Source organism: Natronohydrobacter thiooxidans (assembly GCF_001884735.1).
Lineage (GTDB): Bacteria > Pseudomonadota > Alphaproteobacteria > Rhodobacterales > Rhodobacteraceae > Roseinatronobacter > Roseinatronobacter thiooxidans_A.
In genome coordinates, this window is record NZ_MJAP01000034.1 from 564,739 (window position 1) to 620,131 (window position 55,393).

The 55,393-nt window shown below is 64.3% G+C and carries 56 protein-coding genes and 2 tRNA genes (2 of these 58 running past the window's edge); 27 read left to right on the forward strand and 31 right to left on the reverse strand.

The window, feature by feature from the left end; all coding sequences use genetic code 11:
- A protein-coding gene (gene rnr / locus BG457_RS17390) for a ribonuclease R (protein ID WP_071798913.1) crosses the window boundary here: on the forward strand, positions 1-1,984 show its 3' portion. 248 nt of this gene lie to the left of the window's left edge; the window shows 1,984 of its 2,232 coding nt (coding positions 249-2,232); the start codon falls outside the window, past its left edge; the stop codon is at positions 1,982-1,984.
- Positions 1,985-2,284: 300 nt separating this feature from the next.
- On the forward strand, positions 2,285-3,460 hold the full coding sequence (locus BG457_RS17395; RefSeq protein WP_071798915.1) for an acetyl-CoA C-acyltransferase family protein: 1,176 nt from the start codon (positions 2,285-2,287) through the stop codon (positions 3,458-3,460).
- Between the two features lie 49 nt (positions 3,461-3,509).
- Here BG457_RS17395 and BG457_RS17400 read toward each other — a convergent pair whose 3' ends face one another.
- The 6 genes from BG457_RS17400 to BG457_RS17425 all read right to left on the reverse strand — a co-directional run bounded on the left by BG457_RS17400 (position 3,510) and on the right by BG457_RS17425 (position 9,974).
- Positions 3,510-4,109, reverse strand: coding sequence for a superoxide dismutase (locus BG457_RS17400; protein WP_071798916.1), 600 nt, complete (start codon positions 4,107-4,109; stop codon positions 3,510-3,512).
- Between the two features lie 83 nt (positions 4,110-4,192).
- Complete coding sequence (locus BG457_RS17405; protein ID WP_071798919.1) at positions 4,193-4,759, reverse strand: sarcosine oxidase subunit gamma; 567 nt, start codon at positions 4,757-4,759, stop codon at positions 4,193-4,195.
- Complete coding sequence (locus BG457_RS17410; protein ID WP_071798921.1) at positions 4,752-7,754, reverse strand: sarcosine oxidase subunit alpha family protein; 3,003 nt, start codon at positions 7,752-7,754, stop codon at positions 4,752-4,754. The genes BG457_RS17405 and BG457_RS17410 overlap by 8 nt, the downstream gene beginning before the upstream one ends.
- The gene (locus BG457_RS17415) at positions 7,751-8,074 is read right to left on the reverse strand and encodes a sarcosine oxidase subunit delta (protein WP_071798923.1); all 324 of its coding nucleotides are present in this window, start codon (positions 8,072-8,074) and stop codon (positions 7,751-7,753) included. The genes BG457_RS17410 and BG457_RS17415 overlap by 4 nt, the downstream gene beginning before the upstream one ends.
- Positions 8,068-8,727 (reverse strand): hypothetical protein, encoded by a 660-nt coding sequence (locus BG457_RS17420; RefSeq protein WP_071798925.1) that lies wholly within the window; start codon positions 8,725-8,727, stop codon positions 8,068-8,070. The genes BG457_RS17415 and BG457_RS17420 overlap by 7 nt, the downstream gene beginning before the upstream one ends.
- Positions 8,727-9,974: a sarcosine oxidase subunit beta family protein gene (locus tag BG457_RS17425; protein ID WP_071798927.1), complete on the reverse strand. Its 1,248-nt coding sequence runs from the start codon at positions 9,972-9,974 to the stop codon at positions 8,727-8,729. Before BG457_RS17425 ends, BG457_RS17420 begins: the two co-directional genes overlap by 1 nt.
- Before the next feature lie 230 nt (positions 9,975-10,204).
- Between BG457_RS17425 and ccmI the strand changes: the two genes are divergently transcribed.
- The 3 genes from ccmI (at position 10,205) to BG457_RS17440 (ending at position 12,262) form a co-directional block, all read left to right on the forward strand.
- Positions 10,205-11,473 (forward strand): c-type cytochrome biogenesis protein CcmI, encoded by a 1,269-nt coding sequence (ccmI, locus tag BG457_RS17430; protein ID WP_071798929.1) that lies wholly within the window; start codon positions 10,205-10,207, stop codon positions 11,471-11,473.
- The gene (gene ruvX, locus BG457_RS17435; RefSeq protein ID WP_071798932.1) at positions 11,473-11,955 is read left to right on the forward strand and encodes a Holliday junction resolvase RuvX; all 483 of its coding nucleotides are present in this window, start codon (positions 11,473-11,475) and stop codon (positions 11,953-11,955) included. The genes ccmI and ruvX overlap by 1 nt, the downstream gene beginning before the upstream one ends.
- A gap of 73 nt (positions 11,956-12,028) precedes the next feature.
- Positions 12,029-12,262 (forward strand): DUF1289 domain-containing protein, encoded by a 234-nt coding sequence (locus BG457_RS17440; protein ID WP_071798934.1) that lies wholly within the window; start codon positions 12,029-12,031, stop codon positions 12,260-12,262.
- A 95-nt stretch (positions 12,263-12,357) separates the two neighbouring features.
- On the opposite strand, the gene BG457_RS17445 is transcribed toward BG457_RS17440, so the two are convergent.
- From BG457_RS17445 to tsaD, 4 genes are read right to left on the reverse strand one after another with little or no spacing between them, the layout of a single operon-like run.
- The gene (locus tag BG457_RS17445) at positions 12,358-12,777 is read right to left on the reverse strand and encodes an EVE domain-containing protein (protein ID WP_071799288.1); all 420 of its coding nucleotides are present in this window, start codon (positions 12,775-12,777) and stop codon (positions 12,358-12,360) included.
- Complete coding sequence (locus BG457_RS17450; RefSeq protein ID WP_175546823.1) at positions 12,777-13,052, reverse strand: YciI family protein; 276 nt, start codon at positions 13,050-13,052, stop codon at positions 12,777-12,779. The genes BG457_RS17445 and BG457_RS17450 overlap by 1 nt, the downstream gene beginning before the upstream one ends.
- Positions 13,053-13,064: 12 nt before the next feature.
- On the reverse strand, positions 13,065-14,015 hold the full coding sequence (locus tag BG457_RS17455) for an NAD(P)H-dependent glycerol-3-phosphate dehydrogenase (RefSeq protein ID WP_071798935.1): 951 nt from the start codon (positions 14,013-14,015) through the stop codon (positions 13,065-13,067).
- The gene (gene tsaD, locus BG457_RS17460) at positions 14,012-15,121 is read right to left on the reverse strand and encodes a tRNA (adenosine(37)-N6)-threonylcarbamoyltransferase complex transferase subunit TsaD (RefSeq protein WP_071798937.1); all 1,110 of its coding nucleotides are present in this window, start codon (positions 15,119-15,121) and stop codon (positions 14,012-14,014) included. The genes BG457_RS17455 and tsaD overlap by 4 nt, the downstream gene beginning before the upstream one ends.
- A gap of 90 nt (positions 15,122-15,211) precedes the next feature.
- Here tsaD and BG457_RS17465 point away from each other — a divergent pair, with 90 nt between their 5' ends.
- From BG457_RS17465 to BG457_RS17490, 6 genes are all read left to right on the forward strand, one after another.
- Entirely contained in the window at positions 15,212-15,949 is a 738-nt protein-coding gene (locus BG457_RS17465; protein WP_071798939.1) for a uroporphyrinogen-III synthase, read from the forward strand.
- A gap of 58 nt (positions 15,950-16,007) precedes the next feature.
- On the forward strand, positions 16,008-17,489 hold the full coding sequence (locus BG457_RS17470; protein ID WP_139257824.1) for a hypothetical protein: 1,482 nt from the start codon (positions 16,008-16,010) through the stop codon (positions 17,487-17,489).
- Positions 17,490-17,500: 11 nt separating this feature from the next.
- A complete protein-coding gene (locus BG457_RS17475) occupies positions 17,501-18,970 on the forward strand; it encodes a heme biosynthesis protein HemY (RefSeq protein ID WP_071798943.1) in 1,470 nt (489 codons plus the stop codon).
- 47 nt (positions 18,971-19,017) lie between these two features.
- Positions 19,018-19,093: transfer RNA gene (locus BG457_RS17480), tRNA-Thr, on the forward strand.
- 159 nt (positions 19,094-19,252) lie between these two features.
- Positions 19,253-20,239: a sodium-dependent bicarbonate transport family permease gene (locus BG457_RS17485; RefSeq protein WP_425434937.1), complete on the forward strand. Its 987-nt coding sequence runs from the start codon at positions 19,253-19,255 to the stop codon at positions 20,237-20,239.
- A gap of 4 nt (positions 20,240-20,243) precedes the next feature.
- Complete coding sequence (locus BG457_RS17490) at positions 20,244-20,555, forward strand: P-II family nitrogen regulator (RefSeq protein WP_071798945.1); 312 nt, start codon at positions 20,244-20,246, stop codon at positions 20,553-20,555.
- Positions 20,556-20,572: 17 nt separating this feature from the next.
- On the opposite strand, the gene BG457_RS17495 is transcribed toward BG457_RS17490, so the two are convergent.
- Entirely contained in the window at positions 20,573-21,826 is a 1,254-nt protein-coding gene (locus BG457_RS17495) for a lytic murein transglycosylase (RefSeq protein WP_071798947.1), read from the reverse strand.
- Positions 21,827-22,360: 534 nt separating this feature from the next.
- Between BG457_RS17495 and BG457_RS17500 the strand changes: the two genes are divergently transcribed.
- The gene (locus BG457_RS17500) at positions 22,361-23,587 is read left to right on the forward strand and encodes a lytic murein transglycosylase (RefSeq protein WP_071799290.1); all 1,227 of its coding nucleotides are present in this window, start codon (positions 22,361-22,363) and stop codon (positions 23,585-23,587) included.
- Here BG457_RS17500 and BG457_RS17505 read toward each other — a convergent pair.
- The 5 genes from BG457_RS17505 to ssb all read right to left on the reverse strand — a co-directional run bounded on the left by BG457_RS17505 (position 23,577) and on the right by ssb (position 26,866).
- The gene (locus BG457_RS17505; protein ID WP_071798949.1) at positions 23,577-23,852 is read right to left on the reverse strand and encodes a DUF6525 family protein; all 276 of its coding nucleotides are present in this window, start codon (positions 23,850-23,852) and stop codon (positions 23,577-23,579) included. The genes BG457_RS17500 and BG457_RS17505 overlap by 11 nt on opposite strands.
- A 5-nt stretch (positions 23,853-23,857) precedes the next feature.
- Positions 23,858-25,069 (reverse strand): zinc metallochaperone GTPase ZigA, encoded by a 1,212-nt coding sequence (gene zigA, locus BG457_RS17510; protein ID WP_071798950.1) that lies wholly within the window; start codon positions 25,067-25,069, stop codon positions 23,858-23,860.
- Positions 25,070-25,175: 106 nt separating this feature from the next.
- A complete protein-coding gene (locus tag BG457_RS17515; protein WP_071798952.1) occupies positions 25,176-26,105 on the reverse strand; it encodes a class I fructose-bisphosphate aldolase in 930 nt (309 codons plus the stop codon).
- 151 nt (positions 26,106-26,256) lie between these two features.
- Positions 26,257-26,330 (reverse strand) — tRNA-Gly (locus BG457_RS17520).
- A gap of 47 nt (positions 26,331-26,377) precedes the next feature.
- Positions 26,378-26,866, reverse strand: coding sequence for a single-stranded DNA-binding protein (gene ssb, locus BG457_RS17525; protein ID WP_071798954.1), 489 nt, complete (start codon positions 26,864-26,866; stop codon positions 26,378-26,380).
- A 224-nt stretch (positions 26,867-27,090) separates the two neighbouring features.
- Between ssb and BG457_RS17530 the strand changes: the two genes are divergently transcribed.
- From BG457_RS17530 to BG457_RS17555, 6 genes are all read left to right on the forward strand, one after another.
- Complete coding sequence (locus BG457_RS17530) at positions 27,091-27,702, forward strand: lytic transglycosylase domain-containing protein (protein WP_071798956.1); 612 nt, start codon at positions 27,091-27,093, stop codon at positions 27,700-27,702.
- 66 nt (positions 27,703-27,768) lie between these two features.
- On the forward strand, positions 27,769-28,998 hold the full coding sequence (locus tag BG457_RS17535; protein ID WP_071798958.1) for an aminotransferase class V-fold PLP-dependent enzyme: 1,230 nt from the start codon (positions 27,769-27,771) through the stop codon (positions 28,996-28,998).
- A gap of 21 nt (positions 28,999-29,019) precedes the next feature.
- Positions 29,020-30,429 (forward strand): cryptochrome/photolyase family protein, encoded by a 1,410-nt coding sequence (locus BG457_RS17540; RefSeq protein ID WP_071798960.1) that lies wholly within the window; start codon positions 29,020-29,022, stop codon positions 30,427-30,429.
- Positions 30,430-30,466: 37 nt separating this feature from the next.
- The gene (locus BG457_RS17545; protein WP_245771032.1) at positions 30,467-31,717 is read left to right on the forward strand and encodes an SAM-dependent methyltransferase; all 1,251 of its coding nucleotides are present in this window, start codon (positions 30,467-30,469) and stop codon (positions 31,715-31,717) included.
- Positions 31,718-31,807: 90 nt separating this feature from the next.
- Positions 31,808-32,269, forward strand: coding sequence for a TrgA family protein (locus BG457_RS17550; RefSeq protein ID WP_071798962.1), 462 nt, complete (start codon positions 31,808-31,810; stop codon positions 32,267-32,269).
- Positions 32,266-33,390, forward strand: coding sequence for an NUDIX domain-containing protein (locus BG457_RS17555; protein ID WP_084657703.1), 1,125 nt, complete (start codon positions 32,266-32,268; stop codon positions 33,388-33,390). Before BG457_RS17550 ends, BG457_RS17555 begins: the two co-directional genes overlap by 4 nt.
- Positions 33,391-33,406: 16 nt before the next feature.
- Here BG457_RS17555 and BG457_RS17560 read toward each other — a convergent pair whose 3' ends face one another.
- On the reverse strand, positions 33,407-34,456 hold the full coding sequence (locus BG457_RS17560) for a threonine aldolase family protein (RefSeq protein ID WP_245771033.1): 1,050 nt from the start codon (positions 34,454-34,456) through the stop codon (positions 33,407-33,409).
- Positions 34,457-34,531: 75 nt separating this feature from the next.
- Between BG457_RS17560 and BG457_RS17565 the strand changes: the two genes are divergently transcribed.
- The 9 genes from BG457_RS17565 (at position 34,532) to BG457_RS17605 (ending at position 42,640) form a co-directional block, all read left to right on the forward strand.
- Positions 34,532-35,089 (forward strand): NifU family protein, encoded by a 558-nt coding sequence (locus tag BG457_RS17565; protein WP_071798969.1) that lies wholly within the window; start codon positions 34,532-34,534, stop codon positions 35,087-35,089.
- Entirely contained in the window at positions 35,079-35,726 is a 648-nt protein-coding gene (tsaB, locus tag BG457_RS17570) for a tRNA (adenosine(37)-N6)-threonylcarbamoyltransferase complex dimerization subunit type 1 TsaB (RefSeq protein ID WP_071798971.1), read from the forward strand. The genes BG457_RS17565 and tsaB overlap by 11 nt, the downstream gene beginning before the upstream one ends.
- The gene (locus BG457_RS17575) at positions 35,723-36,160 is read left to right on the forward strand and encodes a GNAT family N-acetyltransferase (RefSeq protein WP_071798973.1); all 438 of its coding nucleotides are present in this window, start codon (positions 35,723-35,725) and stop codon (positions 36,158-36,160) included. Before tsaB ends, BG457_RS17575 begins: the two co-directional genes overlap by 4 nt.
- 153 nt (positions 36,161-36,313) lie before the next feature.
- Positions 36,314-37,303 carry a BMP family lipoprotein gene (locus BG457_RS17580; RefSeq protein ID WP_071798975.1) on the forward strand — a complete coding sequence of 330 codons (990 nt, stop codon included), beginning with the start codon at positions 36,314-36,316 and terminating at the stop codon, positions 37,301-37,303.
- Between the two features lie 6 nt (positions 37,304-37,309).
- On the forward strand, positions 37,310-38,875 hold the full coding sequence (locus BG457_RS17585; RefSeq protein ID WP_245771034.1) for an ABC transporter ATP-binding protein: 1,566 nt from the start codon (positions 37,310-37,312) through the stop codon (positions 38,873-38,875).
- A complete protein-coding gene (locus BG457_RS17590; protein WP_071798977.1) occupies positions 38,872-39,969 on the forward strand; it encodes an ABC transporter permease in 1,098 nt (365 codons plus the stop codon). Before BG457_RS17585 ends, BG457_RS17590 begins: the two co-directional genes overlap by 4 nt.
- Positions 39,969-40,934 carry an ABC transporter permease gene (locus BG457_RS17595; protein ID WP_071798979.1) on the forward strand — a complete coding sequence of 322 codons (966 nt, stop codon included), beginning with the start codon at positions 39,969-39,971 and terminating at the stop codon, positions 40,932-40,934. The genes BG457_RS17590 and BG457_RS17595 overlap by 1 nt, the downstream gene beginning before the upstream one ends.
- A 27-nt stretch (positions 40,935-40,961) precedes the next feature.
- Entirely contained in the window at positions 40,962-41,882 is a 921-nt protein-coding gene (locus BG457_RS17600; RefSeq protein ID WP_071798981.1) for a sulfite exporter TauE/SafE family protein, read from the forward strand.
- Positions 41,882-42,640: a TIGR02186 family protein gene (locus BG457_RS17605; RefSeq protein ID WP_071798983.1), complete on the forward strand. Its 759-nt coding sequence runs from the start codon at positions 41,882-41,884 to the stop codon at positions 42,638-42,640. The genes BG457_RS17600 and BG457_RS17605 overlap by 1 nt, the downstream gene beginning before the upstream one ends.
- Positions 42,641-42,646: 6 nt before the next feature.
- Here BG457_RS17605 and BG457_RS17610 read toward each other — a convergent pair whose 3' ends face one another.
- The 14 genes from BG457_RS17610 to BG457_RS17675 all read right to left on the reverse strand — a co-directional run.
- On the reverse strand, positions 42,647-42,883 hold the full coding sequence (locus BG457_RS17610) for an Lrp/AsnC family transcriptional regulator (RefSeq protein ID WP_071799293.1): 237 nt from the start codon (positions 42,881-42,883) through the stop codon (positions 42,647-42,649).
- A gap of 92 nt (positions 42,884-42,975) precedes the next feature.
- Complete coding sequence (locus BG457_RS17615) at positions 42,976-44,502, reverse strand: ATP-dependent DNA helicase (protein WP_071798984.1); 1,527 nt, start codon at positions 44,500-44,502, stop codon at positions 42,976-42,978.
- A 65-nt stretch (positions 44,503-44,567) separates the two neighbouring features.
- The gene (locus tag BG457_RS20360; protein WP_175546824.1) at positions 44,568-44,741 is read right to left on the reverse strand and encodes a hypothetical protein; all 174 of its coding nucleotides are present in this window, start codon (positions 44,739-44,741) and stop codon (positions 44,568-44,570) included.
- 144 nt (positions 44,742-44,885) lie between these two features.
- A complete protein-coding gene (gene ccrA / locus BG457_RS17625) occupies positions 44,886-46,178 on the reverse strand; it encodes a crotonyl-CoA carboxylase/reductase (RefSeq protein ID WP_071799294.1) in 1,293 nt (430 codons plus the stop codon).
- A 133-nt stretch (positions 46,179-46,311) separates the two neighbouring features.
- Positions 46,312-47,733 (reverse strand): 1-acyl-sn-glycerol-3-phosphate acyltransferase, encoded by a 1,422-nt coding sequence (locus tag BG457_RS17630; protein ID WP_071798989.1) that lies wholly within the window; start codon positions 47,731-47,733, stop codon positions 46,312-46,314.
- Positions 47,734-47,924: 191 nt separating this feature from the next.
- Entirely contained in the window at positions 47,925-48,347 is a 423-nt protein-coding gene (gene ndk / locus BG457_RS17635; protein ID WP_071798991.1) for a nucleoside-diphosphate kinase, read from the reverse strand.
- Positions 48,348-48,431: 84 nt separating this feature from the next.
- Positions 48,432-49,811 (reverse strand): 30S ribosomal protein S12 methylthiotransferase RimO, encoded by a 1,380-nt coding sequence (gene rimO, locus BG457_RS17640; protein ID WP_071798993.1) that lies wholly within the window; start codon positions 49,809-49,811, stop codon positions 48,432-48,434.
- A 51-nt stretch (positions 49,812-49,862) separates the two neighbouring features.
- Positions 49,863-50,852, reverse strand: a complete 990-nt coding sequence (locus BG457_RS17645) for a class I SAM-dependent methyltransferase (protein WP_071798994.1) — start codon at positions 50,850-50,852, stop codon at positions 49,863-49,865.
- Positions 50,853-51,107: 255 nt separating this feature from the next.
- The gene (locus BG457_RS17650) at positions 51,108-51,698 is read right to left on the reverse strand and encodes a nucleotidyltransferase family protein (protein ID WP_071798996.1); all 591 of its coding nucleotides are present in this window, start codon (positions 51,696-51,698) and stop codon (positions 51,108-51,110) included.
- Positions 51,699-51,701: 3 nt separating this feature from the next.
- Entirely contained in the window at positions 51,702-53,006 is a 1,305-nt protein-coding gene (locus tag BG457_RS17655; protein ID WP_071798998.1) for a branched-chain amino acid ABC transporter permease, read from the reverse strand.
- A complete protein-coding gene (locus tag BG457_RS17660; protein WP_071799000.1) occupies positions 53,003-54,013 on the reverse strand; it encodes a branched-chain amino acid ABC transporter permease in 1,011 nt (336 codons plus the stop codon). The genes BG457_RS17655 and BG457_RS17660 overlap by 4 nt, the downstream gene beginning before the upstream one ends.
- 5 nt (positions 54,014-54,018) lie before the next feature.
- Positions 54,019-54,729, reverse strand: a complete 711-nt coding sequence (locus tag BG457_RS17665; RefSeq protein WP_071799002.1) for an ABC transporter ATP-binding protein — start codon at positions 54,727-54,729, stop codon at positions 54,019-54,021.
- Between the two features lie 3 nt (positions 54,730-54,732).
- On the reverse strand, positions 54,733-55,266 hold the full coding sequence (locus BG457_RS17670) for a hypothetical protein (protein ID WP_071799004.1): 534 nt from the start codon (positions 55,264-55,266) through the stop codon (positions 54,733-54,735).
- Positions 55,259-55,393, reverse strand: partial view of an ABC transporter ATP-binding protein gene (locus BG457_RS17675; protein WP_071799295.1) — the 3' portion only. Its footprint extends 657 nt past the window's final position; only the last 135 of its 792 coding nucleotides appear in the window; its start codon lies beyond the right edge, outside the window; its stop codon occupies positions 55,259-55,261. The genes BG457_RS17670 and BG457_RS17675 overlap by 8 nt, the downstream gene beginning before the upstream one ends.

Consider the following 55,393-nt stretch of genomic DNA (forward strand, 5'->3'; position numbering starts at 1 on the left):
CCCGGTGGAATGGCGCGGCGATGGCGCGGCGCCGGTCGTGCTGATCGTCAGCCAGGCGGGCGATCCGGCGCTGGGGCAAGGCGACCGGATTCTGGCGAAACTCGATGCCATTCGCGGCCCGGATTACGACTATCAGGCGCGGATCATCCGCAAGCTCGGGGCCAATCCCTCGCGCATTCTGGGGATTTTCCGCAAGGAAGCGCAGGGCGGGCGGATCGTGCCCATCGACAAGGGAGCGGACAAGATCTGGCAGGTCGCTGAGACTGGCGATGCGGTGGATGGCGAATTGGTCCATGCCGAACCGGTCGGCAAGTCGCGTTTCGGCCCCTTGCGCGCCAAGGTCATCGAACGGCTGGGCGATCCGACCGCGCCCAAGGCGGTGTCGCTGATTGCGATTCATCAGCATGGGATCCGCGACGAATTCCCGGATGTGGTGATCGCCGAGGCCGACAAGGCGGGGCCGGTGTCCGAGAAAGGCCGTCGTGATCTGCGCGCGCTGCCCCTGATGACGATTGACCCCTGGGACGCGCGCGACCACGACGACGCGATCTATGCCGAGGCCGATACCGACCCTGAAAACCCCGGTGGCTTTATCCTCTGGGTCGCGATTGCCGATGTGGCGGCTTATGTACGCCCGAATTCCGAACTGGACCGTGAAGCGCGCCGGCGCGGCAATTCCACTTATTTCCCGGACCGCGTGGTGCCGATGCTGCCCGATATCCTGTCGGGGGATCTGTGTTCGCTGCATGAAGGGGTTGACCGGCCCTGCATCGCCTTGCGCATGGTCATTGCGGAAGATGGCAGCAAGCGCAGCCATGAGTTTTGCCGGGCGATGATGACTTCCAAAGCCTCGCTGACCTATGAACAGGCGCAGGCGGCGGATGCGGGCAGGCTGGATGAGGTGACCGCGCCTTTCGCGCAGGTGCTGGCGGATCTGTTCGCGGCCTACCGCGCGCTGAGCAAGGCGCGCGCGCGCCGCCAACCCTTGGATCTGGACCTGCCGGAGCGGCAGATCGTGCTGTCGGATGAGGGGCGCGTGACCTCGGTCGCCTTCAAGGAACGGTTTGACGCGCATCGGCTGGTCGAGGAATTCATGGTGCTCGCGAATGTCGCCGCTGCCGAGACGCTGCGCGAGAAGGGTTCTGCTCTGCTCTACCGCGTGCACGAGGAGCCCAGCCCCGAAAAGATGGACGCGCTGCGCGAGCTGGCGCGGGAATCGGGTTTCGCGCTGGCCAAGGGGCAGGTGCTGATGACGCGGCATTTCAACCAGTTGTTGAAGCAGGCCGAAGGCACCGAGTTTGACGAGCTGATCAATATGGCCACGCTACGTTCGATGACACAGGCCTATTACGCGCCGCAGAATTTCGGCCATTTTGGTCTGGCCTTGGGCGAATATGCGCATTTTACCTCGCCGATCCGGCGCTATGCCGATCTGATCGTGCATCGCGGGCTGATTTCGGCGCATCGCTGGGGCGATGACGGGCTTTCGCCTTGGGATATCGAGCATCTGGAGGACACCGCCAAGGCGATTTCCGAGGCCGAGCGCCGCTCGATGGCCGCCGAGCGCGACACGGCGGATCGCTATCTGGCGGCCTATCTGGCCGACCGGGTGGGGGCAGAATTTACCGGCCGCGTGTCCGGCGTGGCGCGGTTCGGGGTGTTCGTGAAGCTCGATGAGACCGGCGCGGATGGTCTGGTGCCGATCCGCGCGATTGGCGATGAGTATTTCCGCCATGACCCCGAGGCGCAGGTGCTGGAGGGGGAAAAGACCGGCTTTCGCATCGGGCTGGGGCAGCGGGTCAAGGTGAAACTCGCCGAGGCGGAACCGGTCACAGGCGGGATCGCGCTGGAACTGCTGGAAGTCGAGGGCGAAGCGCCTGCGCGTAGCCATGGGCGCAGACGCAAGGGGCCGGTGCGCCGCGCGGTCGGGAAATCGCGGGCCGGAACGGCCAAGGCGAAGAAGAAGCTGAAACGCAAGCGCTAGGGTGTATTTCGACCAGCTTGGGTAGGCTGCGCCGCTCGCGCTGTTGACGGGGGGAAGGGCCTTGCGGCCCGTGGCCACTCAGTGAGAGTATTTCGGGCAAGATGACGTCCGGGATCGCGAATGCGGGCTGGGGCGCAGGCTGATCGGGAAGGGCGCCAGCGCGGCGCGCGGATCGGCAAACTGCGCTGGCGGTGTTCTCTGCCCATTGTGACCGGCAGTGCCCTTTGGCGACGCTGCGTTTTGCTGGATCGGCCCTGCGGGCTTGCCTAGACTGGTCTCAGCTAGGCAGAGGGGGCTTTCATGGAAGATATCGTGATCCTGGGCGGTGCGCGCACCGCGATTGGCGGATTTGGCGGATCGCTGGCGGGGATCCCGCCCATCGATCTGGGGCGGATCGTGTCCGAGGCGGCGCTGGCGCGCGCGGGGGTGGCACCGGAGCAGATCGGAACAGTGGTCTTTGGCACGGTGCTGGCGACGGAGCCTGCGGATATGTATCTGTCGCGCCGCGCGGCGATGGGGGCGGGCGTGCCCGAGACGGTGCCCGCGATGAATGTGAACCGGCTCTGCGGCTCGGGCGTGCAGGCGATTGTCTCTGGCGTGCAGGCTCTGGCGCTGGGGGATGCGGATTTCGCGCTGGTGGGGGGCGCCGAAAGCATGAGCCGCGCGCCCTATATCCTGCCTGCCGCGCGCTTCGGGCAGAAGATGGGCGATGCGGGCGCGGTTGATATGATGCTGGGGGCGCTGACCTGTCCATTCGGCACCGGGCATATGGGGATCACCGCCGAGAATGTCGCGGGTGAGCATGGGATCACGCGCGAAGCGCAGGACGCTTTCGCGCTGGAAAGCCAGAACCGCGCGGCGCGGGCGATCGCCGAGGGGCGTTTCAAGGATCAGATCGTGCCGGTTCCGGTGAAAACCCGCAAGGGCGAGGTGATCTTCGAGGTGGATGAGCACCCGAAAGCCACGAGCCTTGAGGTGCTGGCAGGGCTGCGCCCCGCCTTTCGCAAGGACGGCTCGGTCACGGCGGGCAATGCGAGCGGCATCAATGACGGGGCGGCGGCGCTGGTGCTGGCACGCGCAAGCGTGGCGGAGAAAGCAGGGCTGACGCCGCTGGCGCGGGTCACGGGCTATGCGCATGCCGGGGTGCGGCCCGAGGTGATGGGGATCGGCCCGGTGCCGGCGGTGCAGGCGCTCTGCGCGCGTGGGGGGCTGTCGGTCGGGGAGTTCGATGTGATCGAATCGAACGAGGCTTTCGCGGCGCAGGCGCTGGCTGTGAGCCAGGAACTGGGTCTCGATCCGGCCCGCGTGAACCCCAATGGCGGCGCGATTGCGCTGGGGCATCCGGTGGGGGCCACCGGGGCGATCATCACCGTCAAGGCGCTTTATGAGCTTGCGCGCACGGGCGGCAGGCGCGCGCTGGTGACGATGTGCATTGGTGGCGGGCAGGGGATCGCGCTCTCGCTGGAAAGGCTCTGAGCGGCGATAAGTAGGGTGCGTGCTGCAGCACGCACCCTACGGGCCGTCCTCACATGCGCGAGGCGACATTTTCCCAATTGACCAGCTTCTCAAGGAAGTTGCTGAGATAGGCCGGGCGCTTGTTGCGGAAGTCGATATAATAGCTGTGCTCCCAGACATCGCAGCCCAGAAGGGCGGTCTGGCCAAAGCAGAGCGGATTCACGCCATTTTCGGTCTTGGTCACTTTCAGCGAGCCGTCCTTGTCCTTGACAAGCCAGCACCAGCCCGAGCCGAACTGGCCCGCGCCTGCGGCCGAGAACTCTTCCTTGAACTTGTCCACCGAGCCGAAGCTTTCGGTCAGCGCGCGCTCCAGCTCACCCGGCATGCCGCCCGTCCCCGGACCCATCATTTCCCAGAACTGATTGTGGTTCCAGTGCTGGCTTGCATTGTTGAAAATCCCCGACTGCGCCACTGCGCCCGCCTGATAGGTGCCGGTGATGATGTCTTCCAGCGATTTGCCTTCCCATTCGGTCCCGGCAATCAGCTTGTTGCCATTGTCGACATAGGCCTTGTGGTGAATGTCATGGTGGAATTCGAGTGTCTCGCGGCTCATGCCGAGATCGGCCAGAGCATCATGCGAATAGGGCAGGTCAGGAAGGGTAAAAGCCATGTTTTCCTCGTCTGTCGTTATGGTTTGACTGCCCTGAATAAGAGACCCCGCCCGCCAAAGGTCAAGGGGCGGGGTGAAATTACTTAGACGTAGAGCGCAGGCTCGGACCCGGCTGACGCGGCCGCTGACAGGATGTCGAACATATATTGCGCGACCGAGCGGAAGCAGATCAGATCCACCTCTTCCGGCCCGGTGACAAGGATGGCTGCCGCCACCTGTGCCGCGCGCGTGCGGCGGATATCGCCTGTGCCAAGCGTGCTGAAATCGACCGGGCAGAGTTTGGCCAGCGCGTCGCGCCATGCGGTGCCGGACAGGCTGAACACGGCGCGGGCGTCCGAGACATTGGCGACGGTCGCGAATTCCCCCGCGAGTGCCGCGCGCAGCGCCGCTTCCATGCCAGGGGCCTGATCATGCGGGCAGAGGATCAGGAGCTCATCGGGCGACATCCAGACGACCGCGTTCTCGCCCGCCTGCACGATCCGGCGCATGGGCGGCAGGGCGGCGCCTGTGATCTCCTGCACGGCTTTGGCGATCGCTGCCGAGGCCAGATCGCCGCGCAGGGTGATCATCCCGCGCAATCCGGCCTCTGTCACGCGCACGAAGCCTTCGGATTGCGCAGCGGGCAAGGCACTTACACTGATTTCAGACATTCTGCTTTGCCCCTTCCTTGTCATAAAACACCGGGTCCACGATCCGCGCCTTGATGCGCGTCTCGCCCTGACCCGCGAAGCTGATTTCCTCGCCCATCCGGTCGGTTCCGCGTTCCACGAGCCCCATTGCAATCCCGCGCCCCAGCGTGGCCGAGTAATAGGTCGAGGTCACGCGCCCCTCGGTGCGGGCCTGTTTGTTGGCGTTCAGCCCCGGCACCACAGCCAGCGCAGCATGCGGCAGGACCGAGCCATCCAGCGTTTCCAGCCCCACGAGTTTCCAGCGTTTGGGGTCGATCATGGCTTCGCGTTCCATGCCGCGCTTGCCAAGGAAATCGTCCTTCTTCTTGCTGATCGCCCAGTTCAGGTTCAGATCCTGCGGGATCACCGTGCCATCGGTTTCATCGCCGATCATGATGAAGCCCTTTTCGGCGCGCAGGATATGCAGCGCCTCGGTCCCGTAGGGCATGATGCCCATATCCGCCCCCTCGGCCATCAGCCGTTCCCAGAAAGCGCGGCCCTGCGAGGCGGGCACGGCAATCTCGAAGCTGAGTTCGCCCGAGAAGCTGATCCGGAACACCCGCGCGTCAAAGCCGCCGAGCCTGCCCTCGGCCCATTCCATGAAGGGCAGGGTGTCGCGCGACAGATCCATGCCGCCCAAACGTTCCAGCAACTGGCGTGCTTTCGGGCCGACCACGGCGATCTGGGCGAACTGCTCGGTCAGATTGACGGTATGGACTTTCCAGTCCCACCATTCGCATTGCAGCCAGTCTTCCATCCAGGCATGGATGCGATCCGCGCCGCCCGAGGTGGTGTGGACAAGGAAAGACTGCGCGTCGATCCGCGCGACAACCCCGTCATCCATCAGGAAGCCGTTTTCATTGCACATCAGGCCGTAGCGGCATTTGCCGGGTTTCAGCGTGCTCATCATATTGGTGTAGAGCATGTCGAGGAAACGCCCGGCATCCGGCCCCGAGACAAGGATCTTGCCCAGCGTCGAGGCGTCGAGCAGCGCCACATTCTCGCGCGCGTTCTTCACCTCGCGATTCACCGCGTCGTGGCGTTTCTCGCCTGCGCGCAGATAGGTATAGGGTCTGCGCCATTGGCCGACCGGTTCCCAATCCGCGCCATTGGCGTCATGCCAGTCATGGATGGGCGATTTGCGCAGCGGCTGGAAGGTGGAACCGCGCGCCTCGCCCGCGATGGCGCCGATGGAGATCGGCGTATAGGGCGGGCGGAAGGTGGTGGTGCCGGTGGCCGGGATCGGTTGACCCAATGCATCAGAAAGCACCGCCAGACCGTTGATATTGCTCAGTTTGCCCTGATCGGTCGCCATGCCGAGCGTGGTATAGCGCTTGGTGTGTTCGACCGATTGATAGCCTTCGCGTGCCGCAAGCTGCACATCCGAGACTTTCACATCATTCTGGAAATCGAGCCACATTTTCATGCGCAGATCATAGTCCGCCGCGCGGGGCATGATCCAGACGGGTTCCAGCGGGGCCTCATCGGGCAGGCTGTCGGTCGCGGGCGCGTCGGTTGCGGTCAGGCCGGCGGCGCTCTGGCCTGCGGCATGGGCACCGGCCAGCACGGCGCCAAGATCGCCATGGGCAGAGCCGCAGGTCAGCACGAAGCCCGCGCCATCCGCGCCGAGCGGCGGGCGTGCAGGGTCAGGGCGGAAGAAATGGCCGGTCTCGTCCCAGGTCAGTTTGCCGCCGCAATGCGACCACAGATGCACGACCGGCGACCAGCCGCCGGACATGGCGATGGCGTCGCAATCGAGCGCTTCGCTCTGGGTCTTGCCATCGCTGTCGATCGGGCAGAGTTCGACGCCGGTGACGCGCTTGCCGCCCTTGACCTTGCGCACGCCCTGACCGGTCAGCACCCGGATGCCCAGCGCGCGGGCCTGTCCGGGCAGCGCGCCATTGGCCTCGCTGCGCGCGTCAATCACGGCAGCGACCTTGATCCCGGCTTCATGCGCGGTGATCGCGCTGCGATAGGCGTCGTCATTATTGGTGACGACCACGATGACCTTGCCGGGGCTGACAGCGTAATTCACGATATAGTCGCGCATGGCCGATGCCAGCATCACGCCCGGCACATCATTTCCGGCGAAAGACAGCGGGCGTTCGATCGCGCCGGTGGCGGTGATGATCTTGCCCGCGCGCATCCGCCATAGCCGGTGGCGCGGCGCATCGGTGCGGGGGGCGTGATCGGTGATCCGCTCATAGCCCAGAACATAGCCGTGATCATGCACGCCCGCGCCCATGCAGCGGGTGCGGATCTGGACATTCGGCAGGCTTTCAAGGGTTTGCAGTGTGGATTTGATCCAGTCATCGGCGGGTTTGCCGTCGATCTCGACCCCATCGACCGGGGCGCGGCCGCCCCAATGCGCGGTCTGTTCCCAGAGCACCACTTTCGCCCCCGCCTGCGCGGCAGAGAGCGCGGCCTGCAGCCCGGCGATGCCGCCGCCGATCACCAGCACATCGCAGAAGCCATAGATCTGCTCATAGCGGTCAGTGTCGCGCGCATTTGTGGCCGGGGCTCTGCCCAGACCTGCTGAGCGGCGGATGATCGGCTCGTAGACATGTTTCCAGAAGGCGCGCGGGCGCAGGAAGGTCTTGTAATAGAAGCCCGCTGTCAGGAATTGCGGCACCAGATTATTGACCGCGAGGACGTCGAAATCGAGCGAGGGCCAGTGGTTCTGGCTGGCTGCGGTCAGCCCGTCGAACAATTCGGTCGTGGTGGCGCGCTGGTTCGGCTCGAACCGGTCGCCGGTGCCAAGCTCCATCAGCGCATTCGGCTCTTCCGCGCCCGAGGCGACAACCCCGCGCGGGCGGTGGTATTTGAAGGAGCGGCCGAGCAGTATCTGGTCATTGGCCAGGAGCGCTGCGGCCAGCGTGTCGCCTGCAAAACCGCTCATGGATTTGCCGTTGAAGGTGAAGTTCCGGGGCGTGCCGCGCGCGATCAGGCGGCCGCCATTCGGCAGACGGTGGCTCATACGAAGCCCTCCCATTCCGGGCGTTTCGACTTGATGGCGGTGATGACATCGGCGGGCGGCTCCAGCGTCTGGGCCGGATAGGTCGCGAACACCTCCAGCGTCATGGTGCAGCGCGCGGCGAGAAACCACTTGCCGCAGCCATAGACATGGCGCCAGCGCTCGAAATGCACCCCGCGCGGGTTCTTGCGGCTGAACATGTAGGATTCGTAATCCGCGTCATCCGAGCCGGGGCCGAAGCGCTTGAGATGCGCCTCGCCACCACCATGGAATTCGGTTTCTTCGGCAGTCACGCCGCAGCAGGGACAGGTGAGGATCAGCATTGCGATAGCTCCAACTCGAAGCAATGGTTTAGTTGGCGGAGGTAGCGAATAAAGCAGCCAAAGCTTTCATCTACGAAATTGCGGCCGATGAACAATGTCGTTGCCGCCCCCGTGCTGTTGTCTAAAGCCACCCTTCCGGTGTTTCTTTCGATCACTTTCTCAATTTTGGCTAGAGAGCTGTTGTCTAAGAAGCCATGATTGTGAGCTATGACGTTTCGGATCGTTCGGTAATCGAGTACCTTCTCCCATTCTTGCCCAGATACTGGCAGACGAGTACTTGTAAGCTTGCTGATGATCTTAATCTTCTCGACCCCTTGCCCGCTCAAGTCTCGCAACCCGAGGCCGAACCCCTTTTCGACCAAGAAATGGCGACACATCTCTAGTGCGCCGAATTCAAAAAGCGAATAGGTAGACAGCAGTATGCTGCCAATAAACGCTTGGGTGACTTGAGAATCTTCTTCAGCTTTTAGATGGTGCAATAACTCTTCGAGTTCTTTCACGTCATCATCAGAATAGTTCTCTGAAAGCTCAGCAGACGACGAGGTGAAATAGTCATCGTTCATGATTGCATCGAAAGACCGATCAAAGATGCGTTTGAACTGATGAAACCTGTTTTCTGCATCCCAGAGATCAAAGCGTGTTTGCTGGTTCATCAATGCGCCACCCCCGCCGCCACGCTTTCGTCGATGAAACGCCCCTCGCGGAAGCGGGACATCGAGAATTCTTCGGCCAGCGGCCCCGGTTCGCCCTTGGCGATCAGCTCTGCCATCGCCCAGCCTGAGCCCGGAATCGACTTGAACCCGCCGGTGCCCCAGCCGCAATTAATGAAACAGTTGCCCAGCGGCGTTTTCGAGATGATCGGCGAGCGGTCGCCGGTCATGTCGACGATCCCGCCCCATTGGCGCAGCATCTTGAGGCGCGAGATCATCGGGAAGGTCTCGACCAGCGCGCGCACGGTTTCCTCGATATGATGCCAGGATCCGCGCTGGGTGTAGTTGTTGAACTGGTCCGCGCCGCCGCCGATGACCATTTCGCCCTTGTCGGATTGCGACATATAGCCATGCACGGTGTTGGCCATGACGACGACATCCATGCAGGGTTTGATCGGCTCCGACACCAGCGCCTGCAGCGCCACCGATTCGACCGGCAGCCGGAAGCCCGCCATATCCGCGAGCGCCCCGGAATGGCCCGCGACGACGATCCCGAGTTTCTTGCAGCTGATCGTCCCCTTGGTCGTGTTGACCGCAGTGACCTGCCCGCCTGCGGATTCGACACCCGTCACCGCGCATTGCTCGATCACATGCATGCCCATGTCGGAACAGGCCCGCGCATAGCCCCAGGCGACCGCATCATGGCGCGCGGTGCCGCCGCGCGGCTGCCAGAGCGCGCCAAGGACCGGATAGCGCGGCCCGTCGATATTGATGATCGGCACCAGTTTCTTCACTTCGGCGGGCTGGATGAAGCGCGTCTCCACCCCTTGCAGCGCATTGGCGCGCTCGGTGCGCAGATAGCCGCGCTTTTCGTGTTCGGTCTGGGCCAGCATCATCACGCCGCGCGGGCTGAACATGATATTGTAGTTCAGATCCTGCGAGAGCGTCTCATAGAGGCTGCGCGCTTTCTCGTAGATCGCCGCAGAGGGATCCTGCAGATAGTTCGAGCGGATGATGGTCGTGTTGCGCCCGGTATTGCCGCCGCCCAGCCAGCCCTTTTCGATGATCGCGACATTGGTGATGCCATAGCGCTTGCCCAGATAATACGCCGTGGCCAGCCCGTGCCCGCCTGCGCCCACGATCACCACGTCATAAGCGGCGCGCGGCTCGGGGCTGCTCCAGGCCTCGTCCCAGCCCTTGTGCTGGCGGAAGGCTTCGCGCGCGATGGCAAAGGCGGAATAGCGTTTCATCGGCAGACGACTCCTTGGCTACGGCATGATTGCTGTCTCGCTTACCCCGAACCGCGCGGGTTTGCCAGAAACGGCATATGCGCGCTAAAAACCGAAATCGGCTCTGGGTGTGACAGGCTCCTGGTGTGACAGGCCGTCGCGGTTTGCGGGATTGTGACGGGTAGTCCGGGTTTTACGCTTTTTGTCGGGCCTCATTCACGCTAGAGCATGGCGCGACAGATGGAGGCGCCATGTCAGGCTGGATCGATATCGCCGGTTTTTTCCTCATCGCCTTGATGGTTGCGGCAGTGCTGGTGCGGGCGCTCTTGCGCGCCCGGCGCGTGGCGGCGGCGGATGGGGCGGAACGCGCCATGTCGGTCTATCGCGACCAGCTGGCCGAGGTCGAGCGCGATCTGGCGCGCGGCACGCTGGGCACGGACGAGGCCGAACGGCTGCGGCTGGAAATCTCGCGCCGGATCCTTGATCTGGATCGCGGGGCAGGGGCGCGGCGCGTGGGCGGGCCTGCCCCGGACGCGATGCGCTGGGTGGCGCTCGGGGTCTTGCTTGCGGCGATCCTGGGCAGCGGGGCGCTTTATCTCAGTTTCGGGGCGCCGGGCTATCCCGATATGCCGCTGGTCGAGCGCCATGCGCAGGCGGTCGAGGCGCGCGCGAACCGTCCGCGTCAGGCCGAGATGGAGGCCGAATTCGCCGCGCGCTTCCCCGAGGGGGAAGAGTTCGATGGCCGGGCCGAACTGGAGAGCATGGTCGCGCAGTTGCGCGCCGCGATGGCGGATCGCCCGCTGGATATCACCGGCTTCACGCTTCTGGCGCAGAATGAGGCAAGGCTGGGCCATTACCGCGCCGCGATCGAGGCGCAGATCCGGGTGATCGAGCTGCGGGGCGGGGAAGAGGCCCCGGTCTCGGATCTTGCCTATCTGCTTGATCTGATGGTGATTGCGACAGGCGGGTTCGTGTCGCCCGAAGCGGAATCGGTGATCGAGCAGATCCTGCGCCGCGACACGCAGGATCCGGTGGCGCTGTATTATTCCGGCAGGCTCTATGCCCAGACCGGGCGGCCCGATCTGACCTTCCGCATCTGGCGCAGGCTGCATGATCTGAGCGCGGGGGATGATCCCTGGATGGACGAGATCCGCGGCGCATTGCCGGAACTGTCGCGCATCTCGGGCGAGCCGCGCTATACTCTGCCGCCCCGCCCGGCCCCTGCGGGTGCGCGCGAGCCCAGTGCGGAAGATATCGAGGCCGCTGAGGATATGTCGCCCGAGGAGCGCGCCGCGATGATCGAGGGCATGGTGGACGGGATGCTTGCGCGGCTGGCCAATGATGGTGGTTCTGCGCAGGACTGGGCGCAGCTTCTGCGCGCGCTGGCGGTGCTGGAGCGGCGCGATCAGGCGCTGGATATCCTGCAGGAAGCGCGCACAGTCTTTGCCGCGCGGCCCGAGGATCTGGCACTGATCAATGACGCGGCCGCCGAGGCGGGCCTGAGCACGCCCGCACCCTGATGGCGGTTTTTGAGGATATCGCGGATTTCGCCACCTCCCTGCCGCGCGCGCGGGCGCTTGCAGGGCTGGATCTGGGCACGAAAACCATCGGGGTTGCAGTGTCGGACCGGCTTCTGTCGGTGGCCTCGCCCTTGCAGACCATCAAGCGGGTGAAATTCGGGCAGGATGCGGCGGCGCTTCTGGAGATCGCCTCGGCGCGCGAGATCGGTGGTCTGGTGCTGGGCCTGCCGCGCAATATGGATGGCAGCGAGGGGCCGCGCTGCCAGTCCACGCGGGCATTCGCGCGCAATCTTGCAGCGCTGACCGATCTGCCGATCACCTTCTGGGATGAGCGCCTGTCGACGGTCGCGGCAGAGCGCGCGCTTCTGGAGGCCGATACCTCGCGACGCAAGCGTGCCGAAGTGATCGACCATGTGGCGGCAGGGGTGATCTTGCAGGGCGCGCTGGACCGTTTGGCGGTCTTGCGGCGCGAAAACCCCTGACTGTGTCGCTTTGAGCACTGGTCAGGCGGGTGAGGGATGCTTAACTGGGCCCGAGGACAAGCGAGCAGGCCCGATGATGGACACACTCTGGACGCGCGACGAGATCGAAAGCCCCTGCGTGAAGATCTGCGTTATCCACCCCGAGTCGAAGCTCTGCGCCGGCTGTCTGCGCAGCCTTGACGAGATTGCCGATTGGTCGCGCATGAGTGCCGAGGCACGGCGCGAGATCATGGCGGAATTGCCTGCGCGTGCGCCGCAACTCACCCAGCGCCGGGGTGGACGTGCCGGGCGTCTGAACCGGTCCTGATGTCATCTTGCCCGAAATACTCACGGGGGTTTTCAGGGGGCGCGTGCGCCCCTTGAAGCGGGTGGTTTGGAGGGCAGCCGCCCTCCAAGCCCCCCTCACAGATCAACCCCGCCCATCTGGCAGATGATCCGCCATTCCGTCTCACGCACCGGCTGCACCGACAGGCGCGAGGTGCGCACCAGCGCCATCTCGCTCAGGCGCGGATCGTCCTTGCATTGGGCCAGTGTCACGGGGCGGGGCAGGGGCGCGATGGCCTTCACATCCACGCATTCCCAGCGGGCGTCATCTGTGGTGCTGTCCGGGTGCGCGGTCGCGATCACTTCGCAGATGCCGACAACCGCCTTGTCGGACTGGCTGTGATAGAAAAACGCCCGGTCGCCGAGTGCCATCTCGCGCATGTTGTTGCGCGCCTGATAATTGCGCACCCCGTCCCATTCCTCGCCCGCCTCACCCTTGGCCACAAGGTCATCCCAGGAGAAGGTGTCGGGCTCGGATTTCATCAGCCAGTAGCGCATCAGCCGATGACCTTCTTCCATTCCTGCAGCCGCACGCTTTCGAAAAGCCCAGCTTGGGCGTAAGGGTCCTGCTCGCCCCAGGCTTTCGCGGCCTCCAGATCGGGCAGATCCAGCACGATCAGCGAACCTGCCATCTCCCCCGCCTCATCCAGCAGCGGCCCGGCCTGCGCCACGCAGCCGGTCTGGGCGATATAGGCCAGATGCGCCTCGCGGGTGGATTTGCGCAGGTAGAGCGCGCCGGGCTTGTCGGTGCAGACCATCATATAGAGCGGCATGGGGATATCCTTTCATTCCTCGGTCAGGGGCCGGGCCAGAAGGGCCTCGCGCGCATCCTGCAATGTGATGGCGCCTGCGGCAAGGGCCGCGACCATCCGCGTGATCGGCATGTCGAGGCCGCGCGCCTGTGCCAGCCGCGCCACCGCGCGGGCGGTGGCCGCACCCTCGACGGTGGTGCTGGTATCAAATGCCTCGCCGCGCCCCAGCGCCAGCCCGTAGCGGAAATTGCGCGATTTCTCCGATCCGCAGGTCAGGATCAGATCGCCCAGCCCCGAGAGCCCCGCCAGCGTTTCGGCCTGCGCGCCCATGCGGAGCGCCAGCCGTTGCATTTCCGCATAGCCCCGCGCCATCAGCGCAGCGCGCGCCGATTCGCCCAGACCTGCGCCAATCGTCACGCCGGCCGCGATCGCGATCACATTCTTCAGCGCGCCGCCCAGTTCCGCGCCGATCACATCGGCATTGCGGTAGAGCCGCAGATTGGGGGTGGAAAGCTGGTCCTGAAGCGCGCGCCCCAGCCCCGCATCCGCGCAGGCGAGTGTCAGCGCCGTGGGCAGGCCGCGCGCGATATCCTCGGCGAAGCTGGGGCCGGTCAGAAGGGCGGCGCGCGTTTCGGGCAGGGCGGCGCGGATCACACCCACCGGGCCGATCATCAGATCAAGATCGACCCCTTTCGAGCAGGCCACCAGCACGCGCCCGGCCAGCCAGTCGCGATTCTCTGCCACGAAACCGCGGGTCTGCTGCATGGGAATGGCCAGCAGGATCGTTTCGGCGCGCACTCCAGACAGATCGGATGTCACCTGCACGCCCTCGGGCAGGGGGATACCGGGCAGGCGGGTGGTATTCTCGCGCGCCGCCCGCATCGCCTGCGCCTGTGCCGGATCGCGACACCAGAGCACTGCGTCCCCCAATGCGCAGGCCAGCGCCGTGCCGAATGCGCCCGCCCCCAGAACCGCTATACTCATGCTTTTGCCCCTTTCTTGCCCGATCCGATCAGTGGCGCGGCGGAGGGGTCGAGCGGCCAGCGCGGACGGGCCACGAAATCCGCCGTGCTTTTTCCCGCGCGCATCTGCTCGATCCCGGCCCAGGCGATCATCGCCGCATTGTCGGTGCAGAGCGCCAGCGGCGGGGCGATGAACTGCGCGCCTGCAGCCGCCGCCGCCTGCGTCAGCGCCGCGCGCAGCGACTGGTTCGCCGCGACGCCCCCTGCCACGGCGAAAACGGGCGTGGCCGGGGCAAGCTCCAGATAGGCCGCGAGAGCCCGGCGCGATTTCTCGGCCAGAACGTCACTCACCGCCGCCTGAAACCCGGCGCAGAGATCCGCGCGGTCCTGCACCCGCAACCCGCCATGCTCTGTCACCGCCGCATCGCGGGCGCGCAGCACAGCGGTTTTCAACCCCGAGAAGGACAGATCGCAGCCCGGACGGTCCAGAAGCGGGCGCGGCAGGGGGAAGCGGCTCGGATCGCCCGCCTGCGCCGCGCGCTCGACCGCGGGCCCGCCCGGTTGCGGCAGGCCCAGAATCTTCGCCACCTTGTCAAAAGCCTCGCCCGGTGCGTCATCAATCGTGCCGCCCAGCCGCGTGAAGCGCTCGGGGCCATGCGTGATCAGGAACTGGCAATGCCCGCCCGAGACCAGCAGCATCAGATAGGGAAAGTCGACGCCATCGGTCAGGCGCGGGGTCAGGGCATGGCCTGCCAGATGGTTCACGCCCAGAAGCGGCAGGCCCGTCGCCGCAGCCATGCCGCGCGCCAGCATCACGCCCGAGAGCACGCCGCCGATCAGCCCCGGCCCGGCAGTGACCGCAATCGCGTCGATCTGCTGCAGCGTCATTCCCGCCTGAGCGAGTGCTGCTTCAACCGCGAGATCAAGCTTCTCGGCATGCGCGCGGGCCGCGAGTTCGGGCACGACGCCGCCGAAATCCGCGTGCAACTCGGTCTGGCCCCAGACGACCGAGGACAGGATCACCGGATCGGACCCCGGCGCATCCTGGATCACGGCGCTGGCCGTGTCGTCGCAACTGCTTTCGATGCCAAGCACGGTCAGGGGGCGGGTCTGGAAAAGGGGGTGCATGCGGGCTCCGGTTGCCAAGGCGGGCGCTTTCCAGCTACCACCGGGGGCAGGGCGGCACAATCCCGCGCGGCCCCAATCTGCGGAGTGACCATGCGCCCCTGCCTGTTGCTGACCCGGCCAGAACCTGCGGCGCGCGCCTTTGGCGAGGCCATGCGCGAGGCGGGCTGGCGGGGCGAGGTGCTGATCGCGCCCCTGATGCGCATCGAGATGCTGCCGCTGGAGGCGCGCGTGCTGGAGGGGGTTGCGACAGTGATCGCGACCTCGATGCATGGGGTAAGGGCGCTGGCGCAGGCCACTGCGCGGCGGGACATGCGGCTCTGGACGGTTGGTCCCGGCACGGCGGCGGCGGCCCGCGCCGAGGGGTTTCGCGATATCCATGTCGCGGGCGGGGATGCGCAGGCGCTGTTGCGCGACATGGCCCGCGCCGGGGCCGAGGGGCCGTTTCTGCATCTGCGCGGCGAGCATGTCGCGGTGGATATCGGGGCGGCCCTGCGCGCGGCGGGTCACGCGGCACGCGCGGAAATCGCCTATCGGCAAGCGGCCTTGCCGCTTGATCCAGCGGCAAAAGCGCGCATCATGGCGGGTGGGGATCTGGTCTGTCCGATCTTTTCGCCGCGCTCGGGGCGGCTCTTGGTTGCGGCGATTTCCGGGCTCGATCTGCAGCATACGCGCCTGCATATGGTGGCGATTTCGCAAAATGCCGCCGCACCTTTCGCGGCGCTGCCCTGCGCCTCGCGCGGGATTGCGCCGCAGCCGGATAATCCGGGAATGATGCAGGAGATTATGGCGCTACAGCCGAAGCTTGAGCCTTGGGAAAAGCCAAGCTAAGGTGTGTCCGGAGTTCATGCTGCTGCACTGCGGCAGATCGGTTTTTGGGGGAAAAGGTTTGGCGCGAAAGACAACAGGCAGGAATTCCAAGGCCGGGTCTGGCCCGGCAACCGATGAGAGCAATGTTGCTGCGAAGGCCGGGACAGAACCTCCCCTGACGCCGCCGGGCACGGAGGACGCGTCGCGCCAGACGCCCGAGACATTCGACCCTGACGGAGACGGAACCTCTGCCCCTGAAAGCGCGGGGCGCGACGCTGCCGCCCAAACCCCGGATGCGCCTGTCCCCGCTGCCGATACCGACACGCAAAACCCGGTGCCCCCGGAAGCGATATCTGACGCAGAGCCCGGCGCGCCGCAAATCCCCGGCATAGGCGTAGACAGCATTGAGGGCCGGTCTGACAGCGCGACGATCCTTTCTGACCCTTCTGGTCAGCCCGCCGATAGTGATTCCGAACCTGGCACTGCGCCGATTGTCGGCCCGGATCAGGACAGCCCGGCCAGCACGACCCCGCCCCTCACAGCACCGCCATCGCCACCCGCCTCGGGCAAAGGCGGGTTCTTGCCGATGCTTCTGGGAGGTGTCGTTGCAGGTGGCATCGGGTTCGGCGCGCATTACCTGCTGTCGCAGGACGCGGGCGGGCAAGCGCCCGAGATTGCCGCCTTGCAGGCTGAAATCACCGAATTGCGCGCGGAACTGGCCGCAGCGCCCGACCTGACCGCTCTGGAAGCGGAACTCGCGGAGTTGCGCGCTGCTTTGGGTGACCCGGACGCGGCAACCGACTCGCTTGACGTCGCAGGGCAGATCGCGGCGGAAATCGATGCGCTGCGGGCGGAATTCGCGCAGGATGAGGCCGGAGCGGTCGATCCTGCAGTTCTGGACCGGCTTGACGGGCTGAGATCGGACCTGTCGGAGACAGCGGCGCGTCTTGACGGTTTCGAGGCCGATCTGGCGGCGCGCGATACCCGCATCAGCGCCTTGCAGGACGAGCTTGCCGAGCTGCGCGATCTGGCCGAGAACCGCCTGACTGCCGCCGAGACAGCGCTTGATACGGCATTGGCGCGCGCCGGGCTGGACATGCTGCGCGCGGCGCTGAACAGCGGGGGCGCCTATCCCGACGCGCTGTCGCTGCTGCGCGAGGCCGGGGTCACGGTGCCTGATACGCTTGCAACCCATGCGCCCGGCGGTGTGCCGACGCTTGAGGCGCTGCAGGACAGCTTCCCGGAAGCGGCCCGCGCGGGGCTGCGTGCGGCACTGCAGGACATGCCCGCCGAGACTGCGGGCGAGAGGATCACGAATTTCCTGCGCGCACAGGTGGGCGCGCGTTCGACCACCCCGCGCGAGGGCGATGATCCCGATGCGGTGCTCTCGCGCGCTGCGGCTGCGCTGGAGGCGGGCGCGCTTGATACGGCCCTGATGGAACTGGATGCGCTGCCGGAACCGGCCCTTGTGGCGATGCAGGACTGGCGCCGCGCCGCGCAGGCCCGTCATGATGCCGAGGCGGAGTTCGAGACTTTCGCCACCACGCTTTCGACTCAGTAAGGATATCCCTGATGCTTTGGACTTTGATCAAGATCCTTCTGTTTGTCGCAATCGTGATCGCGCTGGCCTTTGGCCTGGGGCAGTTGATGGACAGCCGCCAGACCATCGAACTGCGCGTCTTCGACATGGAATATGTGCTCAGCCCGTTGATGGCGCTGGGGGTGCTGGCCGCGCTTCTGGTTGCGGTCTGGCTGGTGCTGAAACTGCTTGGGCTGCTTGTCGCGCTATTGCGCTTCATGAATGGCGATGAAACCGCCGTGCGGCGCTATTTCAGCCGTAATCGCGAGAAACGCGGGCTGGATGCGCTGTTGCTGTCGATGATCGCGCAGGCCGAGGGTGACGGCAAGATGGCCATCGCCAAGGCCGAGAAGGCCGACAAGCTGCTGAACCGGCCCATCATGACCAATCTTCTGGTGGCGCAGGCTGCGGAAATGAAGGGCAATCAGACGCTTGCCATCGAACGCTACAAGCTTCTGCTGGAGGATAACCGCAGCCGTTTCGTCGCCGTGCAGGGGTTGATCCGCGCCAAGATTGCACAGGGCGAGATGGAGAAGGCGCGCGCGCTTGCGCAAAAGGCGCTGGACATGCAGCCCGCCCATGAAGAGACGCAGAACACGTTGTTGCAGATGCAGACCGAGGCCGAGGACTGGGCAGGGGCGCGCAAGACGCTGATGCTCAAGAAAGCCTCGGGCACGTTGCCGCGCGATGTCTGGCGCAGGCGCGATGCGATTCTGGCGCTGCAGGATGCCGATGCGCTGGCGGCGGCGGGCGATCTGAACCGCGCGCGCGAAGTGGCCATCGAGGCCAACCGCCTCTCGCCCGATCTGATCCCGGCTGCTGTCGCCGCCGCGCAGGCGCTGGTGGCGCAGAACAAGGGCAGCTATGCGGCAGGGGTGATCAAGAAGGCGTGGAAATCGCAGCCGCATCCTGAACTGGCGGCAGCATTCGCCGCGATCGAACCCGACGAGACCCCGCGCCAGCGGATCGCGCGTTTCGAGAAGCTGCTGCGACAGGCGCCCGATGCTGATGAAAGCAAGCTCCTGCGCGCGGAAATGCTGATCGCCGCCGAGGATTTCCCCGCTGCGCGCCGCGCGCTGGGGGATCTCTATGAGCGCGCGCCTACGGTCCGGTCGCTGACGATCATGGCCGCGATCGAGCGCGGCGAAGGGGCGGATGACGCAGTGGTGCGCGGCTGGCTGGCCAAGGCGCTGACGGCCAATCGCGGCCCGCAATGGGTCTGCTCGAAATGCCAGCATGTGCATGCCACATGGCAGGCGATCTGCGATCAATGCGGGGCCTTCGACACGCTGGAATGGCGCGATGCGCCGGACAGTTCCGGCCCTTCCGCCACCCAGACCGAGCTTCTGCCGATCATCGTGGGCAAGCTCTCGGCGCCTGTTGCGCCCGAGGCGGATGTGGTCGAGGCCAGCGTCGAGGCAGAGGATGACATTGCGCAGGAGGAAGCGAAAAAATCCGCCTGAAAGGGCTGGTAGCCCTTGAGAACCGGTGCTAAAGAGCGCCGCAGGTGGCCGCTGTAGCTCAGCTGGTAGAGCACGTCATTCGTAATGATGGGGTCGGGGGTTCGAGTCCCTTCAGCGGCACCAGTTCCAATCTGTCCGACCGGGATAATGCCATAGCTGTCGCCCCGTGGCGGGTTATTGCGCGTGCCTTGCGCGGTTTGCTCTTGTCAGCGCCGGTTTTCTGCCGCAACGATGCGCGGCACGGAAATGCTGCGGTTGCAGCATCAACTTCGGGGGCTGTTGATGAACATTCTTGAGCTTGCGGCGCAGAATCTGATTTCTCCGGCCATCCTGTTTTTCGTCCTCGGTCTGTCAGCGGCTTTCGCGCGCTCTGATCTGAGCGTGCCCGAAGCGGTTGCGAAGGGGCTGTCGCTCTATCTTCTGCTGGCGATCGGCTTCAAGGGCGGGGTCAGTGTCTCGGCGCATGGGGTCGATGCCGGGCTGATTCTGACGATCATCGCGGGCGTGGTGCTGTCATTCCTGTTGCCGCTGATCGCTTTCGCGCTGCTGCGGGTGATGAGCACGCTTTCGGTTATCGATGCCGCAGCAGTTGCCGCGCATTACGGGTCGATCTCGATTGTCACATTCGTCGCGGCAAGTTCCGTTCTCACCACCGCCGGGATTGCTTTCGAGGGCTATATGGTGGCGGTCGCCGCTGCCATGGAGGCGCCTGCGATCCTGTCCGCGCTCTGGCTGGTCGCGCGCGCGGGTGGCGGCAGAAGCGATGAGGCGGTCGATTCCGGGCTGATGCGTGAGATCTTGCTGAATGGCTCTATCGTGCTTCTGGTCGGCGCCTTTGCCATCGGGGTGATCACCGGCGAGCAGGGCATGGCCAAGATCGAAGCCTTTATCGTTGCACCGTTTCTGGGCATTCTGTGTCTGTTTCTGCTGGATATGGGGCTGGTTGCGGGGCGTGGACTGCGCCAGACGCGGGGGCTGTTGCGCCCCGGCCTGATCCTGTTTGGAGTCGTGATGCCGCTTTCGGGCGCGACATTGGGCATGGCGGCAGCGCTGCTGATCGGGCTGTCAACCGGAGGCGTGATGCTGATGATGGTGCTCGCGGCCTCGGCCTCGTATATCGCGGTTCCGGCGGCGATGCGGGTGGCGCTGCCCGAAGCCAATCCGGCGGTCTATCTGACCCTTGCGCTTGGCGTCACCTTCCCCTTCAATCTGGTTCTGGGGATCCCCATTTATCTGGCCCTCGCGCAGACTGTCACCGGAGGAAGCTGAACAGATGCAGACGCATAAGGCAAAGCGGGTGGAAATCACCATCGAGGCGGTCATGGAGCAGCGGCTGACGGCTGCGCTGGAGCGCGCCGAAGTGACGGGGTTTACCGTGCTGCCGGTCATGGGCGGCTCTGGCCGGTCCGGGCGCTGGAGCCGTGAGGGGCAGGTCACACGCGCCGCCGGGATGGTGGTCGTGGTCTGTATCATCCGCCCCGAACGGCTGGATGCGCTGCTTGAAGCGGCCTTTGGCCTGCTGGAGCGCCATATCGGCGTGGTCTGTGTGACCGATTGCGAAGTGCTGCGCGCGAACAGGTTCTGATCGCGCGCAGGGCTTGTTCAGGCCCGGCTGCGCAGCATGTCCAGAAGCGCGCGCGAGGGCTGGCCGGTGACGGGCAGGCCGCGCGCTTGCTGATAGGCGCGGATCGCGGATTCGGAATTGGGGCCGATCACGCCATCTGCGCCCTGGGTGTCAAAGCCCGCGCGCGTCAGCAGGCGCTGAAGCTCTTGCCGGTCGCCCACGCGCAGCCCATGGCGGTCGGGCTGGAAATTGCCCCGGATCGGCCCGCGCCCGGCGATGCGGTCCGAGAGATGGCCAATGCCGATGGCGTAGAATTCCGAGTTGTTGTAGCGCAGGATGGTGCGGAAATTCTGGAACACCAGAAAAGCCGGACCGCGCGGCCCGTCCGGCAGGATCAGCGAGGCGGCGCCGTGATCGGGCGGGTTGCGCCCGTCCATGTCGCGGAGGCCCAGCCCCGCCCATTCGCCCACAGAGCGCGTGCTGCCGCGTCCGGCCAGCCCGGTGTTGAACCCTTCGGGCAGGCGCACTTCCACGCCCCAGGGCGCACCACGCCGCCAGCCCATGCGCGACAGGTAATTCGCCGCAGAGGCCAGACCATCGGCGGGATCGTCGGACCAGATATCGCGACGGCCATTGCCGGTGAAATCGACCGCGTAATCCTGATAGGTGGTCGGGATGAACTGGGTATGGCCCATCGCACCCGCCCATGACCCGCGCAGATTGGCGAGGCTGGTATCTCCGCGTTGCAGGATGCGCAGGGCGGCGAGAAGCTGGGATTCGAAAAACGCGCCGCGCCGTCCGTCAAAAGCCAGAGTCGCGGTGGCAGAGATGACCGGGATATCGCCGCGTTCCGTGCCGTAGCGCGATTCCAGCCCCCAGACGGCGGTGACGACTTCGGCCTCGACCCCGTAGCGTGCCTCGATGGCGCGCAGGGTTGCATTGTGGCGCGAGAGGGCGGCGCGGCCCGCTGCGATGCGCTCATCCGAGGCGACGATGCCCTGAATGTAATCCTCGAATGTGCGGGTGAATTCGGTCTGGCGGCGGTCGCGGGCGATCACATCAGGCAGGAATCCCGCCGCGTTCAGCGCCGGATCGACGACATTTGCCGGGATGCCTGCGGAAATCGCGCGGCCCCGGAACTGGGATTTCCACGCATCAAAGGCGGGATTGCGCTCTGCCCGCATCGGTGCGGCGCGCGCGGTGGGTGTGCTCATCGGCACGCCTCCGCCCATGCAGGCCGAAAGCGACAGGGCGGATAGCCCGAGGATTGTGGAACGTCTGGACAGATACATGGCACTGCTCACCCCTGATTATTCTGGTGTTTTGCCCGATAGTAGCCGAGGGACAGGCCAGTGTTAAGGACTGCGTTTCATATTCGGCAACAGCTCTGCATAATTTGGCTCACCAAACAGAAATGAGGATGGCGACTGCGCTGGCGGGCGCGAATGCATGAGGATGCCATCGGCGCGGCACTCTATTTATTTCAAATGTTACAACAGGTTGCGACGTATATGCGACTTCTGCATAGTGCACCACCGCAGCCATAATGCCCGCCCGGCACCGCCGGGCAGCGCCTGCCTGCCCCCCGGCAGGCGCTTCAGACGTCACAAAGTAGCGCAGTGTTGCGGGCTAATAGATGCCCCTCCAGACCTCCCCGCAGCGCAAAAGCGCCTACCCAGGCAGGCGCTGCCCTCTTTTCTGTCCGTGGACAGGGCATGCAGAGGTCATATTCGGCAACAATCCCGCCGGCGGGGGGGGGCAGTATTGGGGGCTTGGTTCGGGACGGGGGTGCGGCTAGCATGGCGCGCATGAAACGAGGGGATCTGATGCGCCGTTCTGTTGTCGTGTTTTTCTGTCTGTTGCTGCCGGGCTGTGTGGCGGCGAATGTCGAGACCTCGCCGCGCCCCGAGCCACGGGCCGAGGCCGGGGTGACTGCGCGGGCGACGGGCAGTTTTGATACATGGATGTCGGGCTTTGCCACACGCGCCCGCAATGCCGGTGTGAGCGAGGCGACGCTGGCGCGGGCGCGTCCGCATATGCAGCACCTGCCCGCGACGGTTGCGCTGGACGGGCGGCAGAGCGAGTTCGGCGCGCGGGTCTGGGAATATATGGACAGTTCGGTCACGCCCGCGCGGATTTCGCAGGGGCAGGCCGCCCTGCGCGCGCGGGAAGGGGTGCTATCGCGGATCGAGGGGCGCTATGGTGTGCCGCCCGAAGTGGTGGTTGCGATCTGGGGGATCGAGACCTCTTACGGGGCGGATCGGGGCCGGGTTTCGACACTTTCGACACTGGCGACGCTGGCCAAGGACGGGCGGCGCGGCGCGTTTTTCGAGGGGCAGCTGATCGATGCGCTGAAGATCGTGCAGGCGGGCGATATCGCGCCGGGTGCGATGATCGGCTCATGGGCCGGGGCTTTCGGGCATACGCAATTCATGCCGTCGAGCTATCTGGCCTATGCGGTGGATTTCACTGGCAACGGGCGGCGCGATCTGTGGTCGGATGACCCGGCGGATGCGCTGGCCTCGGCGGCGAATTATCTTGCGCGGCGCGGTTGGGTGCGTGGCCAGCCCTGGGCGGTCGAGGTGGTGCTGCCTGCGGGGTTTGACCTGAACCTGACCGGCCAGCGCCAATCGGCAGAGGCTTGGGGCCGGGCGGGGCTGCGCGCGGCCTCCGGCTCCATCGCTCCGGGTGCGTCGCGGCTGATCCTGCCGGGCGGGGCGCGGGGACCGGCGTTTCTGGCCTATGGCAATTACGATGTGCTGAAGGAATATAATATCTCGGATGCCTATGTGCTGGCGCTGGGGCATCTGTCGGACCGGCTGCGCGGGGCAGGGCCATTGCGGGGGCAATGGCCGCGCGGCGACCGGGCGCTAAGCCTGTCCGAGCGCACGGAATTGCAGCGCCGTCTGAACGCGCTGGGATATGACACGGCGGGGATCGACGGGCGGCTGGGGCCTGCCACGGTTGCGGCTGTGCAGGCATGGCAGCGCGCCAATGGCCTGCCGCCGGATGGTTATGTCAATGCGGATCTGCTGGCGCGACTCAGGCGCTGAGTGCGGCGGGATGGCCCGCGCCCCAGACCTGTGCCGCATCGCGGGCGATCAGCCGCGCTTCGATCCGGCTCAGGATCGCCTGGGCTGCGCGCGTATCGCCCCGCGCCTCGCGCAGGGCGCGTTGCCAGAGCTTGAGGGCGGATTGCGCGCTCCAGGGTAGCGCCGCCTGCGCGAGCCACAGGCGCAGCTCGCGCGGCAGGCGGTCATGCCGCGCCATGGGGCTGGCGCGGCGGTGTTTCAGGCTGGTCGAGAGGTTGCGGCGCATGGGGCTTATGCGGCCTTGCGCTGGCCCCAGCGCGGGAAGGGGTCGGCAAGACCCGCCCAAGCTTCGGGCGTGAAACTGTCAGCCGTGATCAGGCAGGCATCCAGCGCTGCTGTCAGCGCATCACGGTCCATGCCCGCACCGATGAAGACCAGTTCCTGCCGCCGGTCGCCCCAGGGCTCGACCCAGTTCTCGCGCATCTTCGCCTGCGCCTCGGGGTGATCGGGCCAGCGTTCCTGCGGGATCGCGGCCCACCAGCCGCCCAGAGGGGCCACACTGGAAATCGCGCCAGCCAGCGAAAACTCGGCCACCCAATTGGGGCGTGTGGCGAGCCAGAAATGTCCCTTGGCGCGGATCACGCCGGGCAGGGGGCCGTTGAGCAGATCATGCACCTTGGCCGGGTGGAAGGGACGGCGCGCGCGATAGACGAAGCTGGAGACGCCATATTCCTCGGTCTCGGGTACATGATCGGCGAAACCGTAAAGTTCCTTGGCCCAGAGCGGGTGTTCATGCGCAGTGTCGAAATCAAAAAGGCCGGTGTCGAAAATCTCGTCCGCGGGCACGCGGGACTGGTCGGCCTCGATCAGTTTTGCATCGGGGTTCAGCGCCTTGATGATCTTGCGCGCGGCATCCACGCGCTCGGGGCCCGCATCCGAGACCTTGTTAAGCACGATCACATCGGCAAATTCGATCTGATCGGTCAGAAGATTGACCAGCGTGCGCTCATCTTCCGCGCCCAGAGTCTCGCCCCGATCCGCCAGAAAATCATGGCTGGAAAAATCCTGCAGCAGATTGACCGCATCGACCACTGTCACCATCGTGTCGAGGCGGGCGACATCCATCAGGCTCTCGCCCGCCTCGTCACGGAATTCAAAGGTCGCGGCAACCGGCAGGGGTTCGGAAATGCCGGTGGATTCGATCAGCAGGTAATCAAAGCGGCCCTCGGCGGCCAGGTGCCGGACTTCGGCCAGCAGATCGTCGCGCAGGGTGCAGCAGATGCAGCCATTGGACATCTCGACCAGCTTTTCCTCGCCGCGCTTGAAATCCACACCGGCGGCGATCAGATCGGCGTCGATATTCACTTCGGACATATCATTCACGATCACCGCGACGCGCCGCCCCTCGCGATTGTTCAGCACATGATTAAGGAGCGTGGTCTTGCCCGCGCCAAGAAAGCCGGAGAGGACGGTGACAGGCAGGCGGGCGTCGTGGTGCGACATCTGGCGACTCCATGTTATGTGATAATATAACATTTAGAGGCCAGAAGAGAGAAGCGCAAGGGGGGTGGGGTAAGGTGCGTGGTGACCACGCACCTTACGGGTCAGCTTATGCCTTGCCCTTATAGATATCGACCAGTTTGGCCAGCATCGCCAGCGCCTCGTCGCGGTCACGCTGGAAGCTGTTGCGCCCGATGATCGAGCCATTGCCGCCGCCGTCGCGGATCGCGCGGGCATCGTCATAGACCGAATCCGCGCCTTTCTTGGCCCCGCCCGAGAAGACAACGATCCGGCGCCCGTTGAAGCTCGACTGCATGCAATGTTTCACCCGCGCGGCCTGGCTGGCGATATCGATCTGCTGATCCTCATAGACCTTTTTCGCCTCGGGCAGCATCAGGTGATCGGTCGAGAGTTTGATCTTGATGATATGCGCCCCCAGAAGGGCCGCGATCTGCGCGGCATAGGCGGCTACATCGATGCCGGTCTCGCCATCCTTGGTGATCGCCTCGCCGCGCGGATAGGACCAGATCACGGTGGCCACGCCCTTGGCGGCGGCTTCTTCGCGCATGGCCGAGATTTCCTCGAACATGTCCAGCGCACAGTCCGAGCCGGGATAGATGGTGAAGCCGATGGCCGAACAGCCGAGCCGCAGCGCATCATCCACTGAGCCCGTGATCGCCTGATTCTTGCCAGCCGTTTCCGACATCAGCGAATTGGCGGAGTTCACTTTCAGGATGGTGGGGATCTGGCCTGCGAATGTATCGGCGCCTGCCTCGATCATGCCCAGAGGCGCAGCATAGGCGTTCAGCCCGGCATCAATGGCAAGCTGGAAATGATAATGCGGGTCATAGGCGGCGGGGTTGGGCGCAAAAGTGCGCGCGGGGCCATGCTCGAACCCCTGATCGACCGGCAGGATGATCATCTTGCCGGTGCCGCCCAGCTTGCCCTGCATCAGCATGCGGCACAGATTGGCCTTCACGCCGGGAGTGTCGGATTCGTAGTGGCTGAGGATTTTCTGAACGATGCGGGTTGCGCGCATGGGCTGCTCCTGTCCGGTTGGTGTTTTCGGGCAGGGTTAATCCGCGCAACGGGGCAAAACAATGGAGATAGCGCAAGCGGGGCGCAATGATTGCGCAAACAGGTGCCATCAAAGCTGATTTCACGCCGGTATCTGCAAGTTTCAGCGGGATTGGAGCGGGTGAAGGGAATCGAACCCTCGTATTCAGCTTGGGAAGCTGCTGCTCTACCATTGAGCTACACCCGCATCGGCGCGACCTTTAGCGCGGTCGCGCCATGCCGTCAAGCATCGGCTCAGAACGGGATTTCGTCATCCATATCAGCACGGCCTGCGGGGGCGGAGCCGCCATAGCTGGAGGAATAGCCCTGATCGCGGTCATAGCCACCGCCACTGCCGCCGGAGCCGCCGCCGGAACCGCCGCCGCCCTCGCCGCGCCCGTCAAGCATGGTCAGCGTGCTGCCCATGCCCGCGACGACCACATCGGTCGAATAGCGGTCCTGACCGCTCTGGTCCTGCCATTTGCGGGTCTGCAGCGTGCCCTCGACATAGACTTTCGAGCCCTTTTTCAGATATTGCTCGGCCACGCGCACAAGCCCCTCGCCGCGCAGAACGACATTGTGCCATTCGGTGCGTTCCTTGCGCTCGCCCGTGGCGCGGTCGCGCCATTGCTCGGATGTGGCGATGCGCAGATTGCAGATCTTGCCGCCATCGGGAAATGTGCGCACTTCCGGGTCACGCCCCAGATTGCCGATGAGAATGACCTTGTTTACCGATCCTGCCATAGGGCCCCCTGTGAAACTTGTGGCGCATCCTGCGAATCCGCAGGCTGTCGCGCGCCCTTGCTGTCACATCAGCATATCAGGGTAAAGAAGTGGTTGAGAAGGGCCAAGCGCGCGTGCTTTCCCGGGGCACCATCCGAGGAGGGCGCAAACCTGTCGCGGGGACTGGAAAAATCTCTCATCTGCGCGTATAAGCATCCGGTCAAAAAGGGACAGGTCACATCATCATGCGCAAAGGCCGGGCTATCTGCTCTGTTCTCGCCCTGTGCCTCTCGGCGCAGAGCAGCGTTGCGCAGGGGCTGAGCCTGTCGAGCAGTGGCACGACCTCGCGGCTGGACAGTATGCGCGCGGCCAGCCGGGTGATTGACGGGCGGATGTCCGAGCAATATTCCGCCTCGGCGCGGCTCTTGCCCAATGCGGAAGCGCGAACTGCCGCCGCGCAGGCGGCCATTCCGCGCTATTCCGGCAATTATCGCGGCGCCTATATCGAGGTGGCGCGGGCGGCGGCGCGCAAGCACAATATCCCCGAGGATCTGTTCCTGCGGCTGGTGCATCAGGAAAGCCGCTGGAACCCGTCTGCGGTGTCGCATAAGGGCGCGATCGGGCTGGCGCAGCTGATGCCGGGCACGGCGGAATTGCTGCGTGTCGATCCCAGCGACCCGCAGCAGAATCTCGAAGGTGGCGCGCGCTATCTGCGCATGATGTTTGACAAATTCGGCGACTGGAGGCTGGCGCTGGCGGCCTATAATGCCGGTCCCGCCGCGGTCGAGCGGCACAACGGCATTCCGCCTTTCCGCGAGACGCAGGATTACGTCCGCATCATTCTGGGCACAAGCTGACATTTGGGCCTTGCACCCGCGGGCGGGCTTTCGCACTCTGACGCGACAACAGCCCCCGGAGATGACATGCCCAAGCTGGACCTTGATTTCGTCCGCGCCCAATTCCCCGCCTTTGCTGAACCCAGCCTGCAAGGACAGGCGTTTTTCGAAAATGCAGGCGGATCCTATACCTGCAAGCCGGTGATTGACCGGCTGATGCGCTATTACCACCAGCGCAAGGTCCAGCCCTATGCGCCTTATGAAGCGTCGCGTCTGGCCGGGGCAGAGATGGACGAGGCGCGCCTGCGTCTGGCGGCGATGATGGGGGTCGAGACGGATGAGCTGAGTTTCGGCCCCTCGACCACGGCCAATACCTATGTGCTGGCGCAGGCTTTCGGGGACTGGCTGAAACCGGGGGATGCGATCATCGTCACCGATCAGGACCATGAGGCCAATTCCGGGCCATGGCGGCGTCTGGCCGCGCGCGGGATCGAGATTCGCGAATGGACCATCGACCCGCTGACCGGGCATCTGGACCCTGAAAGCCTGTGGGGGCTGGTGGATGAGCGGGTGCGGCTGGTGTGTTTTCCGCATTGCTCGAATGTGGTGGGCGAGATCAATCCGGTGGCCGAGATCTGCACGCGGCTGCGCGGGGCGGGGATCTATTCCTGCGTGGACGGGGTGTCCTATGCGCCGCATGGGCTGCCGGATGTGGGCGCGCTGGGGGCGGATATCTATCTGTTTTCGGCCTACAAGACCTATGGGCCGCATCAGGGGCTGATGGTGATCCGGCGTGCGCTTGGCGAGGCGCTGCCCAATCAGGCGCATTATTTCAACGCCGATGTGCTGTATAAACGCTTCACGCCCGCAGGCCCGGATCATGCGCAGATCGCGGCCTGTGCGGGGATGGCGGATTATATCGATGCGCTGCATGGTCATCATTTTCCGCAGGACAAGGCCGATCCGAAAACCCGCGCCGCGCGGGTGCATGATCTGATGCGGGGCCATGAAACCGCGCTGTTGCAGCCGCTGCTGGATCATCTGGGCGGGCGCAATGATCTGCGGTTGCTGGGACCAACGCAGGCGGCGGCGCGGGCGCCGACCGTGGCGCTGTCGCATGCGCGCCCGGGTCATGATCTGGCGGCAGCGCTGGCGCCGCTGGGCATCATGGCGGGGGGTGGCAGTTTCTACGCCAATCGCGCGCTGCAGGGGCAGGGGGTGGACCCGGCGCATGGGGTGCTGCGGGTGTCTTTTGTGCATTACACCCGCCGCGAAGATCTTGACCAGCTGATATCGGCACTAGATCGCGTCTTGTAACAGCAAGCAAGGCGCCGGAATTTGTCTGACACTGCCCCGATCCTGCTCTGGTTCCGGCGCGATCTGCGCCTGAGCGATCATCCTGCATTCACTGCGGCCGCGGCCTCTGGTCGTCCGGTGATCCCGGTGTTTCTTTGTGATCAGGTTGTCGAGGGGCTGGGGGCGGCGCCGAAATGGCGGCTGGGCTTGGGGGTCGAGGCATTTGCGCAGCGGCTGGAGGGGATCGGCGCGCGGCTGATCCTGCGGCGCGGCGATGCTCTGGCGGCGTTGCAGGCGCTGATCGCCGAGACGGGTGCGACGGCGGTCTGGTGGGGGCGGCAATATGACCCCGTGCAGATCGCGCGTGACAAGGCGGTAAAAGCTGCGCTGACGGCGCAGGGCATTGAGGCGCGCAGCTTTCCCGGTCATCTGCTGTTCGAGCCCTGGGAGGTCGCGACCGGGCAGGGCGGGTTCTATCAGGTCTATACGCCCTTCTGGAAGGCGGTGCGCGGGCGCGATGTGGCGGCGCGGCTGCCTGCGCCGGAGGATTTGCGCGTGCCGGAGGCATGGCCGGAAAGCGATGATCTGGCCAACTGGGGACTGGGCCGCGCGATGGGTCGGGGGGCGGATGTAGTCGCGCGCTATCTGCATCTCGGGGAAGAGGCCGCGCAGGCGCGGCTGGCGGGCTTCATGCGCCACGGGATCGAGGGCTATGGGCGCGACCGTGACCGGATGGATCTGGACGCGACTTCGGGCCTGTCGGAGAACCTGACCTATGGCGAGATCAGCCCGCTTGCGCTCTGGGAGGCAGGCCAGCGGGCGCTGCAGGGCGGCAAGGCGGGGGCCGAGACCTTCCTCAAGGAGCTGGTCTGGCGCGAATTTGCCTATCATCTGATCTGGCACACGCCCCATATCACCACGCGGAACTGGCGCGAGGGGTGGGAGGGTTTCCCGTGGCAAAAGGATAACCCCGACAGCCTGCGCTGGAAACAGGGGCGCACGGGGATCGCGCTGGTGGATGCGGCCATGCGCGAGATCTATGTGACGGGGCGGATGCATAACCGCGCGCGGATGCTGGTGGGCAGCTACCTGACGAAACATATGCTGACCGACTGGCGCGTGGGGCTGGAGTGGTTTGCGGAATGTCTGGTGGACTGGGATCCGGCGGCCAATGCGATGGGCTGGCAATGGGTGGCGGGCTGTGGCCCCGATGCGAGCCCCTATTTCCGCATCTTCAACCCCGACACACAGGCTGCGAAATTCGATCCCGAATCCCGCTACCGGCGGCGCTGGCTGGCGGAACTGTCGGAAGCGCCGCCCGAGAGCGCCTTGCAGTTTTTTGACGCCTGCCCGCGGAAATGGGGTATGAAAAGGGATCAGACCTATCCCGCCCCGCTGGTCGATCTGGCCGAGGGTCGAAAGCGGGCGCTGGAGGCTTATCATACCAGATAGTCAGGCCCGAAAGGGTCGCAACAGGGACCAGAGACTGATGACAGACACAGCGCAGCCGCCACAGATGATGGCAGGGATCCTGACCTCGCTGAGTGGTCAGCAGGCGCTGCCGCGCTATTTCACGCAAGCTTTCGCGCGGGCGGAACGGCTGAACCGGGGGCGGCTGGATATCGTGCTGCCCGATGGGCGGCGCTTCCGGGCGGAAGGGGCCGCAGCGGGGCATGCGGCGGAATTGCATGTGCATGACCCCGACCTCTTCGCGCGGCTGATCCGCGAGGGGGATGTGGGTTTTGCCGAATCCTATATGGAGGGCGGCTGGTCCACGCCCGATCTGCAAGCCTTCATGGATCTGGTCACTGACGACAACCCGTCGGTCTATGACGCGGCGGTGGGCATGCGGATCATGCGCGCGCTGGAGCGGCTGCGCCACGCATGGCGCGCGAATTCAAGGGCGCAGGCGCGCAGGAATATCAGCTATCATTATGATCTGGGGAATGATTTCTACGGGTTATGGCTGGATGAGAGCATGACCTATTCCTCGGGCATCTTCACCACCGGCAACGAGACGCTGGAGGCCGCGCAAGCGGCGAAATATGCCGCGATGGTGGACCGGATGGGAGTGAGGCCGGGCGATCATGTGTTGGAAATCGGCTGCGGCTGGGGGGGATTTGCGGAATATGCCGCCGCCCGGCGCGGCCTGCGAGTGACGGGGCTGACCATCAGCCGGGCGCAGCACGATTACGCAGTTGCCCGCATGGCGCGGCTGGGGCTGTCGGATCGGGTTGAAATCCGCCTGCAGGATTACCGCGACACCGAAGGGCAGTTCGACGGGATCGCCTCGATCGAGATGTTCGAGGCGGTGGGCGAAAAATACTGGCCGCGCTATTTCCGGGCGGTCCGGGAGCGGCTGAAACCCGGCGCGAAAGCGGTGATCCAGATCATCATGGTGCCGGATGCGCGCTTCAGCTTCTACCGAAAGCATGTTGATTTCATACAGAAATACATCTTCCCCGGTGGCATGCTGGGCGCGCCCGGCCCGGTGCGCCGCGTGGCCGAGGCGCAGGGGTTGCGCTATGTCTGCACCCATGATTTCGGGGCAAGTTACAGCGAGACCCTGCGCCGCTGGAATGCGAGATTTCAGGCCCGCTGGCCAGAGATCGCAGCACTTGGTTATGATCTGCGCTTCAAGCGGATGTGGGAGTTTTACCTGACCTCTTGCGCCGGGGCTTTTGCGAGCGGCAGTTGTGATGTCACGCAACTGGTGTTGCAACATCCCGACACTGCGTGAGCCCCGACGCCGCTTGCGGGTCTGGTGAATTGCGCAAAGCCCGGCGCGGGGCTATCCTCTGGCCAGAGCAGACAAGAACAAAGGCCAGACATGCCCACCCTGACCCGCCTCGCCGCCATGGTGCTTTTCGGCGCGCTGACCTATTTTCTTGGCCTGCGCTACCAGCTTCTGTTTGACGATCCGCCCCGATCGCTGATGGCGGGCAGCCTGTTTCTGGCCGTGGTCGCGGGGTTTGTGGGCTGGTCCTTTGTCGGGCCGCGCATTGGCCGCTCTTATCTCCGTGCCTTCACCGTGGTCATTCAGGGCTATCTGGCGACGCTGCTTCTGGCGCTGTTTCTCTATGGGTTCTACGACGCGTTCACCCAAGGTTATGCCATGCGCTACAAGGATTTCGGTGATGCGTTTCAGGGGGTGATAGGGGTCGCCATCGCGCATGTGACGCGGATGCTGGATCGAGATTTCATGGTGCTTCTGGGGGGGATTTCCGTGATCATCACGCTGGTCGTGACCACAGTCTTTCGCGTCGCAGAAGCACGGCGGACCGAATATTGAGCAACGCGGTCTTTCTGTCCGGCCCTTGGGTTGCGCCGCAGATGCTGGCGCTATTGGGGATGTCCGGTGCGCCCGCTCGCATGGTCGATTTGCCCGATCACCGGCTATGCGCGCCGGTTGCGGGGATGCCGGTGCTGGTTTCCGCGCCCGCTGCGGCTGTTTCCGGCGCGGTTTACCGGCTGGACGCCCGAGGAGCCGCGCGGCTCGCCGCATTGCAGGCGCTGTTCGGGGCCGAGCCTGTGCCTTGCGCTCTGGGGGATTGCGATACGGTTACGATTTTTCGCCGCGAGGCTTTGGGGTGCTTGAAACCTGACTGGCCCGGTCCTGACTGGCCCGATGCTGACTGGTCAGAGGCGCGCGCAGAGATCCTGATGGCGGCCTGCGCGGAAATGGTGCTGCTCTCGGAAACCCATCCGCCAGAGGCATTGCAGGCCCGCTGGCCCATGGCGCTGTCGCATGCGGCCTCTGTCCGGCGCGGCGGGGCCGAGGACGCCCCGGCCACCCTGCGCCGCGACTGGACGCGCGCGGATGTGACGCTGGAGACGCCGCGCCAGCCCTATGCCTGGTATTTCGGCGTGCGCGAGGATGATCTGCGCTTCCGGCGTTTCGATGACAGCCTGTCGGATGTGGTCAAGCGCGCGGGGTTCGTGATGAGCGATGCTGTGACCGTGCTGCCCTATGATCCGCAACGCGACCGGGTGATGCTGGTCGAGCAGTTCCGTTTCGGCCCCTGGCTGCGCGGGGTGCAGAACCCGTGGTCACTGGAGCCGATTGCCGGGCGTGTGGACCCGTTCGAGACCCCCGATGCGGCGGCATTGCGCGAGGCGCAGGAAGAGACCGGGCTCGCGCTGGAGACGGATCGGCTGGTCGCAGTGGGCCGGGCCTATCCCTCGCCCGGAGCGATCACCGAATATCTGTATCACTATGTCGCGCTCTGCGACCTGCCGGACGGGTCCGAGGGCGTTTCGGGGCTGGAGACCGAGGCCGAGGATATCCGCAGCCATGTGATCAGTTTCGACCGGCTGATGGATCTGGTCAGAAACGGCGAGGCGCAGAACGGCCCCTTGGTGCTGACGGCATGGTGGCTGGCCGCGCATCGCGAAGGGCTGCGGGCGGGGTGAGGGGCTGCGAGTGCGGTCATTCCAGCAGGCTCAGGAACTGGTCCACATCTTCGGCGCGGGTGGACCAGCTCGTGACCAGCCGGGCCGAGACCGTCTCGGGGTCATTCTGGTGATCCGGCCAGAGGAAATATTGCGCGCCAGCCGCTTGCAGCCGTGCATGAGTGTCGCGCGGAAGCGTGGCAAAGAGCATATTGCCCCCGCGCGGGAACATCAGCCGCCCCGCCAGACCTGCCTCCAGCCGCGCGGCCATTTCATTGGCGTGATGTGCGAGGTCGCGCCACAATCCGGCTTCGATCCATGCCAGCATCTGCGCCGACAGGAAGCGGTGCTTCGACCACAGATGCCCCGCGCGTTTGCGGCGCAGCTGCGCTTCCCAGTAGCGGGCGGGGTCGAAGAAGATCACCGCCTCGACCCCCATCAGCCCGTTTTTCGTGCCGCCCAGCACCAGAACATCGACGCCCGCGCGCCATGACATCTCGGCAGGCGTGCAGCCCTCGGCGACCAGCGCATTGACAAAACGCGCGCCGTCCAGATGCACGGGCAGGCCGTGGTCATGGGCGATCTGCGCCAGTTCGGTGATCTCTGCCACGGAATAGCGCGTGCCGCATTCGGTCAGGTTGGTCAGGCTGAGGGCGGCGGGCTGCACCGCATGCACGACCCCATGCCCGGAGCGTGTGAGCGTGTCGCGCAAGGCCTGCGCGTCGATCTTGCCATCGGGGCCGGTGACATGCACCAGCTTCGCGCCGCCAGTGTAGAATTCGGGCGCGCCGCATTCATCGACCTCGATATGGGCCAGATCCTGACAATAGATCGCCCCCCAGGGCGGGCAGAGCGTGGCCAGCGCCAGCGCATTCGCCGCCGTGCCGGTCGTGACCAGCATGACCTCGGCCTGAGGCGCCTCGAACAGATCGCGGATGCGCGCGCGCAGGGTGTCCATCAGCGGGTCGGTGCCATAGCCCGAGGCATAGCCTTCATTGGCGCGGGTGATCGCGTCGAGGATGGGGCCGGGCAGGCCGGAGGTGTTGTCAGAGGCAAAATACATGCGCGGCACGCTGTCGCGAGCCATGATTGATGTCAAGGGGGGCGGCTTGACAGGACAGGGGGCAGAGCGCATATCCCAAGCAACACAGGAGATAGGCCCATGTTCATCCAGACGGAATCGACCCCCAACCCGGCCACGCTGAAATTCCTGCCCGGTCAGGATGTGCTGGGGCTTGGCACGGCGGATTTCCCGAATGCGGATGCGGCAGCCGCGTCGCCGCTGGCGCGTAGGCTGTTTCAGGTCGCGGGTGTGACCGGCGTGTTTCTGGGCAGCGATTTCATCACTGTCACCAAAAGCGATGATGCGGAATGGCAGCATCTGAAGCCCGAGATCCTTGGCGCGATCATGGAGCATTTCCAGTCCGGCGCGCGCGCCATCGAGGGTGAGGCCGAGGCGGGACATGCCACCCATGACGGACCGGATGCCGAGATCGTGAGCCAGATCAAGGAACTGCTGGACAGTCGCGTGCGCCCGGCTGTGGCGCAGGATGGCGGCGATATCACCTTCCACGGGTTCGAGCGTGGCGTGGTCTATCTGCATATGAAAGGCGCCTGCGCGGGCTGTCCTTCCTCGACCATGACGCTGAAAATGGGGATCGAGAATCTGCTGCGCCATTATATCCCCGAAGTGACCGAGGTGCGGCCGGTTGCCGTCTGATCGCCTGATCCTTGGCTTTGACACATCGGCCGCGCATTGCGCGGCCGCTCTTCTGTCGGGCGATACGGTGCTGGCCTGCGCGCATGACGAGATGGCGCGGGGACAGGCGGAGGCATTGGTGCCGATGCTGGAGCAGGTCTTGCGCGCGAGCGGCGTGGCATGGGGCGATCTGGACGCGCTGGCCGTGGGCGTCGGGCCGGGCAATTTCACCGGCATCCGCATTTCGGTGGCGACCGCGCGCGGGCTGGCGCTGGCGCTCGGCATCCCGGCGGTTGGCGTGTCGGTTTTCGAGGCGCGCGCCTGCGGGCTGCCGCGCCCGCTGGTCGTGGTTGAGGATGCCCGGCGCGGGGAGGTCTATCTACAAGGGTTTGGTGCCGGGCCGGAGGCGCCCTGTCTGCGCCCGCTTGCCGGGATCGCGCTGGCCCCCGGAACCCCCGTCACCGGCAGCGGCGTGCAGGCCATTGCCATGACGGGCGAGGTTTCGATCCTGCCGCCGCGCTATCCGCTGGCCGAAGCCATCGCCCGCGCCGGGGCGCAGAAGCTGGGTTCAGACCCGCTGCCGCGCCCGGCGCCGCTCTATATCCGCGCGGCGGATGCGGCCCCCTCTCCGGAGCAGCCGCCCGCGTTGCTGCCATGAGCCCGGCGCAACTGGCAGAGCTGCACCGGCGCTGCTTTGCCATGCCGCCGCCCTGGTCCGAGGCGGATTTCGCAGGCTTTCTGACCGATCCGCAATGCCGCCTGATTATGCGCGGGGATGGGTCCGTCATTCAGGCATTCGCGCTGTTTCGAATCGTGCTGGACGAGGCGGAATTGCTGACCCTTGCCACCCAGCCCGAGGCGCGCCGCAAGGGGCTTGCCCGCGCGGTTCTGCAAGAGGGGCTGGCCCTTGCATATGCCGCCGGTGCGCGGATCTGCTATCTGGAGGTGGCGGAGAGTAATCTGCCTGCGATTGCGCTCTACACAGGCGCGGGTTTTGTACGGGCGGGGCTGCGGCGCGGCTATTACCATGCGCCGGGGCGGCCGCCCATGGATGCGCTGGTTTTTCGGGCAGTGCTGGACGCGGCGGAATGAGCTTGTCTCAGAACCCGGACAATACACGCGAATTTGCTGTTGACCACTTGATCAAATGCAGGGTTAATCGGGGCAATCGCGCGCTGTGGAACAGTGCCGAAACCCGCCTCTGGCACCAGATTCGTGCCATAGGCCCAACAGGAGTAAACCCGCATGACTTCTTTCAAGACGATGCTTGGCGCGGCCTCGACCCTTGCGCTGATGGCCAGCATGGCGCAGGCCGATCCGGCGCTGATGTATGACCTTGGCGGCAAGTTCGACAAATCCTTCAATGAGGCGGCCCATAACGGGGCAGAGCGCTGGAAGGCGGAATCGGGCGGCAATTACCGCGATATCGAGGTGACCGCGGAAGCGCAGCGCGTGCAATTCGCCCGCCGTCTGGCCGAAGCGGGCGCCGATCCGGTTGTGGTGCTGGGCTTTGCCAATGCGCCCACGCTGGAAGAAGTCGCACCTGATTTTCCCGACACTTCTTTCGTGCTGATCGACATGGTGGTGGATCTGCCGAATGTGCGCTCGGTGGTGTTCTCGGAACATGAGGGCAGCTATCTGGTGGGGATGCTGGCTGCGATGGCGTCCGAGACCGGCACGATCAGCTTCGTGGGCGGGATGGAGATCCCCCTGATCGCTAATTTTGCCTGTGGCTATGCACAGGGCGCGAAAGCGGTGAATCCCGATATCAATGTGATCGTCAACTATACGGGTTCCACGCCTGCGGCCTGGAATGACCCGGTGCGCGGGGGCGAGATTGCGCAGGCGCAGTTCAGCCAGGGGTCTGACATCGTGTTTGCCGCCGCTGGCGGTACGGGTCTGGGCGTGTTGCAGGCCGCAGCCGATGCCGGTCTGAAATCCATCGGCGTGGACAGCAACCAGAATTATCTGCATCCGGGCTCGGTGCTGACCTCGATGCTGAAACTGGTCGATCAGGCGGTCTATGATGCGTTCAATGACGGGGCTGGTCTGGAAACCGGAATCGTGGTGATGGATCTGGCTGCAGGCGGTGTGGGTTATGCGCTGGACGAGCATAATGCCGATCTGATTTCCGACCAGATGCAGGAAGCCGTCGAGGCCGCCAAGGCTGCGATCATCGCTGGCGAAGTTACGGTGCATGACTACCGCACGGACAGCACCTGCCCGGCCTTCTGATCGGATATGACCGACAGTACGACACATGCGATGCGGCAGGGGTCTGCCGCATCTGTCCCGCTGGCCATCGAGTTGCGCGGGATTTCCAAGGCATTCGGGCCGGTTCAGGCCAATAAGGACATTTCGATCCGCGTCCGGCGCGGCACGATTCACGGCATTGTCGGCGAGAATGGCGCGGGCAAATCCACGCTGATGTCGATCCTCTACGGCTTCTACCGCGCGGATTCGGGTGAGATTTTCATCAACGGGCAGAAGACCGACATCACCTCCAGCCCGGATGCGATCCGCGCGGGCATCGGCATGGTGTTCCAGCATTTCAAGCTGGTTGAGAATTTTACCGTGCTGGAGAATGTGATCCTTGGTGCGGAAGGGTCGCGGCTCTTGCGCCCCTCGCTTGCCCGCGCGCGCGGGCTCTTGAAGGATCTGGCGCGCGAGTTCGAATTGCATGTGGACCCGGATGCGCTGATCGAGAATCTGTCGGTGGGCCATCAGCAGCGGGTCGAGATCCTGAAAGCGCTGTATCGCGAAGCCGATATTCTGATTCTGGACGAGCCGACCGGCGTGTTGACGCCATCCGAGGCGGACCATCTGTTCCGTATCCTGCGCGGGCTGAAGGAGCAGGGCAAGACGATCATCCTGATCACGCATAAATTGCGTGAAATCATGGATGTAACCGACGAAGTTAGTGTGATGCGGCGCGGCGAGATGGTGGCCACGCGCACCACGTCAGAGACCAGCCCGACGGAGCTTGCTGAATTAATGGTGGGCCGCAAGGTCTTGTTGCGGGTGGAAAAAACACCTGCCAGGCCCACAGATGAAGTGCTGCGCGTCGAAGCGCTGCGACTGGTCGACAGTCAGGGCGTGGAGCGTCTGCGGGGGCTGGATTTCAACATCCGCGCGGGCGAGATTCTGGGCATTGCCGGGGTGGCCGGAAACGGGCAGTCGGAATTGCTGGAAGCGCTGGCCGGGCTGCGCCCCGCCGAAGGGCGCGTCTGGCTGCGCGGCGAGCCCCTGCCACTTGCGGGCACGGGCTGCGACGGGCAATCGCGGCGCGCGCGGCGTATTGCCCATGTGCCCGAAGACCGCCACCGGCGCGGGCTGGTGCTGAATTTCCATGCCTGGGAGAATGTGGCGCTCGGCTATCACAATGACCCGGCCTATAACCCGACCGGCTGGAAGATGAATAATGACGCGATCCGCGAGGATGCGCGCGCGAAGATCGAGAGCTTCGATGTGCGCCCGCCCGATTGCTGGCTGAAGGCGAGCGGTTTTTCCGGCGGTAACCAGCAAAAGATCGTGCTGGCGCGTGAAATCGAGCATACGCCGGATCTGCTGCTGATCGGCCAGCCCACGCGCGGGGTGGATATCGGCGCGATCGAATTCATCCACCAGCGCCTGATCCGGCTGCGCGATGCGGGCGCTGCGATCCTGCTGGTCTCGGTCGAGCTGGACGAGATCATGGCGCTGTCGGACCGGATTCTGGTCATGTTTGACGGGCGCATCATGGGCGAGCGCATGCCCGAGGCGACGAATGCGCAGGAACTGGGGCTGATGATGGCGGGCATGGCATGAGCAAACCGGGCAAACTGCCCCATTGGGCCGATGTGACATTGGTGCCGCTGGCCTCGGTTGCGCTGGCTTTCGTCATTTCCGGCATTCTGATCTGGGCCATTGGCGAAAACCCCTGGGCGGCGGTGAAACTGATGGTCGATGGGGCTTTCGGCTCCAGCTATGGCTGGGGCTATACGCTCTATTACGCTACGAATTTCATCTTCACCGGATTGGCGGTTTCCGTGGCCTTTCAGGCGCGGCTGTTCAATATCGGGGGCGAGGGGCAGGCGGCGCTGGCGGGTCTGGGCGTGGCGCTGGTCTGCCTTTATATCCCCTGGCCGCATTGGTCGCTGGCGCTGCTGGGCGCAACGCTCGGCGCCGCGATCTTTGGCGCCGCATGGGCGTTCATCCCGGCCTATCTGCAGGCCAAACGTGGCAGCCATATCGTGATCACCACGATCATGTTCAATTTCATCGCCGCCTCGGTGCTGGGCTATTTTCTGGTCAATGTGCTGCGCCCGCAAGGCTCTATGGACCCGGCCTCGGCGCGGTTTCCTTCGGTGACTGTCTTGCCGAAACTGCATGAGATGCTGCGTCCGCTGGGCATTCCCTTCTCGACCGTGCCGCCGGTGAATATCGCGCTCTTTCTGGCGATTGCGATGTGTTTCGCGATCTGGTTCATGCTCTGGCGCACGCGGCTGGGCTATCAGATCCGCGCCTTTGGCGAATCCGAGCCTGCGGCGGAATATGCCGGTATCAGCCCGGTGAAGATCACGATCTATACCATGCTGATCTCGGGCGGGCTGGCAGGGATGATGGCGGTCAACGCGGTGATGGGCGAGCAGCAAAGGCTGGTGCTGAACGCGGTCGAGGGCGCGGGTTTCATCGGCATCGCGGTCGCGCTGATGGGGCGCAACCATCCGTTCGGCGTGTTTCTGGCCGCGATCCTGTTCGGCTTTCTCTACCAGGGCGGCGCGGAACTTGCGCTCTGGACCGGGATCCCGCGTGAGTTGATCGTGGTCATTCAGGCGCTGGTGATCCTGTTCACCGGGGCGCTGGACAATATGGTGCGGATGCCGCTGACGCGGCTCTTTGCAGTGCGGAGGGCGCGGTGATGGATATTGTAGTCATCGTCCAGATTCTGGATTCGACCCTGCGTCTGGCCACACCGCTGCTGTTCGCCTGTCTGGCCGGGCTGATATCCGAGCGCGCGGGCGTGTTCGATATCGGGCTGGAAGGCAAGATGCTGGTCGCGGCCTTCATGGCCGCTGCGATTTCCTTTGTCTCGGGGAATGTCTGGATCGGGGTGGCGGGGGCGGTTACGGCCTCGGTGATGCTGTCGCTGGTGCATGGGCTGGCCGCGATCACCTTCCGGGGCAATCAGCTGATTTCCGGGGTGGCGATCAACTTCCTTGCCGCCGGGATCACGGTCGTTGTGGCGCAGAACTGGTTCCGGCAGGGCGGGCGCACGCCGTCCTTGTCGGGGGACGCGCGCATGCCGCGCCTGACGCTGCCCTTTGCCGATGCGCTGCGCGATGTGCCACTGATCGGGCCGCTTTACTCGGGGATCCTCTCGGGCCATGCGCTGCTGGTCTATGTGGCGTTTCTCTGCGTGCCGCTGACCTGGTATATGCTGTTCCGCACCCGCTTCGGGCTGCGCCTGCGCGCGGTGGGCGAGAATCCGGCAGCGGTGGACACTTCGGGCGTGTCGGTCACAGCCTTGCGCTACGGCGCAGTGGCGATCTGCGGGGTTCTGTGCGGATTGGCGGGGGCGTATCTCTCGACCGGGCTGTCCGCAGGATTCGTCAAGGACATGACCGCCGGGCGCGGATTCATCGCGCTGGCGGCGATGATCTTCGCGAAATGGCGACCCTGGCCTGCGCTTTGGGCGGTTCTGCTCTTTGGCCTGCTCGAAGCTGTGGCAAACAGGTTTCAGAATATTGAGATTCTTGGTCTCACTTTGCCTGTTCAGGCGATGCAGGCCTTGCCCTATATCCTGACCGTTGTCATTCTGGCGGGGTTCGTCGGCAAAGCCATTCCACCGCGTGCGGGCGGGCAAGCCTATGTCAAGGAACACTAACTGGCCCTGAGTGGCCGCGAGCAGGTCATGCAGGTCTATCTGCCCATCGCCGAGACATCGGTCAATGCCTTCACTCTGCTGGGCGTTGGCGGCGGGGTCGGCATGCTCTCGGGCATGTTTGGCGTCGGCGGCGGCTTTCTGATCACGCCGCTTCTGTTCTTCATCGGAGTGCCGCCGACCGTGGCGGTGGCCACCGGGGTCAATCAGGTCGTGGCCTCGTCGATTTCGGGCGTGCTGGCGCATCTCAAGCGCAAGACGGTCGATCTGCAGATGGGCACGGTGCTTCTGATCGGCGGTCTGATCGGCTCGCTGATCGGGATCTGGTTTTTCAACCTGATGAGCCGTCTGGGCCAGATCGATCTGATCGTGCAGCTTTCCTATGTGCTCTTTCTGGGCATTATCGGCGGGCTGATGTTGCAGGAAAGCCTGCGCGCGCTGATCCGGTCAAAGAATCCCTCGGCCCCGAAACGCAAGCTGCACAAGCATTACTGGCTGCATAATCTGCCCTTCAAGATGAAGTTCCGCACCTCGGGGCTGTATATCTCGGTCTTTCCGCCGCTTTTGGTGGGCATGGGCGTGGGGGTGCTGGCCGCGATCATGGGCGTGGGCGGCGGTTTCATCATGGTGCCCGCGATGATCTATCTGCTGGGCATGCCCACCAAGGTCGTGATCGGCACGTCGCTGTTTCAGATCACCTTTGTCGCAGCTTTCACCACGATGATGCATGCGGTCACGAATCACAGCGTCGATGTGATGCTGGCGATTTTCCTGATCCTCGGCGGTGTGGTGGGGGCGCAGATCGGCACGCGGGTCGGGCTGAAGCTGAAGGCGGAACAATTGCGCATCGCGCTGGCGCTGCTGGTGCTGGCGGTTTGCGGCAAGATCGCCTTTGATCTGCTGTGGCCGCCGGCGGAGCTCTATTCTGTCACCGTGCTGGGGCGGTTCTGATGCGGGTGCTGCTGATCCTCTGGCTTGGTCTGCTCGCATTGCCCCTGCGCGCGGAAGAGGTAATCGCGGGGCTGAGCCAGCGCAGTGTCGCGCTGACGGTGAATTTCGAAGGCTCGGAAATCCTGATCTATGGCGCGGTGCGGCGCGAGGAGCCGCTGCCGGACGACTCGGATCTGAATGTGATCATCACCATTGAGGGGCCACCGCAGACGACAGTGGTCTGGCGCAAGGCGCGGCGGCTGGGGATCTGGGTCAATACCGACCGGCAGGATATCCGCGCCGCCCCCAGTTTCTACGCTGTGGCCACGACCGGGCCCTTGCGTGAAATCCTGTCGCAGGATGCCGATCTGACGCATCGCATTTCGACCCGGCTCGCGATTTTCGAGGCGCGGGGGGCGGCCGATCCGATGGAGCGCGCGAGTTTCACCGAGGCGCTGATCCGGGTGCGCGAGGGGCAGGGGCTGTATCAGCAGCATGATGGCGGGATCGATCTGGAGCGCGAGACGCTGTTCAGCACAAGGCTGACCCTGCCCAAGACGATTGTCGAGGGGCGCTATGCGGCACGGATCCTGTTGTTGCGCGATGGCGAGGTGATCGATGAGGTCGAGACCTTCATCGATGTGCGCAAGGCGTTTCTGGAACACTGGCTGACCAATCTCGCCTATGAGCAACCCTTTCTCTACGGGTCGCTGGCGCTGTTTCTGGCCGTGTTCTTCGGCTGGGGGGCCTCGGCCCTGTTCCGGCTGATGCGGAACTGACGCGGCTCAGAAGGCGCGGAAGGTCATGGTCGTCAGCGTGCGGTTGATGCCGGGAATATCGAACAGTTTCTCGGTCAGGAAATGGCCGACATCCTCGCTTTCGGGAATGTAGAGCTTGGCGATCAGATCGTAATCGCCCGAGGTGGAGTAAAGCTCCGACACGACTTCGCGGTCATAGATCGCATCGGCGACCTCGTAGGTCTTGCCGGGCTGGCAACGGAACTGGACGAAAACACAGCGCATGGCGCACTCCTGATCTGACGGCGGCACGGGGCTTGCTCCTGCGGCCCATTCCACCAAGGATATTGGGACAGGGCGGAAACAGGAAGAGGAAATCAGGATGTTTCCTGCGCAAGGCTGAGGGGCGCGGGCCCAGTATCCAGATCCTGCGTGGTCAGGGGCAGGCGCGGGCGGGCAAGCCGGTTGCGGATCACCCAATGCAGCCGGTGTTCGGCGCGGGTGATGGCGACATAGGCCAGCCGTTTCCAGAGCGCGATCCCGCCCTCATGGCGCCCTGCACGCGCCGCCGCATAGAGATCGGGGGCGAAAACCTGCACATCGGGCCATTGCGAGCCCTGCGCCTTGTGGATGGTGACGGCCGCGCCATGCACGAAGGCCGCGCCCATGGTGGCGGCATAGGGGATGAAAGGTTCTTCCTCGGCCTCGCGTTCGATCTTGATGATCGAGGCCACCGAGATCTGCGGCTCCTCGGCGCCGAAAATATGCAGCCGCGAGAAGCCCGGCTTGCGCCCCGGCCCCAGATAGACCACCTGCGCGCCTTTGATCAGCCCGCGGGCTTCGAGGTCGATGCGTTTCTTGCGATGTTTCAGCGGCAGTTCCAGCCCGTCGCAGATCAGCGGCTCGCCGGGCGAGAGTTCGGTTTCCGGGGCCTGATGCGCGTTGCGAAAGGCGTTGATCAGGCGCAGGCGGGTGGCGTTGCGCCAGACAAGCACTGGCGAGCGCGCCATCAGGTCGCTGTCCACGCGCTCGGCCAGGTGCACGCGCGGGTCGCGCCGCGCGGCATCTGCCACGAGGGACTCGAAACTTTCGAAATCCAGCGCCGGATCGGCCAGCGCATGCGCCAGATCAAGGATCGGATTATCCTCGGCCTGACGATGGATGCGGCTGAGGCGCAGTTGCGCGGGCGCGGGCAGGCTGTCGAAGACCATGCCGCCGGACTGGTTCACCGGCGCAAGCTGGGCGGGATCGCCAAACAGGATCAGGGTCGAGAAAAGCTCTTGCAGATCCTCAAGCTGGCGCGCGTCCAGCATCGAGCTTTCATCGACAAAGCCGATATCAAGCGGATCATCGCGCCGTTTCCAGCCGGTGATGAAATCCGAGCCGCGCAAACCTGCGGCGGCCAGCGCGCCGGGGATCGATTTGACCTGCGCATAGAAGGCATGCGCGCGGTCCAGCGCTGTTTCGGACAGCCCCTCGATCGAGGGCCGGGGCAGATTGCCGGTCAGCCATTCGGCGATGCGCTCATATTCCGGGTCATAGACGGGGGTATAGAGGATGCGGTGAATCGTCGTCGCCGCCACCCCGCGCCCGCGCAGCACCGAGGCCGCCTTGTTCGTGGGCGCGAGTACCGCGAGCGTGCGCGTCTCGCGCCGCCTGCGCCCTTCATAATCGCCCGAAACCAGTTCCACCCCGGCCTCAAGCAGGTTGCGCGTCAGTTCGGCCAGCAGCAACGTCTTGCCCGACCCGGCCTTGCCCATCACCGCAAGCGTCCTGCGCTGATCCTCGGGGGCGGGCTGGCAGCTGCCCTCAAGCAGATCCACCCCGGCGGCGGAGAGGGCCGTGGCGATCTGGTCCCAGGCTTCGGCCTGATCTTCGGAAAATGCAACAGGGGTCTCGGTCATGGCGGCACCCTAGCGCAAGCCAGAGCCAAGCGGCAGGGGCATTTCACCGGTTGGGGCGGGAATTTTCAGCCCTTGCCCGCACCGGGCCGGGGGGTGTGTCCCGATGGGCTGGTCTGCGCGATTTCCAGATGCGCAAGTTGAATAGCCTGTTCGAGATGCGCGCTGAGTGCGAGCAGATCCTGTTCACGGGCATAGCGGAGCGCTTCGTTCAGTGTTTCGATCAACCAGTCATGTGACACAGGCGCAGGCTCCTTCCCCCCGCTCAACCCTTGCGGGATTTGCGACAGGATAGAGCAGGGAGGCTGTGCAAATGGTTTACGCGCCGCAAAAAAAACGCCGCGCAGGCGGAAAGCTGCGCGGCGTGACCGTGTTTTCAGCAGCGCTCAGCGCTTCGGTGCTGCGGCGAGGGCGTCCTCGAAAGTGCGCAGACCGGTGCGCGGGGCCTGCACCAGCACCGCCATATTGCCGGGCTTGTGCTCGTTGCGCAGCATTTTCACATGCGCATCGGGGATCTGGTCCCAGGGGAAGACCTCGGACATGCAGGGATCCAGACGGCGCTCGATCATCAACTGATTGGCGGCAGAAGCCTGTTTGAGATGCGCGAAATGGCTGCCTTGCAGGCGCTTCTGATGCATCCACATATAACGCACATCAAAGGTGCAGTTGAAGCCCGAGGTGCCGGCGCAGATCACGACCATGCCACCTTTCTTGACGACCAGCGTCGAGACGGGGAAGGTCGCCTCGCCCGGATGTTCAAACACCATATCGACATTCACGCCCTTGCCGGTGATGTCCCAGATCGCCTTGCCGAATTTGCGGGCTTCTTTCAGCCAGTCATTGTATTCGGGCGTATTGACCTTGGGCAATTGGCCCCAGCAGTTGAAATCCTTGCGGTTGATCACGCCTTTGGCGCCCTGATCCAGCACGAATTGCCGCTTGCTTTCATCCGAGATGACGCCAATGGCATTGGCGCCTGCCGTATTGGCAAGCTGGATCGCGTAAGAACCAAGCCCGCCGGAGGCGCCCCAGACCAGCACATTCTGGCCGGGCTTCAGGTCATGGGGTTCATGGCCGAAGAGCATCCGGTAGGCGGTGGCCAGCGTCAGCGTGTAGCAAGCGGCTTCTTCCCATGTCAGATGCTTCGGGCGCGGCATGAGCTGCTGCGCCTGAACGCGGGTGAATTGCGCGAAAGAGCCGTCATGCGTCTCGTAGCCCCAGATGCGCTGCGTGGGCGAATACATCGGGTCGCCGCCATTGCAATGCTCGTCATCGCCATCATCCTGATTGCAATGGATCACGACCTCATCGCCGACTTTCCAGCGCTTCACCGCAGATCCTACGGCCCAGACGATGCCCGAGGCATCCGAGCCTGCGATATGATAGGGCTGCTTATGGCCGTCAAAAGGGCTGATCGGCACGCCAAGCCCGGCCCAGACGCCGTTATAGTTGACGCCTGCGGCCATCACGAGGACGAGCACTTCGTGGCTGTCGATGGCCCATGTGTCCACGACCTCGACCTGAAAACTCTTGTCGGGTTCGCCATGCCGCTCGCGGCGGATGGCCCATGCATACATTTTCTTCGGCACATAGCCCAGAGGGGGCATTTCGCCGATCTCGTAGAGATCCTTTTCGGGCGCATCATAGGTTGCGATGCCGTCTTGCGTGTCCAGAGCCATATCTGCCTCCATTATCCAGAGCCACTGCTGCGCCGCAGAAATTCATGCGGCGCTTGCAGCATGGATAGAATTGGTCGCGCAATAATGCAACCCTAATCTGACACGATTTGTAATTTTATGTCTTGGGGCGCATTCAGCTTTCAGGGTCGTCAAGGCGTGTGGTTTCGGCAGGCGCGATCCCCGGCGGCGCATCACAGCGCTGCAGCACAGAGGCGGCGTAAAAGCCCAGAAGGTCTTCCTGACCGGGGGATATGTTGATCTTCTGGGGCCTGCGCTGGATCAGCCCGCGCTGTTCCAGCGCGGCAAGGCCGTCGGTTAAAACATTGTTATCCTGTCCATTCTCCAGATGCAGCCAAGCGTGCCGCGCGATGAGATCGGCTTTGAGCGCGGCGCAGGCGGTCTCCAGTTCCGCAGTGCTGGCGGTCCCGCCGGAGCGTACCAGCGCGGCAGCAACGAATGGCACCGGCAGGACCGGTACTGCGGCGCGGATGCGCTCCATCAGGGTTTCGGCTAAAGTTTCGGTGCTGGCATCGGGTTGTTGCGTCAGAAAGTCGCGCAGCGAGAGCGGCGCGCCGTAGCAGACCGCCGCGTAACCGAAAGGGATGAAACGGCGGCGGAATTTCTGCCACAGGATGCGCAGGCCATTGCCGATCACCACCCGGACACGGACGGGAAAACGGCGGATTCCCTTCATCCCGGCCTCGATCAGGATGCGGTCTTCAAGAATCCGGTCGTAATTCAGCGCGACCGGGACAAAGACCACATCGGCACTGTCCGAAATATTGTAGCCGCGCACGATATAATGCAGCAACCCGCGCTTGGCCGGGCCGACCATGCCATTGAGGCTGAGCCCGCCTTCGGGGAAAATTGCCTGTGTGGTGCCTTGCTGGATCGACATCTGCACATAACGCGCCAGAATCGCGCGATAGAGCGGGTTCGAATAGCGCCGCCGGATGAAATAGGCTCCCATCGCCCGGATCAGCGCCTTGAGCGGCCAGACCCGCGCCCATTCGCCCACCGCGTAGCTGAGGGCCGAATGGCTGGAGGCGAGCCAGGTGATCAGTACATAATCCATATTCGAGCGGTGATTCATCACGAAGACCACTGCCGCGCGGCTGTCGATCTGTGCCAGCGCAGGCGTGTCCGCGCCGCCGATTCGCACCTTGTAGAGCCCCTGGCTGACTCTCTGCGCCAGTTTGATCGCAAAACCGAAATAGGTCGCGGTCGAAAACCCCGGCACGATCTCGCGCGCATAGGAGCGGGCTTTCTCGAAGGCGACATTCGGCGGCACGCTTTCGGCGCTGGCATATTCGCGCACCGCTTCCATCACCTGCGGGTCGTAGATCAGGCGCGTGACCTGATCCTGCCTGCGCATGATCTTGAAGGGCTCGATGGGGCGTTGCAGCCTTGTGTTCAGCCGCTCGACCGCCCGTTCCATCCGCCGCCGGAAGAACCAGCGCACCGAGGGGAACAGGAAATGCGACGCGAAGGTGACTGTCGCAAAACCAAGGATCAGGACAAGTGCCCAATAGGGCAGTTCAACGGTCTGGAACATAAGGCTAATCTTGCAGGAAACTGACGCGGGGTAAATGGCTCATCAGCATCTCTGTGCCCGGATAGGGATGCACGAGGCGCGGTGCAAGCCGTTGAAATAGCGCAAGGCTTTCGCGGAGAGCGCCGGACATGAAAAAGCCCCGGACGCGCGGTCCGGGGCTTTCTCCTCATTCCCTCCAGAGGGTGCGCAGGTCAGCCGACCAGTTCCAGCCCGGAGAAGAAATATGCGATTTCCTGTGCAGCCGTTTCCGGTGCGTCCGATCCATGGACCGAGTTTTCGCCGACCGATTGCGCGAATTCGGCGCGGATCGTGCCGGGGGCCGCATCGGCGGGGTTGGTCGCGCCCATCACTTCGCGGTTCTTGGCGATTGCGCCTTCACCTTCGAGAACCTGCACGACAACCGGCGCGGAGGCCATGAATTCGCACAATTCGTCATAGAAGGGGCGCTCGGCATGAACCTCGTAGAACTTGCCCGCTTGTGCCTTGCTCAGGTGGATGCGCTTTTGCGCGACGATGCGCAGGCCCGCTTCCTCGAATTTGGCATTGATCTTGCCGGTCAGGTTGCGGTTGGTTGCATCGGGTTTGATGATAGACAGCGTGCGCTCGACGGCCATGTGATATTCTCCAGAAATACTGTCAGGGCAGGACTTGCCCAAGCCGCGCAGCCCTTAGCATGGCGGCGGGTCGGTGAAAAGACGTCACGCGACGACGATCTGCCCCCAGAGATCATATTCGCCCGCCTCATCGACCGTGACATTGACGATATCGCCCGGTGCCAGCCCCTCGGTCCCCTCGTCGATGAAGAGATTTCCGTCAATCTCGGGCGCATCGGCTTTGGTGCGGCAGGTGGCGATGCCATCAGTGTCGATCTCATCCACGATGACCTGCAGGGTTTGCCCCACTTTCGCGGCGAGTTTGGCCTCGGAAATCGCTTGCGCCTTTTCCATGAAGCGCGCCCAGCGCTCGGCCTTCACCTCATCGGGCACATGGTCGGGCAGGGCGTTCGAGCGCGCGCCTGCGACGTTTTCATATTGAAAACAGCCCACACGGTCGAGTTGCGCTTCATTCATCCAGTCCAGAAGGTGCTGGAATTCGGCCTCTGTCTCGCCGGGGAAGCCCACGATGAAGGTCGAGCGCAGGGTGATATCGGGGCAGATCGCGCGCCATTCCGCGATCCGCTCCAGCGTTTTTTCACCCGCTGCCGGACGGGCCATGCGGCGCAGGACATCGGGGTGGGAATGCTGGAAGGGGATGTCGAGATAGGGCAGCACCAGCCCGTCCGCCATCAGCGGGATCAGATCGCGCACATGGGGGTAGGGGTAGATGTAATGCAGCCGCACCCATGCGCCCAAGCTCCCCAGATCGCGCGTGAGATCGGTGATATGGGCGCGGTGGCCCCTGGCCTCGGCATGTTTGATATCGACGCCGTAAGCCGATGTGTCCTGAGAGATGACCAGCAATTCCTTCACCCCGGCACCGACCAGCTTTTCGGCCTCGCGCAGCACCGCATGGGCGGGGCGCGAGACCAGCCGCCCGCGCATATCGGGGATGATGCAGAATTTGCATTTGTGGTTACAGCCCTCGGAGATCTTGAGATAGCTGTAATGGCGCGGCGTCAGGCTGACCGATTGCGCGGGCATCAGGTCGATGAACGGGTCCGGGCTTGGCGGCACGGCCCCATGCACCGCATCCAGCACCTGCTCGTATTGATGCGGGCCCGTGACGGCCAGCACTTTGGGGTGCGCGCCGGTGATATAGTCGGGCTCTGCCCCCAGACAGCCGGTGACGATCACACGCCCATTCTCGGCCAGCGCCTCGCCAATCGCCTCAAGGCTTTCGGCCTTGGCGCTGTCGAGAAAGCCGCAGGTGTTGACGATCACCGCATCGGCGCCTGCGTAATCGGCGCTGATGCCGTAGCCTTCGGCGCGCAGGCGGGTCAGGATGCGTTCGCTATCCACCAGTGCCTTGGGGCAGCCAAGGCTGACCATGCCGATGGTCGGCTGGCCCGCGCGGGGGGTGTCGGACAGGCGCGCGCGGGGCGCAAGGTCGGGGCGGAGATCGGGCGGGTTTGTGCTCATGGGCGGCATATAGGCGTGTCGGGCGGTGCGGGAAACCCTATCTTTCGCCAATCAGGCGGGTTTCTCGGCAAGGATGAGATTGTAGGTGATGCTGGCCTCTGACCTGCCCGTGTTTGGCGTCGTCCCCTCTATGGCAAAGGGACCGGTCAGACCGGCTATCGCGTTGCCAAGCAGATATTTCGGCATCAGATAGCGCAGGGCAGCGTATTTCGGCGTGGTCAGGAGTTTGACTGCCCGCGCCTGATATTTGCGCATGCAGGCGATGCTGTCGCGGGTCAGGTCTTGACTGCGCAGCACCCGCAGGCCCGCGCGTTCAAGCGCAGCTTCCCAGTCGGCGCAGCGCCAGAACCCGCTGGTGACGGCCATGCTCACTTCGAACAGGCGCGAGGCGGTGATCACATCCTCGGGGGCGGCATCGAAATCCGGACGCCGGAAACCGTCATACATGACGAAGCGCCCACCGGGGACAAGTGCTGCAGCAATATGTCTTGCGGCCCTGTCGGGATCGCTCGCGTAGCACAATGTCTCGATCGCAAAAACGAGATCGACTCCATAAAGCGACTCGGGCACATCTTCATAGCTTGCCTGAGTGAAGCTGACATTGCTGCGCGCGCGGGCAGCTTTGCGGGCGGTTTTGACATGCTGCGGCAGCAGATCGAGGCCGGTAATTCGGACGTCCTGATGCATATCCGCCAAGCTCAGCGCATTGAAACCCATCCCGCTGCCCAGTTCGAGGATATTGCGTGCGCCGATCTGGCGGATCTGGTCGCTGACTTCGCGTATCTGGGTGAAATGGCCGTCAGGGTCGAAATGACCGTCGGGGTTGAGGGAGATATGCATACATCCGCGATGCGAATTCAGCCGCAGATATCCGTGTTTCGACTGCGCGTAATAGGGTTTGAGGATATCTCTGCCGGTATCTCGCAGGATGCGGTCGATGCCGAAATGCGTATCAATCAGCCGCAGCGCATGCGGCATCTCGATGCTGAATGGCGTTGTTTCAGCATGCGGGCGGGTCTGGTCCTGCTGTAGATGAGTCATAATTCGTCCTGTGAAACACAGGTCAGTAACAGGGTTTTCTGGTTGCTGCAATCTTGCTGCCCGGCGCTGGCGACAAGACCTGCAGTATTGCGCTGATCGGTGACAGTCTGCTCTGCCCCGTGCCACCCAAAGATGCCTTGCCACAAGCAGAGCATCCATGCTCGCAACTCGCGGGGCTACGTCCGCGGAAAGCCCCTGTCTGCACGATATCGCAGCCAAGTCATTCTGCCGTGTCAGACCAGTTGCAACACATGATCACCGCAGTCTTGCGCGCCAGTTTGCCCAATCTTCGGGCGTATCCAGATCATCAAGCGCGCGCGATCCCGGTAGTGGATGCCAGCGCGGTGGATGCGCCCGCAGCAAATTGCGCGCCCCGGTATCGCCCGACAGCCGCATTATTTCAGGAAACAGTGCACGGGGCAGAATGGTCGGATGGCCGGGGGTCAGGTGCGGATCACAGGCGCGCAGGGGCTGGTCGGGGTGGCGGGCCTGATCGGTGATCAGCGCGCGCATGTCCTGGGCGGTGATATCGGGCATATCGGGCAGGGCGATCATCAGGGCCGTGACAGTCAGCCCTGTCGCCCATCGCGCGCCTGTGCGCAACGAGGCGGCCATGCCCTCGGCCGCGTCGGTGACGGTCAGGCAGGTCAGGGGCAGCCCTGCCACCGCCTCTGCCCGTGCGCGATCGCCGGGGCGCAGGGTAACGGCAACATGCGGGCTGGCCACCAGCGCACGCTGCGCTATCACCCGCAAGACAGCCTCGCCCCCGACCGTTTCAAGCAGCTTGTCACCGCCGCGCATGCGGCGCGATGCTCCTGCAGAGGGCAGAAGGATCGCGCAGCTCATGGCTCAGCGCTCCGGGATCAGCCCGCGCGGCGCGAAGCGCAGCATCAACAGAAGTGCCACCCCCATGGTCAGCAGCCGCATATAGGCCGCCGAATCCAGCAAGTGCCGACGCAGGGCCGAGCTGTCCGCCATGCCTGATGTGATCAGATCCATGAACCAGCGTCCCGCCGGTTCGACCTGCACCCAGAGGAACCAGATGACAAAGGCACCCAGCACCGAGCCCCAGTTATTGCCCGACCCGCCCACGATCACCATCACCCAGATCAGGAAGGTGAAGCGCAGGGGTTCATAGCTGCCCGGCGTCAACTGGCCATCCATCGACACCATCATCGCGCCCGCCAAGCCGCAGACCGCCGAGCCCAGAACGAAGATCATCAGATGGCGGCGGGTGACATCCTTGCCCATGGCGCGGGCCGAGATTTCATTGTCGCGGATGGCGCGCATCATCCGGCCCCAGGGCGAGTTCAGGGCGCGTTCGGCCAGCCAGATCAGCAGGCCCAGAACCAGCGTGAAGAGGGCCGCATAGCCAAGGCCGGACAGGACCGAGGCGGTTTGTGACACGCTCCAGCCCAAGCTTTCGGCCAGCGACTGCACCCAGGGCAGGGGCTGCAATTCGATGGGCCGGGCGACCGGGCGTTCAATGCCGGTGACGTTATTGACGCCCCGCGCCAGCCAGCGTTCATGTTTCAGCACGGCGATCACGATCTCGGAAATCCCCAGCGTCGCGATGGCCAGATAATCCGAGCGCAGGCCCAGGCTGACCTTGCCCACCAGCCAGGCGACCCCGGCGGCGAAGACGGCCCCCACGGGCCAGGCCAGAATCACCGGCAGTCCTGCGCCACCCAGATACCCCTCGGAGGCCGGGTTCACCGCCTGCACCGCCTGTTTGGCCGGCGCAAAGACCTGACTGGTGATGAGCCAGCCCACGACCAGCACGGCGAAGATCGCGAGCCCGCGCAATTTGCTGGGGGCCATGCGTTTGTAGACCGCGACCGCGGCCAGGATCGTCGCGACGCCCAGCATCAGCCCCAGCAGGATACCAAGACCGCCTGCGGCCCATGCCTCGGGCACCGGCGGCTGCGCGATCAGCACCACGGCCAGGCCACCCACGGCGGTGAAACCCATGATCCCCACATTGAACAGGCCCGCATAGCCCCATTGCATGTTCACGCCCAGAGCCATGATGGCCGAAATCAGGCTCATGTTCAGGATCGTCACTGCAAGCTGCGGGCTCTGGAACATGGCGACCATCGCCAGCACCACCAGCATACCGGCGAAAAGACCCAGATCGCGCGCGGTCAGGCTCATAGCACTTTCCCCTTGAAGATACCGGTCGGGCGGAACAGGAGCACGATCACGAGGATCGCGAAGGTCACGGCGAATTTGTAATCCACCGGCAGAAGCTGCATCATCGCGCTTGGTTCCATCCCCTCGGGCGCGAGATAGGAGAAGACCCGCCGCCAGGCAAAGGTGATACCCATCTCCGCGAAAGCGACGACATAGGCCCCCACAATCGCCCCGATCGGCGAGCCGAGCCCGCCAAGGATGGCGGCGGCAAACATCGGCAGCAGAAGCTGGAAATAGTTGAAGGGGCGGAAGCCCTTGTCCAACCCGTAAAGCGTGCCCGCCAGCACCAAGAGGATCGCGGTGATCACCCATGTGATGCGCACCACACGTTCGGGATTGATGCCCGACAGCAGCGCCAAGTCCTCGTTATCGGAATAGGCGCGCATCGATTTGCCCGCGCGGGTACGGTTCAGGAACCAGAACAGCACCACCATGACCACAAGTGCGGTGACAATGGTGACCGCCTGCGCCGAGCGCAGCGCCATGCCCTCAGTCAGCCCGGTCCAGTCGCGGAACTCGCGCACCGTGAACAGGAAGCGCCCGCCATCTTCAAACCGCGTCTCGCCCACGCCCATGAACAGCCGCGTGATCCCGTTGGTCACGAACATCACGCCAAGGCTGGCCATCACGAAGATCATGGGCTTCGCTTTCACCTTGCGATAATAGCGATAGACCAGCCGGTCTGCGGCCAGCAGATAGGCGGCCAGAACCAGAATCCCGAAAGGAATCGCCAGAAGCGCGGTCGGCAACGGGTCTATGCTGATGCCCCGCGCCTGCAGGAACCATGTGCCGCCAATGACCGCGGCGGTCCCCAGCGCCATCGTGTCGCCATGGGCGAAATGGGCAAAACGCAGGATCGAGAAGATGAGCGTGATCCCCAGCGCGCCCAGCGCCAACTGGCTGCCATAGGCGAGCGCGGGGATGAGCATGAAATTCGAGACGCTGACCAGCGCGTTGAGCGGTTCCATCAGCCTTATCCCCCCAGAAACGATTTGCGCACATCCGGGTCGGCCAGAAGTGCCTGCCCGGTATCGGTGTAGCGATTGGCGCCTTGCACCAGCACATAGCCTTTGTCAGCGATTTCAAGGGCTTGCCTGGCGTTCTGTTCCACCATCAGGATGGAGATACCGGTGCGCGCGATCTCGATGATGCGGTCGAACAGCTCATCCATGACAATCGGGCTGACGCCTGCGGTCGGCTCGTCCAGCATCAGCACCGAGGGTTTGGTCATCAGCGCGCGGCCCACAGCGACCTGCTGGCGCTGCCCGCCCGACAACTCGCCCGCCGCCTGCTTGCGCTTGTCGCGCAGGATCGGGAACAGCTCGTAAATCTGCTCCATCGTCTCGCGGATATCATCGGTGCGGATAAAGGCCCCCATTTCGAGGTTCTCTTCCACGCTCATCGAGGGAAAGATATTGTTCGTCTGCGGGACAAACCCCATGCCCTTGGACACACGCGCCTGCGGAGTGAGCGCCGTGATATCCTCGCCATTGAGTCGCACCTGACCTTCGCGGATTTTCAGCATTCCGAAAACCGCTTTCATCGCCGTGGATTTGCCCGCGCCATTCGGCCCGACGATCACGGCGATCTGGCCCTTTTCGACGGCGATGGTGCAGCTATGCAGGATATCCGCGCCGCCATAGCCGCCGGTCATCATGTCGCCTATCAGGAAAGGCTCTGCCATCGCTTATTCCTCTATCAGGCTGAACAGACCCGCGATGCGGCGCAATTCCTGCGCCACATCCGCCGCGTCCTCGTTTTCGTCATCAAGCGAGACGAAAAGCCGCGCATCGCCCTGACCGGCGATCATGGAGACAAAGATCATCGGATCATCTTCGGGCAGGTCGATGCGGGTGGTCAGGGTCACGGCCTCCAGCGCGCCCGCAGTGAACGCGCCGCGATCCATGATCTCGGGCGCCTCAAGCCCCTCGTTGCGGGCCTGTTCCGCGACCAGTTCTGCCAGCGCTTCAAGTGCTGCATCGAGGGACGGGGCGGCGGCGATCTCCGCAGGGGGTTCCATCACCTCCAGCCAGTAGGGGGGCAGGTCGAAGGCCACGCCATTGCTGAAGGGAATCACTTCGGCATCGGCCCAGGCTGTATCCTCGGGGCAGAACTGAAAGCCACCAGGCAGGGGCGTGCAGGCCTCCGACGCGGCGAGCGCGGCGCTGCCCGACAGCGCGACAGCCAGTGCTGCAACGGACTGAAAAAAGCGTTCAGACATGGCCTTCCTCCTGCACAATCTTGTTCTTCAGCCCGGTTCCCAGATAGGCCTCGATCACCTGTTCATTGGCCTTGATCTCATCGAGCGTGCCTTCGGCCAGCACCTTGCCCTCGGCCATACAGATGAC

What these genes read in the sequence shown, in the direction of transcription:
- BG457_RS17395 (WP_071798915.1), top strand. Translation starts at nt 2,285, where the DNA reads ATGGAAGATATCGTGATCCTGGGCGGTGCGCGCACCGCGATTGGCGGA.
- BG457_RS17400 (WP_071798916.1), bottom strand. Translation starts at nt 4,109, where the DNA reads ATGGCTTTTACCCTTCCTGACCTGCCCTATTCGCATGATGCTCTGGCC.
- BG457_RS17405 (WP_071798919.1), bottom strand. Translation starts at nt 4,759, where the DNA reads ATGTCTGAAATCAGTGTAAGTGCCTTGCCCGCTGCGCAATCCGAAGGC.
- BG457_RS17410 (WP_071798921.1), bottom strand. Translation starts at nt 7,754, where the DNA reads ATGAGCCACCGTCTGCCGAATGGCGGCCGCCTGATCGCGCGCGGCACG.
- BG457_RS17415 (WP_071798923.1), bottom strand. Translation starts at nt 8,074, where the DNA reads ATGCTGATCCTCACCTGTCCCTGCTGCGGCGTGACTGCCGAAGAAACC.
- BG457_RS17420 (WP_071798925.1), bottom strand. Translation starts at nt 8,727, where the DNA reads ATGAACCAGCAAACACGCTTTGATCTCTGGGATGCAGAAAACAGGTTT.
- BG457_RS17425 (WP_071798927.1), bottom strand. Translation starts at nt 9,974, where the DNA reads ATGAAACGCTATTCCGCCTTTGCCATCGCGCGCGAAGCCTTCCGCCAG.
- ccmI (WP_071798929.1), top strand. Translation starts at nt 10,205, where the DNA reads ATGTCAGGCTGGATCGATATCGCCGGTTTTTTCCTCATCGCCTTGATG.
- ruvX (WP_071798932.1), top strand. Translation starts at nt 11,473, where the DNA reads ATGGCGGTTTTTGAGGATATCGCGGATTTCGCCACCTCCCTGCCGCGC.
- BG457_RS17440 (WP_071798934.1), top strand. Translation starts at nt 12,029, where the DNA reads ATGATGGACACACTCTGGACGCGCGACGAGATCGAAAGCCCCTGCGTG.
- BG457_RS17445 (WP_071799288.1), bottom strand. Translation starts at nt 12,777, where the DNA reads ATGCGCTACTGGCTGATGAAATCCGAGCCCGACACCTTCTCCTGGGAT.
- BG457_RS17450 (WP_175546823.1), bottom strand. Translation starts at nt 13,052, where the DNA reads ATGCCGCTCTATATGATGGTCTGCACCGACAAGCCCGGCGCGCTCTAC.
- BG457_RS17455 (WP_071798935.1), bottom strand. Translation starts at nt 14,015, where the DNA reads ATGAGTATAGCGGTTCTGGGGGCGGGCGCATTCGGCACGGCGCTGGCC.
- tsaD (WP_071798937.1), bottom strand. Translation starts at nt 15,121, where the DNA reads ATGCACCCCCTTTTCCAGACCCGCCCCCTGACCGTGCTTGGCATCGAA.
- BG457_RS17465 (WP_071798939.1), top strand. Translation starts at nt 15,212, where the DNA reads ATGCGCCCCTGCCTGTTGCTGACCCGGCCAGAACCTGCGGCGCGCGCC.
- BG457_RS17475 (WP_071798943.1), top strand. Translation starts at nt 17,501, where the DNA reads ATGCTTTGGACTTTGATCAAGATCCTTCTGTTTGTCGCAATCGTGATC.
- BG457_RS17485 (WP_425434937.1), top strand. Translation starts at nt 19,253, where the DNA reads ATGAACATTCTTGAGCTTGCGGCGCAGAATCTGATTTCTCCGGCCATC.
- BG457_RS17490 (WP_071798945.1), top strand. Translation starts at nt 20,244, where the DNA reads ATGCAGACGCATAAGGCAAAGCGGGTGGAAATCACCATCGAGGCGGTC.
- BG457_RS17495 (WP_071798947.1), bottom strand. Translation starts at nt 21,826, where the DNA reads ATGTATCTGTCCAGACGTTCCACAATCCTCGGGCTATCCGCCCTGTCG.
- BG457_RS17500 (WP_071799290.1), top strand. Translation starts at nt 22,361, where the DNA reads ATGCGCCGTTCTGTTGTCGTGTTTTTCTGTCTGTTGCTGCCGGGCTGT.
- BG457_RS17505 (WP_071798949.1), bottom strand. Translation starts at nt 23,852, where the DNA reads ATGCGCCGCAACCTCTCGACCAGCCTGAAACACCGCCGCGCCAGCCCC.
- zigA (WP_071798950.1), bottom strand. Translation starts at nt 25,069, where the DNA reads ATGTCGCACCACGACGCCCGCCTGCCTGTCACCGTCCTCTCCGGCTTT.
- BG457_RS17515 (WP_071798952.1), bottom strand. Translation starts at nt 26,105, where the DNA reads ATGCGCGCAACCCGCATCGTTCAGAAAATCCTCAGCCACTACGAATCC.
- ssb (WP_071798954.1), bottom strand. Translation starts at nt 26,866, where the DNA reads ATGGCAGGATCGGTAAACAAGGTCATTCTCATCGGCAATCTGGGGCGT.
- BG457_RS17530 (WP_071798956.1), top strand. Translation starts at nt 27,091, where the DNA reads ATGCGCAAAGGCCGGGCTATCTGCTCTGTTCTCGCCCTGTGCCTCTCG.
- BG457_RS17535 (WP_071798958.1), top strand. Translation starts at nt 27,769, where the DNA reads ATGCCCAAGCTGGACCTTGATTTCGTCCGCGCCCAATTCCCCGCCTTT.
- BG457_RS17545 (WP_245771032.1), top strand. Translation starts at nt 30,467, where the DNA reads ATGACAGACACAGCGCAGCCGCCACAGATGATGGCAGGGATCCTGACC.
- BG457_RS17550 (WP_071798962.1), top strand. Translation starts at nt 31,808, where the DNA reads ATGCCCACCCTGACCCGCCTCGCCGCCATGGTGCTTTTCGGCGCGCTG.
- BG457_RS17560 (WP_245771033.1), bottom strand. Translation starts at nt 34,456, where the DNA reads ATGGCTCGCGACAGCGTGCCGCGCATGTATTTTGCCTCTGACAACACC.
- BG457_RS17565 (WP_071798969.1), top strand. Translation starts at nt 34,532, where the DNA reads ATGTTCATCCAGACGGAATCGACCCCCAACCCGGCCACGCTGAAATTC.
- BG457_RS17575 (WP_071798973.1), top strand. Translation starts at nt 35,723, where the DNA reads ATGAGCCCGGCGCAACTGGCAGAGCTGCACCGGCGCTGCTTTGCCATG.
- BG457_RS17580 (WP_071798975.1), top strand. Translation starts at nt 36,314, where the DNA reads ATGACTTCTTTCAAGACGATGCTTGGCGCGGCCTCGACCCTTGCGCTG.
- BG457_RS17585 (WP_245771034.1), top strand. Translation starts at nt 37,310, where the DNA reads ATGACCGACAGTACGACACATGCGATGCGGCAGGGGTCTGCCGCATCT.
- BG457_RS17590 (WP_071798977.1), top strand. Translation starts at nt 38,872, where the DNA reads ATGAGCAAACCGGGCAAACTGCCCCATTGGGCCGATGTGACATTGGTG.
- BG457_RS17595 (WP_071798979.1), top strand. Translation starts at nt 39,969, where the DNA reads ATGGATATTGTAGTCATCGTCCAGATTCTGGATTCGACCCTGCGTCTG.
- BG457_RS17600 (WP_071798981.1), top strand. Translation starts at nt 40,962, where the DNA reads ATGCAGGTCTATCTGCCCATCGCCGAGACATCGGTCAATGCCTTCACT.
- BG457_RS17605 (WP_071798983.1), top strand. Translation starts at nt 41,882, where the DNA reads ATGCGGGTGCTGCTGATCCTCTGGCTTGGTCTGCTCGCATTGCCCCTG.
- BG457_RS17610 (WP_071799293.1), bottom strand. Translation starts at nt 42,883, where the DNA reads ATGCGCTGTGTTTTCGTCCAGTTCCGTTGCCAGCCCGGCAAGACCTAC.
- BG457_RS17615 (WP_071798984.1), bottom strand. Translation starts at nt 44,502, where the DNA reads ATGACCGAGACCCCTGTTGCATTTTCCGAAGATCAGGCCGAAGCCTGG.
- ccrA (WP_071799294.1), bottom strand. Translation starts at nt 46,178, where the DNA reads ATGGCTCTGGACACGCAAGACGGCATCGCAACCTATGATGCGCCCGAA.
- BG457_RS17630 (WP_071798989.1), bottom strand. Translation starts at nt 47,733, where the DNA reads ATGTTCCAGACCGTTGAACTGCCCTATTGGGCACTTGTCCTGATCCTT.
- ndk (WP_071798991.1), bottom strand. Translation starts at nt 48,347, where the DNA reads ATGGCCGTCGAGCGCACGCTGTCTATCATCAAACCCGATGCAACCAAC.
- rimO (WP_071798993.1), bottom strand. Translation starts at nt 49,811, where the DNA reads ATGAGCACAAACCCGCCCGATCTCCGCCCCGACCTTGCGCCCCGCGCG.
- BG457_RS17645 (WP_071798994.1), bottom strand. Translation starts at nt 50,852, where the DNA reads ATGACTCATCTACAGCAGGACCAGACCCGCCCGCATGCTGAAACAACG.
- BG457_RS17650 (WP_071798996.1), bottom strand. Translation starts at nt 51,698, where the DNA reads ATGAGCTGCGCGATCCTTCTGCCCTCTGCAGGAGCATCGCGCCGCATG.
- BG457_RS17655 (WP_071798998.1), bottom strand. Translation starts at nt 53,006, where the DNA reads ATGAGCCTGACCGCGCGCGATCTGGGTCTTTTCGCCGGTATGCTGGTG.
- BG457_RS17660 (WP_071799000.1), bottom strand. Translation starts at nt 54,013, where the DNA reads ATGGAACCGCTCAACGCGCTGGTCAGCGTCTCGAATTTCATGCTCATC.
- BG457_RS17665 (WP_071799002.1), bottom strand. Translation starts at nt 54,729, where the DNA reads ATGGCAGAGCCTTTCCTGATAGGCGACATGATGACCGGCGGCTATGGC.
- BG457_RS17670 (WP_071799004.1), bottom strand. Translation starts at nt 55,266, where the DNA reads ATGTCTGAACGCTTTTTTCAGTCCGTTGCAGCACTGGCTGTCGCGCTG.